At 58.1% G+C, this 57,671-nt stretch carries 46 protein-coding genes and 7 pseudogenes (2 of these 53 running past the window's edge); 34 read left to right on the top strand and 19 right to left on the bottom strand.

All coding sequences use genetic code 11. The features are described 5' to 3' along the window. The 3 genes from HV744_RS01080 to HV744_RS01070 form a co-directional block, all read left to right on the top strand. A protein-coding gene (locus tag HV744_RS01080; RefSeq protein WP_175147887.1) for an efflux transporter outer membrane subunit crosses the window boundary here: on the top strand, positions 1-20 show its 3' portion. It extends 1,483 nt beyond the left edge of the window; only the last 20 of its 1,503 coding nucleotides appear in the window; its start codon lies off the left edge, out of view; its stop codon occupies positions 18-20. A 67-nt stretch (positions 21-87) separates the two neighbouring features. Continuing rightward, a complete protein-coding gene (locus tag HV744_RS01075) occupies positions 88-774 on the top strand; it encodes a heavy metal response regulator transcription factor (RefSeq protein WP_042328199.1) in 687 nt (228 codons plus the stop codon). Continuing rightward, positions 771-2,225 (top strand): heavy metal sensor histidine kinase, encoded by a 1,455-nt coding sequence (locus HV744_RS01070; RefSeq protein WP_175147715.1) that lies wholly within the window; start codon positions 771-773, stop codon positions 2,223-2,225. Before HV744_RS01075 ends, HV744_RS01070 begins: the two co-directional genes overlap by 4 nt. Here HV744_RS01070 and HV744_RS01065 read toward each other — a convergent pair. From HV744_RS01065 to HV744_RS01040, 9 genes and pseudogenes are all read right to left on the bottom strand, one after another. Further along, positions 2,192-2,977 (bottom strand): annotated as a pseudogene (locus HV744_RS01065) (Y-family DNA polymerase); the annotation flags it as partial. The gene HV744_RS01070 and the pseudogene HV744_RS01065 sit on opposite strands and share 34 nt — an antisense overlap. A gap of 274 nt (positions 2,978-3,251) precedes the next feature. Beyond that, entirely contained in the window at positions 3,252-4,412 is a 1,161-nt protein-coding gene (gene dinB / locus HV744_RS01060) for a DNA polymerase IV (protein ID WP_175147714.1), read from the bottom strand. 635 nt (positions 4,413-5,047) lie between these two features. Then, on the bottom strand, positions 5,048-6,733 hold the full coding sequence (locus tag HV744_RS37030) for a restriction endonuclease subunit R (RefSeq protein WP_246278890.1): 1,686 nt from the start codon (positions 6,731-6,733) through the stop codon (positions 5,048-5,050). A gap of 67 nt (positions 6,734-6,800) precedes the next feature. Beyond that, a complete protein-coding gene (locus tag HV744_RS37025; RefSeq protein WP_246278889.1) occupies positions 6,801-7,442 on the bottom strand; it encodes a DEAD/DEAH box helicase in 642 nt (213 codons plus the stop codon). Beyond that, complete coding sequence (locus tag HV744_RS37020) at positions 7,430-7,984, bottom strand: DEAD/DEAH box helicase family protein (RefSeq protein ID WP_246278888.1); 555 nt, start codon at positions 7,982-7,984, stop codon at positions 7,430-7,432. Before HV744_RS37020 ends, HV744_RS37025 begins: the two co-directional genes overlap by 13 nt. Before the next feature lie 419 nt (positions 7,985-8,403). After that, complete coding sequence (locus tag HV744_RS38195) at positions 8,404-8,934, bottom strand: tyrosine-type recombinase/integrase (protein WP_343056358.1); 531 nt, start codon at positions 8,932-8,934, stop codon at positions 8,404-8,406. Further along, entirely contained in the window at positions 8,906-9,880 is a 975-nt protein-coding gene (locus tag HV744_RS01050) for a site-specific integrase (protein ID WP_343056357.1), read from the bottom strand. The genes HV744_RS38195 and HV744_RS01050 overlap by 29 nt, the downstream gene beginning before the upstream one ends. Beyond that, a complete protein-coding gene (locus HV744_RS01045) occupies positions 9,877-10,326 on the bottom strand; it encodes a DNA-binding protein (RefSeq protein WP_175147886.1) in 450 nt (149 codons plus the stop codon). Before HV744_RS01045 ends, HV744_RS01050 begins: the two co-directional genes overlap by 4 nt. A 380-nt stretch (positions 10,327-10,706) precedes the next feature. Next, the gene (locus HV744_RS01040) at positions 10,707-12,269 is read right to left on the bottom strand and encodes a hypothetical protein (RefSeq protein ID WP_175147713.1); all 1,563 of its coding nucleotides are present in this window, start codon (positions 12,267-12,269) and stop codon (positions 10,707-10,709) included. Positions 12,270-13,653: 1,384 nt separating this feature from the next. Between HV744_RS01040 and HV744_RS01035 the strand changes: the two genes are divergently transcribed. Together HV744_RS01035 and HV744_RS01030 are read left to right on the top strand one after the other, a co-directional pair. Continuing rightward, on the top strand, positions 13,654-14,025 hold the full coding sequence (locus tag HV744_RS01035) for an SMR family transporter (protein ID WP_175147712.1): 372 nt from the start codon (positions 13,654-13,656) through the stop codon (positions 14,023-14,025). A gap of 23 nt (positions 14,026-14,048) precedes the next feature. Continuing rightward, entirely contained in the window at positions 14,049-14,993 is a 945-nt protein-coding gene (locus HV744_RS01030; RefSeq protein ID WP_175147711.1) for an NAD-dependent epimerase/dehydratase family protein, read from the top strand. A 60-nt stretch (positions 14,994-15,053) separates the two neighbouring features. On the opposite strand, the gene HV744_RS01025 is transcribed toward HV744_RS01030, so the two are convergent. Then, positions 15,054-16,475: a UbiA family prenyltransferase gene (locus tag HV744_RS01025; RefSeq protein ID WP_175147710.1), complete on the bottom strand. Its 1,422-nt coding sequence runs from the start codon at positions 16,473-16,475 to the stop codon at positions 15,054-15,056. Between the two features lie 531 nt (positions 16,476-17,006). Here HV744_RS01025 and HV744_RS01020 point away from each other — a divergent pair. Continuing rightward, positions 17,007-18,653: a hypothetical protein gene (locus HV744_RS01020; protein WP_175147709.1), complete on the top strand. Its 1,647-nt coding sequence runs from the start codon at positions 17,007-17,009 to the stop codon at positions 18,651-18,653. A 54-nt stretch (positions 18,654-18,707) separates the two neighbouring features. Here the strand turns inward: HV744_RS01020 and HV744_RS01015 are convergent. Further along, positions 18,708-18,848: pseudogene (locus tag HV744_RS01015) on the bottom strand (ATP-grasp fold amidoligase family protein); the annotation flags it as partial. Between the two features lie 27 nt (positions 18,849-18,875). Here HV744_RS01015 and HV744_RS01010 point away from each other — a divergent pair. After that, positions 18,876-19,994, top strand: coding sequence for a glycosyltransferase family 4 protein (locus HV744_RS01010; RefSeq protein WP_175147708.1), 1,119 nt, complete (start codon positions 18,876-18,878; stop codon positions 19,992-19,994). 3 nt (positions 19,995-19,997) lie between these two features. After that, positions 19,998-21,449 carry a hypothetical protein gene (locus tag HV744_RS01005; RefSeq protein WP_175147707.1) on the top strand — a complete coding sequence of 484 codons (1,452 nt, stop codon included), beginning with the start codon at positions 19,998-20,000 and terminating at the stop codon, positions 21,447-21,449. 243 nt (positions 21,450-21,692) lie between these two features. On the opposite strand, the gene HV744_RS01000 is transcribed toward HV744_RS01005, so the two are convergent. Then, the gene (locus HV744_RS01000) at positions 21,693-22,805 is read right to left on the bottom strand and encodes an IS110 family RNA-guided transposase (protein ID WP_175147706.1); all 1,113 of its coding nucleotides are present in this window, start codon (positions 22,803-22,805) and stop codon (positions 21,693-21,695) included. Here HV744_RS01000 and HV744_RS38385 point away from each other — a divergent pair. From HV744_RS38385 to HV744_RS00970, 5 genes and pseudogenes are all read left to right on the top strand, one after another. Then, a complete protein-coding gene (locus tag HV744_RS38385) occupies positions 22,768-23,313 on the top strand; it encodes a reverse transcriptase N-terminal domain-containing protein (protein WP_425497648.1) in 546 nt (181 codons plus the stop codon). The genes HV744_RS01000 and HV744_RS38385 overlap by 38 nt on opposite strands. 86 nt (positions 23,314-23,399) lie before the next feature. Continuing rightward, positions 23,400-23,741 (top strand): annotated as a pseudogene (locus HV744_RS00985) (integrase); the annotation flags it as partial. Between the two features lie 532 nt (positions 23,742-24,273). Next, positions 24,274-26,979 carry a GMC oxidoreductase gene (locus HV744_RS00980; protein ID WP_175147703.1) on the top strand — a complete coding sequence of 902 codons (2,706 nt, stop codon included), beginning with the start codon at positions 24,274-24,276 and terminating at the stop codon, positions 26,977-26,979. 235 nt (positions 26,980-27,214) lie between these two features. Then, positions 27,215-27,654 (top strand): annotated as a pseudogene (locus tag HV744_RS00975) (transposase); the annotation flags it as partial. After that, positions 27,655-28,623 (top strand): annotated as a pseudogene (locus tag HV744_RS00970) (hypothetical protein); the annotation flags it as partial. Positions 28,624-28,769: 146 nt separating this feature from the next. Here the strand turns inward: HV744_RS00970 and HV744_RS00965 are convergent. Further along, the gene (locus tag HV744_RS00965) at positions 28,770-29,774 is read right to left on the bottom strand and encodes an ATP-grasp fold amidoligase family protein (RefSeq protein ID WP_175147702.1); all 1,005 of its coding nucleotides are present in this window, start codon (positions 29,772-29,774) and stop codon (positions 28,770-28,772) included. 46 nt (positions 29,775-29,820) lie between these two features. Beyond that, positions 29,821-30,783: a helix-turn-helix domain-containing protein gene (locus tag HV744_RS00960; RefSeq protein ID WP_175147885.1), complete on the bottom strand. Its 963-nt coding sequence runs from the start codon at positions 30,781-30,783 to the stop codon at positions 29,821-29,823. A 1,253-nt stretch (positions 30,784-32,036) separates the two neighbouring features. On the opposite strand from HV744_RS00960, the gene HV744_RS00955 reads away from it, so the two are divergent. The 6 genes and pseudogenes from HV744_RS00955 to HV744_RS00930 all read left to right on the top strand — a co-directional run bounded on the left by HV744_RS00955 (position 32,037) and on the right by HV744_RS00930 (position 40,738). Beyond that, positions 32,037-34,379 carry a polysaccharide biosynthesis tyrosine autokinase gene (locus HV744_RS00955; RefSeq protein ID WP_246278904.1) on the top strand — a complete coding sequence of 781 codons (2,343 nt, stop codon included), beginning with the start codon at positions 32,037-32,039 and terminating at the stop codon, positions 34,377-34,379. Positions 34,380-34,441: 62 nt separating this feature from the next. Continuing rightward, positions 34,442-35,557 (top strand): glycosyltransferase family 4 protein, encoded by a 1,116-nt coding sequence (locus tag HV744_RS00950; protein WP_175147700.1) that lies wholly within the window; start codon positions 34,442-34,444, stop codon positions 35,555-35,557. 21 nt (positions 35,558-35,578) lie between these two features. After that, positions 35,579-37,016: pseudogene (locus HV744_RS00945) on the top strand (hypothetical protein). A gap of 122 nt (positions 37,017-37,138) precedes the next feature. After that, positions 37,139-38,149, top strand: coding sequence for a glycosyltransferase family 2 protein (locus tag HV744_RS00940; RefSeq protein WP_175147699.1), 1,011 nt, complete (start codon positions 37,139-37,141; stop codon positions 38,147-38,149). A 28-nt stretch (positions 38,150-38,177) separates the two neighbouring features. Then, positions 38,178-39,494 (top strand): lipopolysaccharide biosynthesis protein, encoded by a 1,317-nt coding sequence (locus HV744_RS00935; RefSeq protein ID WP_175147698.1) that lies wholly within the window; start codon positions 38,178-38,180, stop codon positions 39,492-39,494. A gap of 53 nt (positions 39,495-39,547) precedes the next feature. Beyond that, positions 39,548-40,738, top strand: a complete 1,191-nt coding sequence (locus HV744_RS00930) for a glycosyltransferase family 4 protein (protein ID WP_175147697.1) — start codon at positions 39,548-39,550, stop codon at positions 40,736-40,738. Here the strand turns inward: HV744_RS00930 and HV744_RS00925 are convergent. Beyond that, positions 40,714-41,349 carry a phosphatase PAP2 family protein gene (locus tag HV744_RS00925; protein WP_175147696.1) on the bottom strand — a complete coding sequence of 212 codons (636 nt, stop codon included), beginning with the start codon at positions 41,347-41,349 and terminating at the stop codon, positions 40,714-40,716. The two genes, HV744_RS00930 and HV744_RS00925, sit on opposite strands and share 25 nt — an antisense overlap. 87 nt (positions 41,350-41,436) lie before the next feature. Further along, complete coding sequence (locus HV744_RS00920; RefSeq protein ID WP_175147695.1) at positions 41,437-42,684, bottom strand: O-antigen ligase family protein; 1,248 nt, start codon at positions 42,682-42,684, stop codon at positions 41,437-41,439. Between the two features lie 628 nt (positions 42,685-43,312). On the opposite strand from HV744_RS00920, the gene HV744_RS00915 reads away from it, so the two are divergent. The 5 genes from HV744_RS00915 to HV744_RS37950 all read left to right on the top strand — a co-directional run bounded on the left by HV744_RS00915 (position 43,313) and on the right by HV744_RS37950 (position 48,224). Then, a complete protein-coding gene (locus HV744_RS00915; protein WP_175147694.1) occupies positions 43,313-44,827 on the top strand; it encodes a mannose-1-phosphate guanylyltransferase/mannose-6-phosphate isomerase in 1,515 nt (504 codons plus the stop codon). A 57-nt stretch (positions 44,828-44,884) separates the two neighbouring features. Then, the gene (locus HV744_RS00910) at positions 44,885-46,267 is read left to right on the top strand and encodes an undecaprenyl-phosphate glucose phosphotransferase (protein ID WP_175147693.1); all 1,383 of its coding nucleotides are present in this window, start codon (positions 44,885-44,887) and stop codon (positions 46,265-46,267) included. Positions 46,268-46,394: 127 nt separating this feature from the next. After that, positions 46,395-47,456 carry a sugar-transfer associated ATP-grasp domain-containing protein gene (locus HV744_RS00905; protein ID WP_175147692.1) on the top strand — a complete coding sequence of 354 codons (1,062 nt, stop codon included), beginning with the start codon at positions 46,395-46,397 and terminating at the stop codon, positions 47,454-47,456. Between the two features lie 107 nt (positions 47,457-47,563). Continuing rightward, positions 47,564-47,875, top strand: coding sequence for a hypothetical protein (locus HV744_RS00900; RefSeq protein WP_175147691.1), 312 nt, complete (start codon positions 47,564-47,566; stop codon positions 47,873-47,875). Positions 47,876-48,101: 226 nt separating this feature from the next. Further along, positions 48,102-48,224, top strand: coding sequence for a hypothetical protein (locus tag HV744_RS37950; RefSeq protein ID WP_281363620.1), 123 nt, complete (start codon positions 48,102-48,104; stop codon positions 48,222-48,224). Between the two features lie 630 nt (positions 48,225-48,854). On the opposite strand, the gene HV744_RS00895 is transcribed toward HV744_RS37950, so the two are convergent. Beyond that, complete coding sequence (locus tag HV744_RS00895) at positions 48,855-49,199, bottom strand: helix-turn-helix domain-containing protein (RefSeq protein ID WP_175147690.1); 345 nt, start codon at positions 49,197-49,199, stop codon at positions 48,855-48,857. A 229-nt stretch (positions 49,200-49,428) separates the two neighbouring features. Here HV744_RS00895 and HV744_RS00890 point away from each other — a divergent pair, with 229 nt between their 5' ends. The 7 genes and pseudogenes from HV744_RS00890 to HV744_RS00865 all read left to right on the top strand — a co-directional run bounded on the left by HV744_RS00890 (position 49,429) and on the right by HV744_RS00865 (position 53,816). Next, a complete protein-coding gene (locus HV744_RS00890; RefSeq protein ID WP_246278886.1) occupies positions 49,429-49,899 on the top strand; it encodes a hypothetical protein in 471 nt (156 codons plus the stop codon). A gap of 12 nt (positions 49,900-49,911) precedes the next feature. Further along, positions 49,912-50,184 (top strand): annotated as a pseudogene (locus tag HV744_RS38380) (HAD domain-containing protein); the annotation flags it as partial. 80 nt (positions 50,185-50,264) lie between these two features. Further along, positions 50,265-50,486 (top strand): HAD domain-containing protein, encoded by a 222-nt coding sequence (locus HV744_RS38375; protein ID WP_246278910.1) that lies wholly within the window; start codon positions 50,265-50,267, stop codon positions 50,484-50,486. A gap of 477 nt (positions 50,487-50,963) precedes the next feature. Next, complete coding sequence (locus HV744_RS00880; protein ID WP_175147689.1) at positions 50,964-51,482, top strand: 3'-5' exonuclease family protein; 519 nt, start codon at positions 50,964-50,966, stop codon at positions 51,480-51,482. A gap of 98 nt (positions 51,483-51,580) precedes the next feature. Continuing rightward, positions 51,581-52,627, top strand: coding sequence for a helix-turn-helix domain-containing protein (locus HV744_RS00875; protein WP_175147688.1), 1,047 nt, complete (start codon positions 51,581-51,583; stop codon positions 52,625-52,627). 115 nt (positions 52,628-52,742) lie between these two features. Continuing rightward, positions 52,743-53,180 carry a hypothetical protein gene (locus HV744_RS00870; protein WP_175147687.1) on the top strand — a complete coding sequence of 146 codons (438 nt, stop codon included), beginning with the start codon at positions 52,743-52,745 and terminating at the stop codon, positions 53,178-53,180. Positions 53,181-53,549: 369 nt separating this feature from the next. Continuing rightward, positions 53,550-53,816 (top strand): hypothetical protein, encoded by a 267-nt coding sequence (locus tag HV744_RS00865; RefSeq protein ID WP_175147686.1) that lies wholly within the window; start codon positions 53,550-53,552, stop codon positions 53,814-53,816. A 156-nt stretch (positions 53,817-53,972) separates the two neighbouring features. Here the strand turns inward: HV744_RS00865 and HV744_RS00860 are convergent, their stop codons facing one another. Continuing rightward, entirely contained in the window at positions 53,973-54,347 is a 375-nt protein-coding gene (locus HV744_RS00860) for a hypothetical protein (RefSeq protein WP_175147685.1), read from the bottom strand. A 650-nt stretch (positions 54,348-54,997) separates the two neighbouring features. After that, a complete protein-coding gene (locus tag HV744_RS00855) occupies positions 54,998-55,249 on the bottom strand; it encodes a YkvA family protein (RefSeq protein ID WP_175147684.1) in 252 nt (83 codons plus the stop codon). Between the two features lie 222 nt (positions 55,250-55,471). Here HV744_RS00855 and HV744_RS00850 point away from each other — a divergent pair, with 222 nt between their 5' ends. From HV744_RS00850 to HV744_RS00845, 3 genes are all read left to right on the top strand, one after another. Further along, the gene (locus HV744_RS00850) at positions 55,472-55,669 is read left to right on the top strand and encodes a hypothetical protein (RefSeq protein WP_175147683.1); all 198 of its coding nucleotides are present in this window, start codon (positions 55,472-55,474) and stop codon (positions 55,667-55,669) included. A gap of 141 nt (positions 55,670-55,810) precedes the next feature. Then, the gene (locus tag HV744_RS36995) at positions 55,811-56,041 is read left to right on the top strand and encodes a hypothetical protein (protein WP_246278885.1); all 231 of its coding nucleotides are present in this window, start codon (positions 55,811-55,813) and stop codon (positions 56,039-56,041) included. A gap of 667 nt (positions 56,042-56,708) precedes the next feature. Next, positions 56,709-57,671, top strand: the 5' portion of a protein-coding gene (locus tag HV744_RS00845; RefSeq protein ID WP_175147682.1) for a thermonuclease family protein. 69 nt of this gene lie beyond the right edge of the window; the window shows 963 of its 1,032 coding nt (coding positions 1-963); its start codon is at positions 56,709-56,711; the stop codon falls past the right edge of the window.

Genomic DNA, 57,671 nt, shown 5'->3' with positions numbered 1-57,671 from the left:
CACGCTCAGCCGCCCGCTGATGATGACGCCGTACCCGCAGGAGGGATTGGAAGGCGTTTCGTATAATACGGAGCCAAGGGGACGCGCATGAAATTGCTGATTGTTGAAGACGAGCACAAGGTGGTGGACTACCTGCGCTCCGGTTTGACAGAGCAGGGCTGGGTCGTCGACGTCGCGCTCGACGGCGAGGAAGGCATGCATCTGGCGACCGAATTCGATTACGACGTGATCGTCCTCGATGTGATGCTGCCCAAACGCGACGGCTTCAGCGTGCTGAAAGCGCTGCGCATGCGCAAGTCGACGCCGGTCATCATGCTGACCGCCCGCGATCACGTGAACGACCGCGTGCGCGGCCTGCGCGAAGGCGCCGACGACTATCTGACCAAACCGTTTTCGTTCCTCGAACTGGTGGAGCGGCTGCATGCGCTGGCGCGGCGTACCCGTTCACAGGAGTCGACGCTGATTTCGGTCGGCGATCTGTTCGTCGATCTGATCGGCCGGCGCGCGACCCGCGACGGCGTGCGCCTCGATCTGACCGCGAAGGAATTCCAGCTGCTCAGCGTGCTCGCGCGGCGCCAAGGCGACATCCTGTCGAAGACCGCGATCACCGAACTGGTCTGGGACGTCAACTTCGACAGCCACACCAACGTGGTCGAGACCGCGATCAAACGATTGCGCGCGAAGCTCGACGGGCCGTTCCCGTCGAAGCTGCTGCACACCGTGCGCGGCATGGGTTATGTGCTCGAAGTGCGCGAGGAGGCGGAGTCATCATGAACCGTTCGATTGCCCGCCGCCTTGCGCTGATGTTCGCGCTCGTCGCGCTGTTCGTGTTCACGCTGGTCGGCACCGGGCTCTTTCTGGTGCTGCGCACGCAGCTCGAACATCACTTGCGCGAGTCGCTCGACGATCGCGCGCAGATCGCGCGCATCATCGTCTATCACGCGGTGACGCCGGAGAAGTGGCGCATGGCCCGCGAAAAACTCACCGACATGACGCCGCACGACGGCAGCACCGTGTATTCGGTGTCGAGCACGGACCCGTATTTCCATTACGGCAAGCTGGTCGATGGCTCGGTCGTGTCGAACTGGCCCGGGGGCTACGCGCGCGTGACGCCGGCCGGCGGCGGCCCGGACATGCTCACTTCGACGCAGACGATACCCGCTTACGGCACGCGTCCGCCGGTGCAATTGCAGGTGGCGTCGAGCTATTCCCCCAACGCACGCACGATGCGCGTGTTCGGCTCGGCGCTCGCCGCGCTGTCCGCGTTGGGCAGTCTCGCCGTGCTGCTGCTCAGCTATTCGGTGACGCGCCTCGGCCTCGCACCGCTCACGCGCCTCACGCGCGACGCGTCCGCGGTGAGCCCGAACAACCGGTCGCAACGTCTGAACACCGCGTCGCTGCCGCTCGAACTGAACGATCTGGCGAACTCCTTCAACGGTGCGCTCGAACGTCTGGATGGCGCGTATGGCCGCCTCGAATCGTTCAATGCGGACGTCGCGCATGAACTGCGCACGCCGGTGACGATTCTGATCGGCCAGACCGAAGTGGCGTTGACGCGCAACCGCTCGGTCGACGATCTGCGCCATACGCTGCAATCGAATCTCGAAGAGTTCGAGCGCCTGCGCGCGATCATCAATGACATGCTGTTCCTCGCCCGCGCCGATCAGGGCGAGCGCGCGACGGGCCTGATCGAGGTGTCGCTGGCCGCGGAAGTCGCGCATACGCTGGAGTTTCTCGAGATTCCGCTCGAAGAAGCGCGCGTGCATGCACGACTGCACGGCGACGCGCTGGCGCGCGTGAACCGCTCGCTGTTCGGCCGCGCGTGCACGAACCTGTTGATGAACGCGATCCAGCATTGCGAGCCGGGCGCGGCGATCAGCGTGACGATCGTGCGCGACGACGATCAGGTGCGCGTCGTGGTGGCCAACCCCGGCGAGCCGATCGCGCCGGACATCCTCGAACATCTGTTCGACCGCTTTTATCGCGCGGAAGTCTCGCGCACGAATAGCCGCGAAAACCACGGGCTGGGTCTGGCGATCGTGAAGGCGATTGCGGAGATGCACCGCGGCACCGTGTCGGCGCGCAGCGCGCACGGGATCAACACGTTTGCATTTTCGGTCGCGGTCTCGCAGATCGAGAGTGACGCGCAAACAGCGCACCCGAATGCGGGCGTGACGGTTGAAGCTGGCGCTTACTCGTCGCTGGCAAAGGGCAAGTCCGCCTGAACCGGCAGGCGCGGCTTGAGCGCGTGCTCGTGGGCCGGCGTCAATGCGCTCACGCGCACGCCGAGAAGCCGCAGCTTGCGGTTCAATTCCACCCGCCGCAGACATTCGGTCGCCGCGCGCCGGATTTCGGTGGCGTCGGCGGTCGGCTCGTCCAGCGTCAGATCGCGCGTGACCGTGCGGAAATCGTCGTAGCGCAATTTGATGCCGACCGTCCGGCCCACATAGCCCTTGCGCACGAGATCTTCCGCGACCCGCACGCACAAGCCGGTAAACGAACTGGACAGCGCAGGGCGGTCGTGACGTGGATGCAGATCGCGCTCGAACGTGGTCTCGCGGCTCATCGACTTGGGCTCTGATTCGACCACCACCGGCCGCTCGTCGTGGCCCTGGGCGACCTGCATCAGCCACGCCGAGTAGCTGCGCCCGAAGTGGTCCTGCAACAGCCCCGCGTCCGCCGCCGCCAGATCGCCGACGGTGGCGAGCCCGAGCGCCGTCAGTTTTTCCGCGGCCTTCGGGCCGATGCCGTTGACCTTGCGCACCGGCAGCGGCCAGACGCGCAACGGCACATCGGCCGGCGTGAGGATCGTGAGGCCGTCGGGTTTGTCGAGTTCGGAGCCGATCTTCGCGAGCAGCTTGTTCGGCGCGACGCAAATCGAGCAGGTGAGGCCGGTTGCCTGATTGACCGCCTCCTTGATGCGCGCGGCGATCTCGCGCGGCTCGCCCGGCAACTCGGTCAGATCGATATAGATCTGGTATGGCGAATGCGGGAGATCCAATTCCTTCGCCTCGAAGTATAACCATTTGTTCTAAAAGAGGAAAACTTGAGTAAAAATTCCGAGAAAAGACAAATCTCACCAAGACTGTATCCTGACCAGCCTATTTTCGAGGTTTTCCGGGGTTGGGATACATTTGTCCCGGATGGCGACAACTGAGATCTTCATCCAAACGTCACCGGCCCGTAACCGGTCCTATGCCGCTAGCAGCGCCTTTTATGCCGTCGCGACCTGCCAGAGAAAAAGATGCGTCTTAAGGAGTGAGCGGGAGTTCGCCTTGGACTGGACCCATAACTGGGCTGTCAACCGAGGAACGTTCGAGCGCGCTGACGCGCACCCCGATCAGCCTTATGCGCCGGTCCAACTCGATTCGTTTCAAACATAGGTTAACGGCGCGCCGGATGGCGGCGGATTCGCGAACTCCCGCTGGCAGCGATATATCCCTAGTAACGATTTTAAAGTCCGAGAATTTGATTTTTACTCCGACCGTCCGGCCGCAGTAACCCTTGCGATTCAAGTCCTGTGCGACCCTTTCGCAAAGCTGAGTCAGCGCGGGGGTCAGGACTGCGCGGTCTCGCACGACATGCATATCCCGTTCAAAGGTCGTTTCGCGACTCATTGACTTCGGCTCAGAGGACACGACGACCTCACGGTCGTCCACTCCGTGCGCTATTCGCGCCAGCCATGCGGCGTAGGTACGTCCGAAGCTTTCCTGTAAAAGTCCAAGGTCAGCGGACGCCAAGTCACCTACCGTCACGATGCCGAGACCGGCTAGCCGCTCGCTCGCGCGAGGCCCAATGCCATTGACTTTTTTTGCAGCTAACGGCCAGATGCGTGACTCAATGTCCGACATCGACAGAATCGTCAGTCCGTCGGGTTTGTCCAATTCCGAGCCAATCTTTGCGAGCAATTTGTTCGGTGCAATAGCAATGGAGCAGGTCAGGCCAGTTGCATCTCTAACTGCATTTTTAATGCGAGCGCCGAGCACACGCGATTCACCGTCCACCCGCGTGAGATCAACGAAAATCTCGTCAATCCCTCTGTCCTCAATTTGGTCTGTGAATGTTCGGACTGCGTCCTTGAATAGGCGCGAGTAGCGTCGATACGAGTCAAAATCGGTTGGTAAGAGAACTGCATCCGGCGCGAGTTGCGCAGCCCTCATCATGCCCATCGCGGAAAACACGCCCAACGCTCGCGCCTCGTACGTCGATGTCGTGACGACACCACGTCCGGCGTAATCGCGGAGTTTGGCGAAACGTCGCGTTCCGTCGGACTGAAGTTCCGGTGTCGCATTGCGGCCACCTCCAATTACGACAGGCTTGCCTATTAATTCAGGATAGCGAAGCAATTCCACTGAAGCATAGAAAGCATCCATGTCGACATGCGCGATGCGACGTAAAGGCTGATTGCTCACGAAAACTGTACTGCCACACTGCACAACATATTTTCCAATATCCGTACGTAGCGTCGCGTGAGATGTTTAAATTTCTGGAACACAACATCGGCATGGTTACGTCGCAGTCGCTAATACGGCATGAACATCGAAGCTGACCGCGTTTCGACGTCTAGGACCGGACTGCCCTTACATCTTTCTCACGAGGCAACCGCCACCATGACTAAGTGTGCTGTATATTTATACAGTATTTTATAGTCCGCAGCACGGTTGCGCAACATGCCGAGAGTCTGAGTGGGAGGCTGGCGAGGACAAGGGGGCGTCGGTAGTTGAGAGACCGGTCGGGCCGGCGTCGACGAATGGCGGCTCTCATCACCGTCGAATGGGTCTTACTAACGAGGCGGTCTCAGGCCGGTTGGCAAGATAGCCCGGGTAAGAGACAGACGACGAAGATGCACCTAGTCCTTCGGTGAATCCGCGCGTAGGGCTCGTGCGATGTTTCGCCGCCCGACATTGCACCTGCGTCGCAAACCGTTGCCTCGTCTGCGGTAGCGTTTGCGCGCGGCCGACGGTTCACTGGAGATCTCTCCGGTTTCTCCGCCAACCGGGCGACTTTGCCACCACGTGTCGGCAACAGCCGGTCGCAGCTCGCTGTGCTATTTGCTGGCGATGACCTTTAGCTCTGTGCCCGAGATGTTCTTCAGATAGATATAGCTTGCTCCGAGTACCGTCAGCATCTCATCGGTAATGCGGGCTTCCGAGATGGCCGGCTGGACAATAAAGAACCCTATACGAACCTCGACGTCCCGACATTTGTTGCGTAGTAAATCTAGCTGCTCGGGCCGCCCCTTGAGCAGTCTGTCAAATGCGTTCTCAATCGAGGCGCTATACCTATCGAGAAGCTGCCCGAAGATTGCTTGGCCCGTATGCAACCACTTCACTGATCTAGCTGCCTGACCGCTAACGACGTAGGTGTCATCCACGCGAGCGCCGGGTTTGGCGTCCTTGGCGCAGTATTTGCAATGATAGAAGTCTATCTGGATGTGGTCGTCTTTCTCGTTTATTGCGACCAAATCTGCGATTTCGCCGGTGCCGTCATCGTTGAAAACGATGTCGTACAAGGGGGCAATTTTTGTATAAGTGAATCCTTGGACAGTGTCGAGATTTCTCGTTTTGCCCATGGATTCCTTGTTTATTTGAGTGGTACCCCAATCCCAGCTTGACAAATGCTCTCTCGGAAGTTTTACATTTAGAGTCTGTGGGCTGAAATAACGGTAGTTACCCAAGACTATTGATCCATCTTGCTTCAATATTCTAAGCGGATGGTCTTCGAGGTAATCGGAAAACGATCGCTCCCCGCCATAGATAAGTTGAATCCCGCCGCATTCAATAGCATAACCGTCTTGTTTCAGAATAATTTCGACTGAGGCGATTTCCTTCTCATTACCTAGGGCATCGGTCGTCGATATAGGAATTCTCAGGGTGGTGTCGTTCTTCCGGCTCGGGTAACCGAGCTGAAGATCCAGCAAGCTGTAGGGCATGCCATTAACTACAAGGGTAATCTTGCTCTCGGCTTCAATATAGATGGTATCTGGCCAGTCCGCATAGAACAAGCCATCTGGCCATTTACCCTCTATTTTTTCGGATCGAATGACGTTCTTTAAAATATCTTTGGTGTCAATGTTTGGATTGTTTATTTTTCTGGATATTGAGTCGCACCATTTAACCCAGTAGTCAATAGACTCAGAGTTCATCTCCCAAAGTTTTCCTTTATAGGAGCATCCGGCGGTTGTTTTGGTGCCACGTTCGAATCCGATGCCAAAAATATTGGACTTGATGGCAGTGCCGTTTTCCAGGTCATCCATTACCGCATTAATATCTCGACCGACATGCATGGTAAAACATACATCTCTTGTGCCACGCGTAAGTCCAACATTTTGAAACTTTAAGAGGTTTATGTCGTGAAGTATGCGAAAGGTTTTCTCTCCAGCAATCTTGTCAGCTCTAAGACACAGACTGTCTCGGAAGTTCGCGCACTGCCGCTCATCCCCGGAGCTGCTAATAAAGAGCGTCTGGTCTTCTTTTCGGTAGTATGCGAGGTATAGATGCCAGTCGGTCGAAGAGATGGTCATAGTGTTCGCCCACGAGACAGGTGACTCAACGCGTGTCACGGCCATCACGAGTGTTTGGTCTTCGCTCACTGAGTAGAGCTGTATCGTCTCGCCCTTCGCCTTCATCTCGGCAGCTCCAAGCGGACGCCAATCCGCCTCGACGATTCTGTACGCTACGGCGCTAATGTTCGGCGTCGGATTTAGAGAGATGATCCTCTCGCCGTCCTCCATCTCCTCGAATTGAAATTCGAATTTTTCGCGCTGTAATTCCCGGCCAATCTTCTTTTCGCTTATCTCTCTAATTATGATCCCCCAGTCGGCGCTCTCCGAGTAGAGATGCGGTCATCTGCCCATCAACTTTCTGATTCGCAATGTTGGCGACAAATTTCGCTGCGCCGAGACGATTGTCGACGCGGGTTAGTCTTCCAATAAATTGGAGTGTAACTGCGGGGCTGCAGTGCTGATCGTGAAGTGCAGCAATTTTTAATTCAGGGAGATCAAATCCTTCTCCAAGCATATTGACGCAAACAATAATTTTGTGCTCTTTTCTTTTAATAGATTCTATTATTTTGTCTTTGCCTTTGATGCCGCTGTAGACCAATACCGGAGAGAGATCCGGATGTTTCTTGTAAAGCTCATAAATTTTTCTGGCTTTCGCCTTCGAATTCGCTCGAGCCATGAGAAGATGATCCTTGCCGGCTTCGAGGTCCACACGTAGCAGCGCTACCGCCTTTTTCGCAATGGCTGCGTCTGATAACGACAACTGATATTCTCGAACAGGATGAAACTCGATGGACTGGAAGTACCCGTCATCTTGTGCGTCTTTTAGAGGGTAGTTATAAATAATATGTCCATCAAGAGCTTGCTTATCTTCTCGAAATGGCGTGGCTGTGAACTGGATACACGGTTTGTTTTTGAATGCACTCTTTACTCTCGCCATGTTTGTGCCGCGACATGATGCGCTTCATCGACAATTAGGTGGCTTATGAGGCCGACAAATCTGTCAAAAACGCCGCGATCACTCATGGTGAGTGCATTCGGAGTGGCTACGACGACATTGGAATCTGCAATGGAACGGATGTCTTGATCCGATAAGGCCGACGTCATCGCGAAAACGCGAGGTGATAACGTTTCAGGGCCAATAGAGTTGAACCGTCTTATATTGGTGAGTGCCGTGAGCTTTTCGGATGTTTGCGACCGTAAGGCGTCTGACGGAACTATTATTAATGTTCTCGGAAAGGTACCAGCAATTATCAACGAGAAAATAGTATCGGTCTTCCCGGTTCCTGTAGGCATGACAACAGTAGCGGGACGCTCTGCCGAAGACGTTAGATGACCTAGCGCAGAAAAAAGCGCTGCACGCTGCGGTTTCCTGAATCCGCTGTTGTTATTGATTTCACTCGGCTCGATGATGCGCAATGGATTGTCTACCCAACTCCTATATATCTCGTTGGCATCGTACATCGCTTTGTTCAACGGCATGGTCTGCTCGCTTTTTCTAATTGGTAACAAAAAAGTTTGATAATTTATCTGGAATGATAGCAGTAGTGCGAATAAGGCACTCGACCACGATAGAATTATCGATGGGCGCGCCGGAGATTGCGGGATGCGCACGGCCTGGCTGTGAACGGTGGAGTCGACACCCCGATGCCACTATTGAACGTTGATCTGGGCCGACTTGTCGCTGGGACTGATGTCACAGAACTGTTTTGATCGCACACGTCGCGCGGCGGCCGTCGAAACGGACGGCAATCCATATTAATGGCAGCAGTCGCCAGAGGAAATCGAAAATCGTCGTGGTTGGATCCTTCCACTGGTGTTATCCGTGATTACGATGTGAGACGTCCGATGCCAGTGCTCGTGACCCAAGATCGCCTGCATTCCCTACTTCAGCCGTCATACTAGCTGGATCGCTCCGTGCGATCCGGAAAACTCTCCTCGACAAACGCCCGCGTCTCAGCCTGCCCGGTCCGAGCATACGCCGCCGTGGTCTGTACCGACGCGTGGCCGAGCAGCGCCTGCGCGACCGGCAACGGCACACCGTGGTCGACCACCAGCGTCCGGGCATAGCCATGGCGCAGCCAGTGCGTGGAAGCCCGGTCGAGGGCCGCGCGCATCGCACGGTCGTCGACCGGCACGCGGCTCGCGGCCAGCGCAAATAACGCCCGGACCTCGTCGTAGAGTCCGCTCGGTCCCAGCGCGCGGCCGCGCTCACTGTGGATCAGCGGCAGGCGTTCGTCTGCAGGCGGATCGGCTGGTAATCCCACCGCGCGCCGGTACGCCCGCAGCGCAAGCAGGCAGACGCCGGGTAGCGGAATCGCCCGCAGCCGCTGACCCTTGCCGAGCACGTGCAGCGTCCACTGCCGGGCCTCGTCGACGTCAACGTGCGGCAGCGCCAGGTCCTCATTCCAGACGAGCTCCGCGAGCCGCACGCCGCCGTAGCGGTAGAGCGTCCAGATTGCGCAGCGCCTCGTCCAGACGGTGACCGGGACATCCCCCGGCGGCGTCACCGTCCGCGACCGCATCGCAATGGGCGAGCGCGACAGCGGGGAGGAAGCGCACCGGTGTCCACGTCATGCGCGCGCGGCGTCCGGCGGCGAGTCCCTCGGCCGGATTGACCGTGAGATACCCGGTGCGGTGCCACCACGCGAACAGGCTGGAGACTGCAGCAAGCGCGCGCGACACGCTCGCCGGCGCCGCGCGTCGGATGGTGCCTGCGGCGTCCTGCCGGGGTGCCTGCAGCGCGTCGCGGTATGCGATCAGGTCCAGCCGGGTGAGGTCCGAGAAGGGACCGAGGCGCTCGCGCACGCACCAGGCCGCGAGCCGCCGCAGTTCCGTCATGTAGGCGCGCTGCGTATGCGGCGAGTGGGAGGCCCGCTTCACGGCCTGTGCGTCATCGGCCACCCCGAGGGTGTTGGTGAGTGCTACCGGATTCGCGAAGCGGCCCGCCCGGGCTAGCCATGCCGCCCCGACGCCGCCAGGCAGTAACGCCGCGTCCGGCGCGACGACGGTCGGAACGGGCGCGCTGTGCGGCGTCCCGTCAGCCGCGGTCTGCCGGAAGCGCCGGCGGTGCTGCCGCAGGACGCGTTCAAGCACGGTCGACGCGGAGGGCGCCGCGGCTTCAGGCACGACGCGCAGGCGCCCGCGCTCCCAGTACTCGATGGCGGTCTCGTGCTCGAGCAGCAGCGCGAACACGGTGGGGTGTTCGCGCTTCGCGTCGGCGAGCGACGGGCAGCCGCGTTTGAGCGCGGTCAGGGTCCAGCGGAGATAGAGTGGATGGCCGAGCGCGTGAGCCAGGTAGTCGAGCGCCGCGTCGATTGTGTCCGGCAGGCGCTGCGGCGGCCGGCAGCCGGTATCGAGCCAGTCGGACGGGTTCATCGCGGTCTTCTCGTTGATGCCGGTTTCTGGGCGACGTGGCCGGCGTGCATGGCGGGACGGGCCGGGCGGCGGGCGGGCGAGGCAGACGCGGAGGCCCCTTTGGTGGCCGGCTTGCCGACGAGCGTCAGCATCTGGCGCTGCTGCTCGACCACCGTCAGGAGCGCGGCCGCTTCGGCCGCGGCCTGCTGGTGAGCGTGGCGCTGCTCCGCCAGTTCGGTCATCTGCCCGGCGATCTCCAGCGGCACGTCGGGCACCGCGAAGCCGGTGAGGCCCGCCTGCACGACTTCCGCCTCGATGGCGTTCAGGTGCCGGGAGAGCATCGCCGGGTCGCCGGCGCCGAGGCGCGCGCGCAGCTTGCGGACCGAGACGATCTTCCGGAAGCGGGCGTCGGACGCGGGTGCGGGGTCGCCCGCCTCGGCGAGCAGGGCGAGGACGGCCGTGCGGATGGCGCCGGCGCGCTGACGCCGCGCAGACTGATTCGCAACTGGAGGAGGGACGTCGCTTCGGAAGGGTCGGAGTACATCGAGCCACTATAAACTCTCCCTCCGCCCATATGCGCAGGCCAAAATTTAGCCCCCGCTTTGGCGCGGTCTCCTTATTGCGACACTGCCGCGTGTGGGTGCCGAAGCGCGTGAGGAGGGCGGCGAGTGGGTCGTGACCAAGGCGATCATGAGCCGCAGCGCGCGCGTGCTGATGGAAGCCTGGGTACGAGTGCCGGCAGCAGATTGACGCGCGGCGGTCTTTCAGAAAGCATAAAACCCGGTCTCGTCCGTTGAGGGCGAGACCGGGTTCACCTGCAGCAAACTACCTTGTGGCGTGCGCGTGCTTACCTGTCGGGGTTAGCCGCTACGAAGCTCTGGAACGCTGTGTACGGCTGGCTGATCGGAGAACCGTTGATCATGATGCCGTAGGTGTTGTCACCGCTATCCAGCACGTAGTACATGACGGACTGGATGTTGTGCGTCTTGCGCGCCGCATAGAATTCACCCAGCTGCGTGGTGATGTAGTTCGCGCGGAACGCCTCCGACTGATCCGGACCCGTGTTCCATTCGGTAATCATGAACGGAACGCCGTAACGTGCCTTGCAGTACGTCGGCAGATCGAAGCCGGGGCCGTTGCCGTCGGAGCCGATGTTGAAAATGTCGCCGTACGCATCGTAGTTGTGCCACGTCGTGATGTCCCAACGCAGCGTTTGATGGCCGCCGGTGCCGTCAGGCTGCATACCTTCCCACAATGCGTCCGCCGCGCCCACGTCTGCCACGCAGAAGTTCACCGCGCACTTTGCATTCGGCTGAACCGACTTCACGCCGTCGATCATGCCGCGAATCGAGTTGCGCATGACTGGCCAGTTCTGGTTGTTGAAGTCCATAGCCAGCGAGCCGGCGTATGAGAAGTTGTTCACGGTGGCGTTCTGGCGCGTCATCTCGTTGCCGCACTCATAGATCGTGACGCCGTACGGCATCAGTGCAGACGCAACTTTCTGTGCGATCGCCATATTGGCCTTGTAGGCGACGACGTCGTCCGTGTACACGTTGCCGTTGGCATCGGTCACGCCGCCATTGATCAGCACGAGCAGCGTCAGACCAGCCTGTTGGAACGCTTGCGCGATCTTGACCACGGCATTGATCTGGTTCTGGTCGGCCGTACATCCCACGCGATAGCTGGTGCACCCCATGCCCTTGATCAACGAGACCAATTGGGTCGGCGTGTACGTGTAGTCGAAGTGTCCGTTGACGCCGTAGAACATGCCGGACTGAGGCGCGGCAGCGAGGCGCGGGTCCGTGCAGAGCAACCACTGGGCCGTGAAGTTGCGCGGGTCCACGTTGACATACCACTGGCCGTTTCCGATGTGCCAGATCTTGCCGCCGTACCAGAGCACCAGACTCACGCCGCCCGTGTTGCCCACGGTTTTGCCATTGCAATAGATCACACCGTTCACCAGCGTCCAGATGGCGCCGGTTTTGTCGATGATGTACGACGCTGCAGGCAGCGTGGTGCCGTCTGCAGAGGTGCCGCCGAGACGCGGATCGTTACACCAGACCCAGCCCGAACCGTTCCACGAGTAGAACTGACCGTTGCCCTGGTGATACACGTTGTTGTTGATGTACAGCATCAGCGTGACGCCGGACGTAGCGCCGGCTTTTGCCCCGTTCCGGTACACCGAGCCACCCGACAGCGTCCATGTGGCGCCGCTGCTGTCGATGATCAAGCTTGCCGGCGGAATGGCGGTGCCGCTGGCCGAAGCGGTGCTGGCGTGAGCTATGGCGTTCGTGACGGCCGATCCGTTGCTCGTGCCGCTGCCATCCGAGCCGCCTCCACCGCACGCGCTCAACAGATAGCTTCCACCGAGAGCCGCTAGGCCGCCGATAAATTGACGTCGTTTCACCATGGCGATAATTCCGTGTCGAGAAAATTCTCGATTAAAAAACTCCAGGGTTTGGGTTTGGAGTTTTGAATTAATCAATGCGGTCCAATTGGCCGCTTCTTAATTAGCATTCCTTATAGATAAATAATTATTTATCCATTATCGAGCGTCGGTAATTTCTACCGGCTGCCGGATAGATAATCGAGTGAATGCAGTCTTTTATAAGGCGAGCGACACCCACGACTTGATGGCACGCTAATTCGCGTGCCACCATTCGCCATACAAAAAGGAGACGATCTGACTACTGCTCGTTATCCCCGTGTCGCGTTTGAAGCAAACGTTTCACCTAAAGCCCGTGTGACCCGCTTGATTCGGTAATTTGTGCAAACAACTGTTTCGACTGGGGTGAATAGTACCCGGAATGGTATTTTAATGCAGTAAAAACAGTTCAATTCCGCGATAATAGCACGAATGTTTCCGATATTTTTGCTGCAAAGCAAGAATTAGTAATTTCTTATGATGATCGGAGGAATGGTCTCGTTTTATTTTTTAGACTTCGACCCTATAGCCTGCGTCAACTTTGAATTTTGATCGATCCGGGCGGCGGAGGGCGCCGTTGCAGTGCCCAGTTTGCAGGCAGGTATTATTTTTCTTATTACGTTTTGTAAACAATTGTGCTGACAATAATTGAATTAACAACGCAGCAGTATTTTTTACGCGGAAGGGGATTGTACTAAATAATCTACTGCGGCGACGTGGAGCGAAATTTATGTTTTTTGCATTTAATTTCTGATTGCGATACGGAATTCGACCAATAAAAGCCGACGAGCATCACGCGCTGGAAAGCGACTGGATGCGTCCATTAATCTGGACCCTGCGCGCAATAGGCGCGATGCGGTGAAGCGCGACGTTACCTGACAACGACGGCCAGGTGCGGTTGCGTGAGGCAAGCTTCGAAAACTTGCCTGTAGTACCAGTCAATTTGATCAGGATGGCGAATCATATTGGTTCGGCTAGAGACATTGCCGGCGCTGCGGAGATTGGCCGTAAGAACCATCGAAACTTGCAGCGGGTATGGCCAAGGTCGCCTCGGCACGATTCGCCCAAATCCGCCATGTCATAGCTCTTTTCGGCCGCTGCATTTCAAGTTGTCGCGAGACCTGAAAGCGCAATTTTTTTCGAGCTCATGTCACGTATCATGGTCATACTTCATGAGCGATCGATGTGTGCAACTCGTTCGGAATGACCGGGTCATAATGAAGCTACGCACGCTTCGCGCTTTTCTCGCCAGTGCGCCGGGTTATCTATCGGCGCGGGTATCGCTAACGCATCCACAGTCTTCGTGCCTTGTCCTGTTACCACGAGACCGTCGCGACATCCATTTTCTTGGATTCATTCGGGAGGGTAAGTGAGCATTCTGAGCTTTGTTCTGATCGTGACCGGTGTGCTGTTGAATGCTATGGCGCAACTCTGGCTGAAGGCCGGAACCAATGCGCTCGGAGCGCTTAGTATCAGTCGCCAGACAGCGTTCTCAACGCTTTTCAGAGTGGGTTTCGAGCCTCACATCATGGCGGGGCTAGCGTGTTATGTATTGAGCGTCGCTATCTGGATCGTGGCCTTGTCGAAGGTCCCAGTGAGCGTGGCGTACCCGATGCTGTCGATCGGATACGTGGTCAACGCGTTGGCGGCATGGTATCTGTTCGGAGAGATTCTCTCGACGCAGAAGCTGATCGGCATCGCGGTCATCATCGTTGGTGTCTATCTGGTTGCCAAATCGTAAGGCGACGAACATGGAGTCACATTATGCGAGTACTGATTACTGGTGCGGCGGGTTTTCTGGGAACGGAGTGCGTCAAACAGTTCAAGGCGCGCGGCCACGACGTGGCTACAACCGACAGGACCGGAGCGGTCGATATCCCCGGCGACCTCGCGAATGAAGCGTTCACGGCTTCGTTGCCCGACGTCGACGTTGTAGTCAACTGTGCCGCGGTTCAGTACGTGACGAAGGGTGTGCCGCTGATCTTCAGAAAATCATTTTTCGAGCGCAACAACGTGCACGCGGCGAAGAACCTTGCGGAGCGTTATCGCACGCAAGGCGCCCGTTTCGTCCATGTGGGTACGAGCATGATGTACAGACAGACTGGACAGGAAACGTATGCCATACAGAGCAGTATGGGTGGCGAGGGCGTGTACAGCCGCTCGAAACTGGCCGCCCAGAGGTTTATCGATACCATTCCCGGCGCGGCAACGATCATTCCGTGCATCATTGGCGGCGAAGGAAGAGAAGGACTGTTCCGGGGCTTCGTCAATATGATGACGAAGTTTGGTTTTGTCGCGTTTCCCGGCCGTGGCGAACACAAAATCCATATGGTGCACGTCATCGACGTGGCGAGCCTGATCTATCGTGTCGCGGAAACGCGGGCTAGCGGATTTTTCAATGCCGCGGACCCTGAACCGTTATCTATCCGGCAGTGGATCGACGAGATCGCGGCGGAACTCCGCGTGGAACATGTACGCAAGGTATCCATTCCCCTGTTACCTGTGAAATGGCTTTCGACGATAGCGGGTTATCGGCTGCTCGCACGTGAGCAATTGCTGATGCTCGAACTTCAGCATGTTTTGTCGATCGACGAATCTCTGGCTATTGGCTGGCGACCGCAGTTTTCGAATGCACGAATCGCGAGAGACATCGCCGTTCATATCAACCGCAGCGGCGCAGAGCGGCCGGGATTGTCGCGGTCAAAGTAACGCCTTCCATGAAAAAAGGGAGCACCGCCAGGTGCTCCCTTTTTTCATTTCCTTTTTACGTCAGATGGCCGCTATCACGGTCAGCACACACAGCACGATCACGAAGAGGCTCGACCGGTTCTTGATGGCGAAGACGATTGGGTCGTCGTTCATTTCTCCGCGGAACGCCACCATCCACATGCGGCTAATCCAATAGAGCAGCAGGCAGAACAGTATCCACAGTCGATGCGGGTTCTGGTACAGCACGGCGACATCCTTGGAATTCATGTAGAGGGCAAGCACCAGCACGGCGACATAACCCGCTGCCGTACCGAACGAACGCACGATGCTCATGTCGTCGGTAAGATAACCGCGTCCTGCTGCTGACGCTTTACCGTCACGCTGCATCTTGTCGAGTTCGGTGTAACGCTTGACCATGGCCAGGCTGAGAAAAATCATTACCGAGAACATGATCAGCCAGTCGGAGAGCACGACACCAACGGCTGCACCACCCGCGACGATACGCGTGGTGTAGAGGCCGGCGAGCACGAACACATCGACCAGCATCACGCGCTTCAGGCGGAACGAGTACGCAAGCGTCGTGACCATATAGCAGGCCAGCACGAGTCGGAAAGATTGCGGCAGCATGAGTGCGAGGCTCGCCGAACCCGCAAGCAGCGCGAACATCAATACGATGCCGGACACGAGCGACAACTCACCCGACGCAAACGGACGGTTGCGCTTGCGGCTATGACGCCGGTCCGCGTCGAGGTCGAGCATGTCGTTCAGCAGATACACCGACGACGCGCAAAAGCAGAACGAAAGAAAGGAGATCCCGCCGGCAATCAATGTGTCGACATTGGTGAAGCGGTGCGAAGCGAGCAGTGGCACGAAGATCAGTAGATTCTTCACCCACTGATAAACGCGCATCTCCTTGAGTGCGAGCCGAATGAAAGAGTGCTCGCTCTCAAAGAAGACGGTGGTCTTGTTTACTTTCTGCGCCACCGCCTGCATGTGCTTGTTTCCCACGACGATCGCCCTGCGCGCCTGCTTCCACACGGGTATGTCCGCACGTGCGTTGCCGCAGTAGTCGAAACCCTGCACGCCGAATCTCTCCGAGAGCGCGCCCGCCTTGTTCGTGCCGGAAAGGTTGCGTGACTCGTTGCTCGCCATGACCCCTGTGAAGAAACCAAAGTGCGAAGCGATCTGATCGGCAAAGCGTTGATCGCCCGCGGTACACAGATAGAGATCGCGACCGCTCGATTGCTCATGTTTCAGAAAATCGACGAAGCGCGCGTTATAGGGCAGCACCGATACGTCGATCGCGACGCGTGCAGCAATCTGCGCCTTCAGGTATCCCTTGCCGCGCAGCAGCCAGGCGACGCAATGGAACAGATAGACGGGATTCTTTTTGATCAGTACGAGAAACGACTCGATCAGCAGATCCGTGTGAGTCAGTGTGCCGTCCAGATCAACACAAAGAGGGACACTTGCAGCAGCCATAGGTAGCCTCGAGCAGTTATCGGAGTGTTAGCCCAAGCGCCGGGAGGGTGGCACGGTAAAGCAGGCTTCGTAGCGATGGGTAATCGTTCGCCCGCGCGCAAGACGCTGCAACGCAGCATTTGTAAAGTAGCACACGAATCCGCGCGCGGTGTTGCTCAGGTCTCCCGAAAAGATGACGGAATATCAACGGAGACGGCCAATCGCGCCGATCGAGCAGAAGGTTGATTCTTACCGGTCTATTTGTGTCCAATTGCCGACTCGCGGCGTCATGCTTGCCGCTGCGCTACGAACTGTTCTTTGAGAGCGCGTGAAACTGGTCGAGACGCCCGCGTACTACCGGATTTACGGCGCCTTGTGCAACGCGACACATGCACCCATAATCAGTTACAACCTCGCGCACAACTTAATTCACTGACGCCGACAATCTCCCCAACCTTCCCCGCATCGCGTCAGGGCAAGGCAACTACCGCTGAAACAGCGTGGACGCAGCAACGACCTTTAAGTTTTCCCTTAACGGAGAGAATGCCATCCATGTCTACTACGACGACAAGTTCGGTGACTCGCACGGCGACGAATACAACGACCAGTACCTTCGCACACGTGGACTGGGCAAGATTCAGTGACTATGTCGTTGTTTTCGTGCTGGCGTCTTCGATATATGCGGCAATCCTCTACAACTTTGGCATTCACGACCCTCTTGCGCAGCGAATAGTCGGACTCGTTTTTGTCACCGGTCTTGCGGTATACGCGTATGTATTCCGATCGGGGTGGCGAACAACTGCCATGGCCGTCGCATTCGTTGTGATCGTGCTGATTGCTTACGGATACTTGCGGGAATTCAGTTACGACGGCCTGAATTACCACGGTGCCGTTGCACTGATGCTGGATCGCGGAGAGCCGTGGTCCACCGGCATGCGTCAACTGGGCGGCATATTCTGGGTCGAGCACTACCCGAAGGCTTTCGAGTTCTTCGCGTACGCAGCGCAAATGCTGACCTCGCATTTCAACAGTGGCAAGTCTTTCACCTTGCTGTTGAGCGTACCTGCGCTGTTTGCGTTGATGCAGTTGTTCGAGACGACCATTGAATCGCGGAAGACGGCCTTTTTTGCAGCGGCCGCGTGTATCTACAATCCTGTCGCGTTCGGTCAACTGACCACGATGTACGTGGATTCGGTTCACTTCTACTGCTGGACTATCTTCTCCGTCAATCTGCTATTCGCGATCAGAAACCGGCCGTATTCCGCCGTGCAACTCGGCGCGGCGCTCGTGCTGCTGATCGGCTCGAAGATGACGGGCCTCGTGTTCGGCGGCCTGTCAACCATCGTGTTTTTCGCCGTGGCTTTCATCGCCGGAGAGAAGCGAGGATTTCTTGTAAGGCACAAAGGCCTGATTGGGCAGCTTGCCATCTGGTCGATCGTCGCCGTTGCATTTGTCGGCTACTCGCCTTACGTGCAGAACATTCTGGCCGGAAAGCATATCTTTTATCCGCTTCTGGGCGCAGAGAAGATCGACATTATCGTTGGTCATGCTTCGCCTCATTTCCTGCATCTGAATCCACTGCACAGGTTGTTTTTGTCGTATTTCTCCATCCCTTTCAACTGTAGTAGCTGCGGCATGGCTGAGCCGACTTTCGTGCCGTCAATGGGGCAGTTGCGCGATGCGTTCATCGCACTTCACACCGCGGATACGCGCTTCGCCGGGTTCGGGCCATTCTTTGGCTCCATGCTGATAGTGGGCGTCATTCCATTCTTCTGGAAGAGAAAGGGCGCGCACGTCATCGCGATCTACCTGCTCGCAACACTGGTTATCGTGCTGATCCACCCGCAATCGTGGTGGGCGCGATATGTGCCGATGTTCTACACGGTTCCATTTCTTCTGACTGCAGCGTTCTCGACTAGTCGCAAACAGCTTTACGTCATCATCGTGCTTGCATTTGCCAATTCGGCTTTATCCATGGCGAGCGTCGCCGGCTACGTTCTGTTGAAACAGACGCACTACAAGCAGGCTGTAGCTTCGGTGCGGGAATTGTGTAAGGATCAGCCAGTCGCACTGCCGTTCTCGCAAATGAACTGGGAATTCGATTTGCGTGACGACCATATCCGCATGGCCACGAACAGCACGCCGACGCAGTCTGACTGCACCGTCAACTTCGACCAGTTGATGGTTATGAAGAAGTAAGGAATAAAAAAAGCGGGCTCACCAGGAGCCCGCTTTTCTGGATGATGCGCGGTGTCAGCCAGGGCAGTAGGGAGTCGCACCAAGTAGCTTTCCCCACTCGTAATCCACACTGTCGGGCGTAAAAGGCAGCACGCCGGCGCCAGGCGTAAAAGTGAGTTCGCCAAAGTAGACGAGATTGTCCGGTGCGTACAGATCTGAGTGACTTCAAAGGACGGAGAACCCATGGCCTTTGCAATAAGCGGCAAGTTCACCTGGCAGCCCATGGCGGGTGTTCAGCGAGTTGCGTACGAGCTGACCAGAGCAATGCAGATGCGCGCCACGCCCGGTGAAGAACTGGAGATTTTCGTGCCGCGCAATGCTATCGAGCCCGGTGCGTCGCTGAAACGTCAGCGGCAATTCTCCTGGCTGCGCGGCACGCTTTGGGAGCAGATCACGCTTCCTTTTGCTGCGCGCGGAAGAACGCTGTTGAGTCTGTGCAACACGAATCCGACTATCAAGCGCCGTCACGTGGTCATGGTTCACGACATGGCTGTCTACGACGTTCCGCAGGGCTTTTCGAAGGAGTTTCGACTCTGGTATCGCATCATTTTTTCGATGTTTCCAAAGTCCAATCCGACGATCCTGACGGTCTCCGAGTATTCAAAACAATGGATCTGCCATCACCTGAACGTGGACGAATCGCGTGTCGAGGTCGTGCCGCCCGGCGCGGATCATCTGGATCGCGTCGTCGCTGATCCGGGCATCACGCAGCGTCTCGGACTGACGAAAGACGCTTACTGCGTGATCGTTGGCAGCCTCCACCCGAGAAAGAACCTGCAACGTGTGTTGGAAGCGATCACTCAACTCCAGCACCTTACGAATATCAGGTTTGTCGTGGTGGGCAGGAAGAACTCCCGCATCTTCAACGATGGCCTCGTTTCGCAATTCGCGGATTCGAAGCAGGTCAAGTGGAGCGGATTCGTTAGCGATGGCGATCAGAAAGCGCTCCACGAAAACGCGGGACGCCTCATTTTCCCGTCGCTATACGAAGGGTTCGGATTGCCACCGCTCGAAGCAATGTACTGCGGGTGTCCGGTCATCGCGTCGTCGCGAACGGCGATACCTGGAGTGTGCGCGGACGCAGCGTTGTATTGCGACGCCACGTCGGCCGCGGACATTGCGGAGAAGGTGTCGTGTCTCAGGACGGACGAAGGATTGCGCGAGCATTACCGGGCTAAAGGTGCTGCACGTGCCCGTGAATTCAAATGGGAGCGTTCTGTGCAAAGACTGCTGGACGACATCCTGTATGGGCGCTCGAGCGACCGCGTGACTGAGCTGGCGCCCAGCGCGTCGATGGTCTAGCCGATGTCGAGTAACGGGCCTTTGGAGAATCCCGGCCGACGGCGGGCATTGCAGACACTGACCGCTCTCGCGGCCGCCACGTTGCCGGCGGCGCACGCGAAGACAGCGCCTTCGGCCCAGGGCGCGCCTGCGGCACCGTTGTCTGGCGGCCGCAGGATTACGGAGTTGATTGGGACGAACGGATGGGCGGGATCGGCAAGCGATCTGGAAATGTGGCACGAAATGGGCATCACCTGGGGACGAGATGCGGTCGGCCCCGGTCAGTTGAACGTGCGCTCGGACAGCATGCTTGTGAACAAGACCGGTGTGGCATACGACATGGATCTGCCGCCCGTTGTGATCCGGAATAACCGGAATGGAATCGGTTCGCTGCTTCTACTGGCCTATACACCGTCGTGGAACGCGAGCTTGCCAGGTGATTCGAAATCGGCTCCGGTGAATGTGGATGTTTGGAAGCGCTACGTGGATGCGGTGGTGCGCAAGTACTCTGCGCCGCCCTACAACCTGCGCTATTTCCAGATCTGGAACGAGGCGGCCGGCAGGTTGTCTGGTGGTGCGCCCCAGGCGTCGTTCTGGCATGGCCCTGGTTTTAACAGCGCCGATGAAAAGCATTCGCAGCCGTATCAGCGCGCCATGCAAGACTACGTCGAGCGGATTCACATTCCTGCTGCGCGAATCATCCGTCGTTACCACGCATACGTTGTTTATGGTGGCTGGCCGGATCAGGGTGGACTCGATACCTACACCAGGTGGCTCGAATGGCGCAGTCCTGCTTTCAACGCGCGCATGCTGGATTGGGTCGATTACCTGGATACGCACTACCTGAATGTGGCAGACCTGGACCCGCTGTATCAGCAGTATGTGAAGAACGGCCCGGCGCGCGGCATATGGCAGACGGAGATCGGCGACACGTACATGAACGATCCGCACTACCTGCCGCGCTATTTCTTCGATTTCGCGGTGTGGGCGCTGGATCGGAACTGGGATGACCCGGACAAGTATGTCTCGATGGTCTATCACTGGGATGGCTACGAACCATTCCGACTGACGCACCGTGGTCCGCCGGAGCGAACCTACAACGTGCCGGGAGAAAGTCTGATCGTGCTGCGCCAGACGGTCTTCGGATCGCTTGGAAGCTTTTCAAGGCCGTTGCAGTTCGGGCCGGGTGCAACCGGAAGTGCGTTGCGTTCGGACAATGACATCGTGTTTCAGGTGAATGCCGATCCGGGTTGGCGGACGGTGAGCGCTACTGGTGTGCCACCACCGTCGTCGGGCAAGGCGCAAGTCATGTTCATCGACGCGTTGACCGGCTTCGTGAGTCCGCGCGAAGAAGCGACGGTGTCGTGGAATGAACAAACCATGAGCGTGCGTTTCAAGGTACCGAGCCGTGTAAATGGTCAAAACAGTAAACCGCCCGGACATCTCGCTTATGTCGTCGTGCGGCCGCAAGCGTAGTGGGTGGTAGTCAATGCAGTGGCCAGGCGATTCCGCCCGGCCTAACCTTTCAGATAGCGTCGAGATACCATGCACCACGTCACTGTCACCCAGCGATGCACGCTCGAATGATCCACCTCGAAACCGCCGTGCCTTGTCGCCAACCGGGACCTCGTCCCGCCGACGTTGCCGAAAGCGATCGCGCGCTTCTAGAAGCGACCTCTTAAGAAACACACTCCAAGCGTCTGATTGGGAATGAGTTTTTCAGACGGGTTGCGGTTGTTCTGTGGCGACGAGCTTCATGCCGAGCTTCTGGGCGCGTTGGGATAACTGCCGAAGAACACGTTCGCGGTAGCGCTCTTCGTAGTAGTCCTGCCCTTGATCGGTGTATTCCTCGCCCTTGGTGAGCATCGTGTAGATGAGTCGCGCGAGCTTGTGCGCGGCAGCGGTAATGGCCTTCGGTTTGTCCATGCGTGAACACATCCGCCTGAAGTACGCACCCAGTGCCGACTGGCTGGCGCGCAACGCCGTAGCGGCCATTCGCAGGGCCTGGGCCGCGCGGTTAGCGCAGCGCCTGGTCTTGCCACTCATCACTTTGCCTCCGGTTATCCGGGTGCCCGGGCACAGACCCAGCCAGCTCGCGAAGTGTGCCGCCGAGGGAAAACGTGACATGTCGACGCCAATCTCCGAGATGACAGCCAGCGCCGTCGTGACGTCAATGCCGTCAATGCGCGTGAGGTCCACGCCGCACATCCTGAACAACTGCGTGCGCAGGTCAAACTTCGGCCCGTTGCGTGTCCTGCCGCGCTGCTTGCCCCTGGCAGGTTCACCCTCATGAGTTTGCAGGCGTTGCAACTGTTGCTCGATCTCGCGGTCGCACTCGGCCAGTTGCGTACAGATGAAGTCGAACGCGTCCACCGCCTGCCTGAGCGCGAACAGGTGCTCGGCACGCCAGTTGCCTTGCAGGCTCTTCGCTATCTCCTCGACGCTGGCGCGGATACGTACATCCTTCATGCCCGCGAGCGCATGGCCATCCCGCTCGCCAGCCACAATCGCGCGCAGGATCTTCTGGCCCGTCACACCGACTACGTCGGAGATGACGTTAGCGAGCTGGACGTTCATCTGAGTCAGGGCCTTCTGCATATGCTGGACGTGGCGCGACTGGCTGCGCAACAGCATCCCGCGTTGGCGCCACGGCGAGCGCAGCACACACACCTGGTCGGCCGGGCGAAATGCCCCGCGCAGCAAACCGTACGTCATGAGCTGCTGGATCCATTGGCAATCCAGCACGTCGGACTTGCGCCCCGAGACGTTCTTGACGTGACGCGCATTGATCAGCATGACCGTGAAACCACGCGACTCCAGCAATTCGAACACGGGGTCGGGTAGCAGCGGCGCCTTGCTGCGCCACCGCCCCCTCGGAACGGAACGTGCGAGTTTCCCCGCATTCCGCTCAAGCCTTTCAAAGCCCCGTCACCGGAGCCGGTTTCACCACCGGGAATCGGCGACCACGCGCGGTCCTGTGACAGTCCGGGTGCAGCATCACCAGGCTGCGACTTGCGTCCGTGCCCCCGTCGGTCACTCGTTCCAGGTGGAAGAGACGCCACCCACTGGACTTCGTGATCATTTGACGGCAGACCGGACACGTCCGCTCCTGATTCAGCCACAACCGGATCAGTCGCATTCGCGTATCGTGAAGGCCGAACAGGCCGGCAGGCACGGGAGGGTGAAAGCCCTGCAGTGGTTGCTGATCCACTCGTTCAGCGGCAAGGCTCTCGCCGTCAAACGGGTGACTGGGAATCGTGGCAGGAAGACTCCGGGCGTGGATGGCGTCACATGGTCCACGCCAGGAGCGAAGCTCAAGGCACTCCCGTCTGCATTCTGACGGGTAGCAAATTACATGAGGCAACGACCCTCGCTCGGTAACAAAAAACCTGAGTCAGTGCGGCTCTCACTTTGATTGACGCGCCACAGGCGCTGCACGACGATTTCCTACATCACTGCCGCGCGGTTGGACTCACGGCTGCGGACTACCCATTCAACACGGCGGGACACGCGATTCGCTCCCTCTCACGTCACCTGACGGCGGAAATATTGCGCAGTTTCAGCTCGGCAGCGCACTCGGCGGGCGCATCACACCTCAAGGGCTTGCCCCGCCAGGACGACGAAGCTGCGACGCCTGAGGCGATCCACCCTTACCAGGTGGTGGAGTTCGACGGTCACAGGTTCGATATTCGGCTCAAGGTGGTCGTGCGCGATCCGCTTGGATTCGAACACGAATTCGAGATGGAACGCGTCTGGTTGCCAGTTGTCGCGGCAACGCAACTTAGGCGGTGATTTATCAGCCAATAGTTCACCACTTTGCGCCGCGTTCGACGCCGCTGATTTTTGCGCGTCTATCCTGTCTTCGGTACTACGGTAGGTCTAGCAGGTGATATTTCGTCGACAGCAGGAGCGTTGGCAAGATTCCCGCCAACCGGAGCACCGCGGCTCGTGCGGCTCGACAACACATCAGGTTGTAGCCCGACAAGCAGACATCGTTTCCCGCCACGGAAAAAGCTGATTCGTGACCAGATGATGACTAGGGACATAACTACATGTACGAATGCTGGTAGAGCAAAACCGCTGCTGCCTGTTTAGTCGTGCAAGAAACGTACTAGACCACTCAATTCACCACCGTATTTAGCAAAGTTATCGCGTGTAGCTATTCATTGTGAGTGGCTTTGCGCCCGTATGCTCCAGCTCCAAGGTGCGTACCCCGCCGCGACCGGACTCAGTCAGATTCGTCAGTCTTATTCCCGGCATTCGCAGCGATTTTCACTACGAGACAGAGGCGCTTTGAGAAATGACGCATTTTATCGATTTTGAGGCAGATATCGGCACCTCCATCGACGACACATCATTCGATCTCGTGATTGTAGGTGGCGGTGCCGCAGGATTAACAATTGTTCGCGAAATGTCCGGCTTGGGTCTGAAGATCCTCCTTCTGGAAAGCGGTGGTATTGAAGAAACCTCCAGGCATGAAGCGCTGAACGAGGTGGAAGCGCTGGGCTCCCTCGAGGGGGCTCATCTGCAACAGGCGCGTCAGGAATCGCACGCGTATCAATTGAAGTTCTGGAACTCGGAGACTCAGAAATTTGGCGTCCGTTGCCGTGTATTGGGGGGTTCCACGACCGCGTGGGCGGGCAAAGTGGCGCCATTCGATTCCGCGGATTTTGCGCAACGTGGGTGGATACCGCACTCCGGCTGGCCGATAGGTTCCGCAGCCATCGCACCCTACATCAACCGGGCGGCGGAACGGCTTGATCTGGGACCCATCATCACTGATCGCGAATTTTGGGTGGCTTCGAAACTGAAAGAGCCCTCTGAAGTTTCGCGGATGCAATACTTGTCCTCTTTCTTTTGGCAATTTGCCCGCTCTCGCCACAACATGACAGACGTCATGCGTTTTGGGCCCGACTTCAGGACAGAAGAGCATAAGGATGTGACGCTGCTTTTCAATGCCACGGCGTGCGCGGTAAAGACCGATGTCGACGGGGTTACGGGTGTGGAGATCACATCATCACTCTCGGGGCAAAGGCGTTGCATCATTAAATCGACCCATGTGACGCTTGCCGCCGGCGCGATAGAAAACGCTCGACTGCTTCTCATATCAAAGGATGGTGCGGGCAGGGCGTTAGGCAACGCCCATGATGTGGTCGGGCGCTATCTGACGGATCACCCCAGCATGTCTCTGGGCTCTTTCTCGCCAGACGGCCAGGAGCGTGCGGCTACGCTGCTGGGTTTTTTCGCTTTGCAGAAGAACTATCGAGCTTTTATGTATTCTCACGGGTTTGCTCTTCGACCTGAGATTCAGCAAGATAAATCTTTGCCGAACATGGCAGTTTATACAAATATCCGTATTTCGGAAAATGATCCGCTGGTGGCGTTGAAGCGATTGGCAAAAAAGCAAAGCCAGCACCCCGTGTCGGATATCGTGGCCGTTTTGAAAAGCTCGGGTCTGGTTTTGAGTTCCGTTGGTCGTAAGATATTGGGTAATCCAAAACTTCCTTACCGACTGCGCCGTATGATTGCAGATGCTGCAGTCCTGATTAGCGCCAATTTTGTCGCCCGGGATTACGCAGCCAAAGGCACGGGTCGAAAAATCGATCACATTACGTTAGACGTCATCTGCGAACAACCGCCTTTGCCTGAAAACCGTGTCACTCTTTCTGATCGGTGCGACCGCCTCGGGTTGCCCCTCGCACGTGTTGCCTGGGAGCCGGGTGATTTCCTGAAGCGATCGGTTCTGACGTTCGCGCAGCTTCTGGAACAAGACCTTCGCGCAGCGGACATCCGCGGGTTCACGCTTTGGCCGGAAATTGCTGCGGGCGATATGTCGAAAGTCATCCTGCACGACATGGCCCATACTGCGGGGACAACGCGCATGGGACGCGACCCTGCTACAAGCGTCGTGGATGATACGTGTCAGGTGCACGGCGTTCGCGGCCTTTACGTGGCAGGCGCCTCCGTTTTCCCCACGAGCGGCCATGCCAATCCGACGATGGTGATCATTGCGCTGGCGATTCGATTGGCTGACCATTTGAAATCAAGGCTTGCGGCGAAACGATTGGCCACGTTGGAAATGCCTGTTCGCACAAACGCTGCAGGTTCTTTGGTGCTGGTCACGGGGGCCACCGGCAATCTTGGGACAGAAATCGTCGAGAAGCTTATTGAGCAGGGCTATCGCGTCCGGGGCCAGTTCCACAGGAAGGTGCCGTCCGATCCGCGCGTCGAGTGGACCAAGGCGGATTTTGCAGATCCTGATCTGCCGGACGAGGCGCTCGACAAGCTCGTCGAAGGAGCTAAGGCAGTTATCCATCTGGCGGCGAGCCTGCCGGGCAGGCCGCATATACACACGACCAATGTCACCAATCTCGAACGCCTTGCACAGGCTTGTGTACGTGAGGGCGTAAGGTATTTCGGGCAGGCCAGCTCAATGGTGGTCTATGGATCACCCGCTTCCCGGCTCGTGAGCGAGAAAGCTCCGTTGATTGACGTGAATCTGCCGATCGAGAAACAGTATTTTGCAGCGACTGAGATGCGGGAATACGCACGGAGCAAAAGGGAGGGGGAAGACATACTTGCGAAATATGCCGACAAGATGCACGTCGATCTGTATCGGATCGCCTTGGTGCAAAAGTCTGGATATCTTGAGGAGTCGCTGACCTGGAGCCGCAAGAAGCGGTTTTTCGTTCTCTATCGCAACAGTCACTATATTTCTACCAGTAATGCTGCGAAGGCAATCGCGCATTTGCTACGGGTTTCGTCCGAAAGCGCGCAAACCACTGGAGTCGAAGCGTTTAACGTCGCAGACACGAACTCCCTCACTTACAAGGACGTCTATCTACGCGCGGGCCACAAGCTCGCCGTTCACCTGCCATTGTTGCTGGACATTCTGAAGTGCCTCGCAATCGGAAAGTCCTTTCGGAAACGCTACCCGATGGGTTTTTTCCGGCTCGACAACAGCAAGCTGCGGTCAACAGGGTTCGTTCTCGACCGTGACAACTAGGGCTAGCCTGGGTATCTCTCCACCGCTGTCGTGCTATGCAGGTGTGTAGAGCAGGGCGTTGTGTAAGTGCCGGGTCGGTGGTGGCAGGTGCCTCATCGAGTTCGGGGGGCAACGCATGCGTAAAGTGAATAGAAAACGCACGTGTCGCTCTAATGCGGGGTCTGTCAACATCTTCGGAGCCTGTCAGATTTCTTGTGTGCCGAGGTCATGAGACGATACGGAAAGTAACGCCCCCATGACCGACATAACGAGCATGACCAAGAAGAGCAAGAACCAGAAGGCGCCAAAGCTTTTTCCGGATGAACTGATCGATCAACTGCTGGCCCAGGTGCAGAGCAAGGACGCCGAGGCGATTCTCGGCGAGTCGGGCCTGGCTGGCCAACTCAAGAAGCGGCTCGCCGAGCGGATGCTGGCGGCAGAGCTGCGCATCACCTGGAGACGGAGGCCGGGCAAGGCAAGAGCGGCAATCACCGCAACGGCAACACTGCCAAGACGGTCATCACGCCCAATGGCGAACTGGAGCTGGATATTCCGCGCGACCGGCAGGCGACGTTCGAGCCGCAACTGTTCGGCAAGTATGAACGCCGGCTGCCGGGGTTCGACGACCACGTCATCAGCATGTACGCGCGCGGCATGAGCGTACCCGAGATCCAGGGCCACCTGGTGGAACTGTACCAACGGTTGCCCTGCAGCGATCCGCGCATCGCCGCCGCTCCTGCCGCGGGTACCTTTTTCGGTATGAACGGGCACTTCGACTACACGTACACGCCTACGCAGCTCGTCTCGATCCTGAGGGGTATAGGTTGTACGAGCTATCGCGTCGGCTGCACGGACGACCCGAATCAGATCAGCGCTGTCGTCAAACTGGCACAAGCTTTCCAGTCGGCCGGACTCACTCTGCTTTTACTGATCAATCAAGGCGTTCACGACAGCAACGGTAACGTCTTCGCCGGTGAGTCGCCGGCTTACGACCGCGCTTTCGCGTGTACCAGGACGATTGTAACCGCACTGAAACCGTATGGGGTGACCATCTACGAATGCGGAAATGAGGTGACGCGGCTAAACGCTACGATCTTGCACTTCACCAACGAAGGGACAAAAGCCGTCGATTTCAACAATGCGAACTGGCCCGCAATGCGCGGTGCCATGCGCGGCATGATTGACGGCGTGAAATCGATTCAGCCTTCCGCGAAGTGCGGTATCGACTTCTGCGTTGCGGATATTGACGCGGCTGACGCTGTGGGACGGCATGCACCTGACGGTAGCGGTGGCTATATGAGGGTGCGCTGGGACATCACGACCTGGCACACTTACGAAGTGTACGGAGAAATTTTCAACATCGGGTCCCACGGTTCAGGTCCCGGCTTTGATCTGCCGACGTATTGCAAGGCCCGATACGGCGTGCCCTTCATCATCACGGAATGGAACACGGGTCCGGAGCGAACCGAGGCCTACCGGGCAAATTACATCACCGGGAGATTGGGTGCGTTCTATCAGGCGAGAAAGACTCACAATATCCAGTCGGTGATGTACTACGTGCTCGATAGCGGCGACAATACCTACGGCATTATGATCAACGATGTCGCGGTGAGCCAGCCGTACAGTGCATTTACGAGCTTCACTGCGAGCCACCAGGACAACTAACCCGGTGAGCGTTCGTATGTGAAGATAGGGCTGATCTCCCTTTGCTTCGCAGAGAAAGACCAGGTTTCTCTGTCAAGACTTGCAACTCAAAACTCCGCGAGTTCAAGCGGGGCGTAGCATGAAGCGCTTTCCTGACCTACGCGTATTCACGCGAGCAGTTTCCCCCACTCATAGTCAATGCGGTCAGGTGTAAAAGGCAATACACCAGCGCCGGGCGTGAATGTCAACTCGCCAAAATATACCTCGTTATCAGGTGCGTATAAGTCCACACGGACATAATCGAAGTCTTCGCATAGGGTAACCGCAGCGTCCAACACTGATTCCAGGTTCTGTGGACGAGGGGCGGGCGTCGCGCTACGTTTGTAGTAGCCGATGGCTACATCGAGATGATTCCAGTCGACGTCGTAAACGTCGCCATGCGTCGCGCTCCCGAACCTGTCAGAGATCACCAGTATGTAGATGACCGGCCGTCCCGGTCGACCATTGAAACAATGCAACTTGTAGTCCGCGGGTATCTGGCCAGATTGGTCCAGAAGCAGATGCTCAAAAAAGATGCGCGGCTTGATTTTCCGGTAATGCCTCTCTCGTGCAATGCTGTAAAAGTCGGTAGATAACCATTGCGCGGCAAGACGCTGCAATTCTTCGAACGACGTCTCCGACTTGTTTCTAACCACTTCGACGAAGCTGCTGCCGTGATTGGCTTTCATCACGAAGGAATTGGGGAGAGTATCGAAGACCTCGCGCGTGAACGCGTCCGGTGCCGCGACTAGCGGTATCAGATGCTTCTCTCCCAGCTTCGCAGCGATATATTCCCGAACTGTAAGTTTATCGGTCAAGTCGATGTAGCGAGGGTCCGGATTCAAGCTTCGTTGCAGGATCTTTTCGTTGAAGGTGGCAGGGCAAATCAGGTTGGGATAGCGGCCAATGAGTCTATGATGCAACAGGCTCAGAAATATTGAATCTGGTAGCATGGACTTCGCTGCTTCCTTGATTCTTCTGACGATAGACGCAGACTGCTGCGCCGACCGATGTAAGTCTGGCTGTGAGGGTGTTACATCGTTGGACGCACTGTCTTCAGAGAAGTCGTCCTTGTCCTTTAGGCCGGCGGCGCCAGCTTCCTGGTCGATCTGTACGGACTTGGTAGTCGTCATGTATCAATCTATATCACTAGTGGCATTTACTGTTTTATTCGATGAGTCAAGGGGTTTCTCGCAACATCTCTCTTGCGGTATTCCAGCCCTCGTCAGGCGTCGTGCCCCGCTCTTCGGATTCGAATACATGCTGCTGCACGCGGAACTGCGTGGGTGCCATGCCGTATCGCTCTTTGAACAGGCGCCCCAGGCGATTGCCGTCGCCCATCCCGCACCGCCTTGCAATTTTGTCGACGGGTAAATCGGTATTCCTTAGCATTGCGCATACGACCTCAAAGCGCGTGCGCAGTAGGTATTCCAGTGGTGTCATATCAAACTCGCATTTGAAGCGACGTTGAAAATTGCGCTTGCTCATTGCAGCGGATTCCGCTGCCTGGGCGACCGAGATCGGCTTGCTGTAGTTTTCTCTGATCCAGCGCGCTGACTCGCGGATTTTCTCGGTCGTCGTGGTGATGCTTGCATCGTCCAGCTCGGGCTTGTTCTGCTCGATGTAATTTGTTTGTAGCACGCGCGCGATCTTTCGAGCGGTGTCCGAACTCAGGTCGCGCTCGATCCGCGCAAGTGCCAGGCCGGTGGGCGTCACGCTGCTCGTCCGCGTGGTATCGGGTCCGTCATCAAAGAGAAAGATCGGCACTGTTGATTGCAATGGGTTCCTGCAAACGACGGCTAGATTCGCTCCTTGCTGAACACCGAATGATGCAATGGAACCTTGGCGTGAGATCCATGAAAGAAAGCGATCATTCGATTCCACGGTTTCCGTAGCGTCGCGGCAAGCCACGAAGAACGCGTGGAAGTCGGCCAGGCTGTATCGCTCAAGGCTTTGTGTCCAGATCGAGATGCTGGATGAGCTGGTCACCAAACCTCCTTCATCTGACAGCACTGAAAGCCGATAAGGAGGTTCGTCTCCCCCGGCCTTTTCAAACTCGTTGGCAAGACGGAAGGCGTCTCCGATCGCTCCCGCGGTCGCAATGGAGCATTCCTGAAAAACCAAAAGACCAATGTGTCTCATAGCTTTCGGTCCATCCTGACGCCCATTGATGCACGACGTAAGAAAATCGCTTGAGGTCATCACGCTTAGTTCTCCAAACAGGCGAGTCACTATCTACATAGCATAGCGAGAGTACCGTACCCAAATGTGCAGAGCGAACTTGGCCGGTATTCAAGGGTGTTTTGGCGTAATTGTCATGATGGGAGAAATTCTTACCTCGTAATTTGAGAAAAGGCGTTCTCATATAATTCAACTCAGAAACTTTCTCCGTAGCTGATGCGCAGGTCGGCGGCCCATAAGACGTTCGTGATGGCGGCTGACGTGCTTGCGTGACAAGGGTTCCAGCCGGCAAGACCGCTTTAAACAGTTGTTTGCTCATAGTGAACTGTCACTAAGGTTTCGCTACAGTCCATGGCCCATCCTGTATAAGTCTGTTACATCGCTTGCAGATAGCAACAATGCTTTCTACCGCCGCCGCATTTGTAATGCGCTCCACGTAATCGGCCATTAACACCCGAATTTATGCCCAAGGCGATTTGGTGCATTCTTTGGGAGCTATTCTTCGCCGCAACATGCATAGAGAAATTGCAGATCGCATTGGTCGATTTTTTAATTCGCATGATGATTAATCTGCTTTAACGCGCCCTCACCTTGCTATGGCAAGAGCATGTCCAATTACCGTTTTCCGGGCCGTGGAACGCCTGGTCAGGGTTGACACGCGACGCGAATAAGCAGGTGCGCGACCACACCAAGCCGTGTTTACCTGGTCGCGCCGGTCTTGCGCCGTCATATCGTGCTAGGCCTCTGTGGCAAGGCTTCCTCACGAACTTTCCGTATAACTGGTGGTCGACATCGTCGATACCGGGCAGGTTCATATGTCTCGCCCTATTTTTGGAGCAGGGGTGGACGCCTGTTCGTGACACCCAATGCGGTCCAGGTTACAGAGCTTATCTTTGATAATAGTTCGTAGTACGAATAGACAGGAGCTTTTGAATGTATAGAACTCGTCGTTCTATCGACTACGCAAACGAGGCGTTTCTGGTGAGGTCGGCTATTCCGCTGGTGATAAGCCATAGGCAGTGCCGCCGACTGTCGTTCACGCGGTCATGAGCGCGGTTCTCCGAGCCACGCTGGCCCAGCACATATAACTCCGAGGTGCCGCCGGCCAATACCGTACCCACATTGGCCGGCGGCGGTTCCAGATCGCGAACTGGTGGCGCAGCAGCGCTGTATCGAGTCATTACTCTGCCCATCGAACATGGAAGATGAAGCCGGTGGATTATTACCCTCTGAATTCGCTCTCTGGCGCTGCCAGCACCGAGCGTGGCCAACTCAGCGCGCGTGCGATGCTCACGCTGATGCGGGATCACATTTGGGAAATTGTGAGCACGACGGTCATTGTTATGACGTTGGCGGTGGCCTATCTACTCATTGCGACGCCGATCTACTCCGCCGACATCCTTGTGCGTGTGGACCCGCCGGAAGCGAATGCGCTCGGCCTCGCTCTACAGAATCAGGAAACCCTACCGCCGCCCGCGCCGTCCCCCGTCACTGAAATGGCCGTGATGCATAGCCGTTCAGTGCTCGAGCCGGTGATCGAGAAATATAGATTCGACGTGTCGGTGACGCCGCACAAGATTCCGCTACTGGGCGACATCGCGGAGAAATTCGCGACCCCGGGAGAGCCCGCAGCGCCTTGGCTTGGGTTGAAGTCTTTTGCATGGGGCGGAGAGCGCGTTCAGATCGGAGCCCTGGATGTACCAAAGGACCTCGAGGAAGAGAAGTTGACCCTGGTCGCCCTCGAAGGCGGCGCGTATGAATTGCGTGGCCCTTCTGATGAGCTTCTGATCAAGGGCATGGTGGGCAAACCCGCCACGGACAATGGAGTCTCCACGCTGGTTAAGGAACTGGATGCTCGGCCGGGTACGAAATTCAAGGTCGTCCGTTGGAATTCGGTCGATGCGGTCAAGCGTTTCGGGGATTTGGTGAAGGTCGGCGATAAGGTGAAGGACTCCGGCCTGCTTCAAATTGAATACGTGGATAAGAGTCCGGATAAGGCCACCGAAGTCGCCAATGCTCTGGGGCAACAGTACCTCGCCTCTGCGATCGCGAGCCGGCAGCTCAACGACACGAACACGCTCGCATTCATTAGCGGTGAGCTTCCTCGTTTGCTCGCGGATCTCAGGAAGTCCGAGGAAGCACTCAAGCGTTTCAGAGCGACGTCACAGTCCATGCAACCGACGAACGAGGCACAGGCCTACCTGCAGGGAGGCCTGGACCTCGATAGGCAGATCGCTACCCTGCAACTGCAACGCACGCAACTTCTCGAGCGCTACACGCCGGAAAGCCGCTGGGTGCAGAGCGTCGACAAGCAACTCACGCAATTGAAGGAAGCGAAGGGGCAATTCGACGGTCACTTTAATGGCATGCCGGCGTCCGAACGCGAGAGCGTCGATCTTCTCCGGGCTCAGAAGGTTGCGGAAACCATCTACCTCGGTATGGTCCAGAAGGCTGAGCAATTGCAAGTCCGGCGTGCCAGCACGACGGGCGGCGCACATATCGTCGACGCTGCGATCAGGCCTCATCGCCCAGTCAAGCCGCAGCCCGCACTCGTACTTTCGGGCGGCTTGGTCCTCGGTCTTGTCTCTGGCGTCGTGCTGGTCTTCATGCGCCGTCACGTGATGATCGGAGTGACGGACCCCACGTACGTGGAACGTCGAATGAGCGTGCCGGTATTCGGCGAGATCTTGTTCAGCCAGCAGCAGTTGTTGCTCGACCGCAACTCCGAGAGCGCGGGCCGGAAGCCGCTGCCAGGTGTGGGGGGGCGAACCACTCTGCCCTTCCAGCGAGGCGCAGCCGATATTCCATTGCGAGGCGGTGCTCCCGGAATGGGCATGCCAGCATCCCCGAATGCGGATGGCAGCAGAGTCCTTGCCGCACGTTTTCCGCATGACACATCGGTCGAAGCGCTTCGTAACGTACGCACAGCGGTGACGCGCGATCTTGCGCGCGCGCGCAATAACGTCCTGATGGTCATCGGGCCGACGCCTTCTGCGGGCAAGAGCTTTGTTGCGGCGAACCTGGCGATCCTGCATGCGGAGATCGGCTCGCGAGTCGTCTTGATAGACGCTGATATGCGTCGTGGCCACCTCGCGTCGTTTTTCAACCAGAGCAATCGTGGCGGTCTTTCGGAGGTGCTCTCGGAGCGGATGGCTTTGCGTAATGCGCTGCGGCCTACGAGCATCGATGGGTTCACGTTCCTGTCTTGCGGCGTGCGGCCTGAGAATCCAGCCGCATTGCTGATGAAACCAAGCTTTAAGGACGTATTGGAGCGGCTCGTCAACCAGTTCGACATGGTGATCATCGATACGCCGCCATTTCTCGCCGTCACCGACGCTTCCATCATCGCGAGTGAAGCCGGCGCGTCCTTGCTTGTCTTGCGTTCGGGAATGCAGAGCGAGGAGGAAATTTTCGACACGGTCAAGAAGATGGAACGGGCAGAGGGACGTATCGCGGGTGCAGTCTTCAATGGTATCCCGGTACGGCGAAGTACACGAAATTATGGCTACGCGACGAACTACGCCAGCGATTTAAGCGACCTTAACGCTACGAGTTGATGTCTTCGCTCGTAAGCGAGTTGCGAACAGAAGTTTCGTGACTTGGTTAAACGGAGAACCTGATGGCCTTTGCAATCAACGGAAAATTCACTTCGCAGCCCGTCACTGGTGTTCAAAGGGTGGCGTATGAACTAACGAGAGCAATGCAGATGCGCGCGGCGCCTGGTGACGAACTGGAAGTTTTCGTACCTGAAAATACGGTCGAGCCGGGTGCGCTGCTCAAGCGGCAGCGGCGCTTCCCGTGGCTGCGGGGCACGCTTTGGGAGCAGATTACGCTTCCCATTGCTGCGAGAGGCGTGACGCTGCTCAGTCTGTGCAATACCAATCCGATCTTCAAGCGCGGCCAGGTTGTGATGGTTCACGACATGGCGGTCTACGATATGCCGCAAGGATTCTCAAGGAAATTCCTGCTTTGGTATCGGATTTGCTTTGCAATGCTGCCGAGAATGAAGCCGATGATCTTGACGGTCTCGACATTCTCGAAGATGCGGATCTGCCATCACTTGAAGATCGATGAATCGCGCGTCACTGTCGTTTCCCCAGGCGCCGATCACCTGGATCGCGTCGTATCGAATCCAGCGGTAGTGAGACGCCTGGAGCTCGTGAAGGACGCGTACTGTGTCGTTGTCGGCAGCCTCGATCCGCGAAAGAACTTGCAACGCGTTCTGGAAGCTATCGATACGCTTGAACATCTCGCCGATGTCAAGTTCGTCATTGTGGGGGGCAAGAATGCACGGATATTCAGTAGTCGGCATGTTGAGAAAACGGTGCATTCGAAGCAGGTACTGTGGGCCGGATTCGTGTCAGATGGTGAGTTGAAAGCGCTGTATGAGAATGCCGCCTGCCTCGTTTTTCCCTCCTTATACGAAGGATTCGGACTGCCGCCCCTCGAAGCGATGTACTGCGGCTGCCCTGTAGTCGCTTCTTCGCGTACCTCAATACCGGAAGCGTGCGGAGATGCCGCCATGTACTGCGACGCGACCTCGGCAGACGATATCGCCGAGAAGATTTCCCGGATGATGAGCGACGCAGGGCTGCGGCAGCGTTACCGGACACTGGGTCTGATTCATGCGCGTGAGTTCAGCTGGGAGCGTTCGGCGCTGAAAGTGCTCGAGATTCTGTATGGCCAGACCGGCGATCGGCTGTCGGACCTGGCGCCCAGCGCGTCGGCGGGCTAGTGGATGTTCGTGGGCAGGCGAATGTACCGCGTCAAGAAGGGAGCCGGCAGGCGGCGGGCGTTGCGAACACTGGCCGCACTCGCCGGAGGGGCCATACCAATGGCGCGTGGGAAGACCTCGCTCACGCTAATGCCGGGGTCGCGCTCTCGGGAGGCTCGCGGCCGCCGGATCACAGATCTGATCGGCACCAATGGGTGGCCGGGATCGGCTGGTGATGTTCGGATGTGGCGCGCGATGGACATCAGCTGGGGACGTGGTTCGGTGGGACCCGGTCAACTAGATTCGCCGGGCGAATTGATGCGAGTGGACAAAACCGGCCCTAAGTTTGATAGCGACCTACCGTTGGTTTTGATCCGAAACGACCAGAATGGAATTGGGTCGCTCCTGCTGCTCGGTTATTCGCCGAGGTGGAATGCGAGCGTGCCGGGTGACTCCGGTTCAGCGCCCAACGATGTCGAGGCGTGGAAGCGATATGTCGACGCGGTAGTGCGCAAGTACTCTGCGCCGCCTTATAACCTGCGCTATTTTCAGATCTGGAACGAGGCCGCGGGCAAGTTGTCGGGTGGACTACTTCAAGCCACTTTTTGGCACGGACCGGACTTTAACGCGGACGAAAAGCGCTCAGGACCGTACGAGCGCGCGATGCAAGATTATGTCGAGCGAATTCACATCCCGGCGGGCCCGAATCATCCGCGGTTACCACGCGTATGTTGTCTACGGTGGATGCCCGGACCAAGGCGGGCTCTCCAACTTCAGGAAATGGCTGGAGTACAGGAGCCCGGTATTGAAGGAGCGGATGCTCGATTGGGTCGATTACCTTGACACGCATTACCTCGCCGTCGCCGATCTGGATCCGCTGTATCAGCAGCACGTGAGGAACGGTCCGGCGCGAGGCATCTGGCAAACGGAGATCGGCGACGCGTACATGAAGGATCCGCACCACTTGCCGGGTTATTTCTTCGACTTCGCCGTGTGGGCGCTCGACAGAAACTGGGACGATGCGGACAAGTATCTGTCTATGGTCTATCACTGGGACGGCTACGAACCGTTTCGTCTTACGCACCGCGGTCCGCGTGCCCGGACTTACAACGTATCGGGGCAAAGTCTGATCGTGCTTCGTCAGACTGTCGCTGGATCGCTGGCAAGCTTTTCGAAGCCGTTGCGGTTCGGTCCAGGTACCGCTCGAAGTGCATTGTTTTCGGGCAATGATGTGGTGCTCCAGGTGAGCGCGGATCCAGGCTGGCAAACCGTCACCGTGTCGGGGCTCAAGCCGGCGCGCACCGAACATGTTGAGTCTATCGACGCGCTGACCGGCGCGGCAAGTGCTCGCGACGATGTTGCTCTGACATGGGACGACGAGATGTTGAAGGTTCGATTCAAGGTGCCAAATCGAGTCAATGGTCCCGAGAACAATCCGCCCACGCAGCTCGCCTACATCGTGGTCCGTCCTTGCGCGTAGCGAAGCAGATGCAGGAAAGGTCATGCTCAATTCGTGTGAAGCTTCTTGCCTGTCGCGCGTGTCGTTAGTTTTGCGCTCAGTCGGAGTCCGACTCACCGAACCTTTAGATAGCCCCGAATACCATGAATCACGTCACTATTGTTATTTGCAACTACAACTACGAGCCCTATCTGGCCGCGGCGATCGACTCGGCGCTCGCGCAGGACTATCCAAAAACGGACGTAATTGTCATCGACGATGGTTCGACCGACGGCTCACGCGCGATCATCGAAAAGTACGGGGCACGCGTCTCACCGATTTTCAAGGAAAACGGCGGTCAGGTCTCCGCGTACAACCATGCAATCGAGATGCTTGAAACGGAATACGCGATATTCCTCGATTCCGATGACATCCTGTACCCGAACGCCGTATCCGAAGTGATGCAGCTCTTCGTAGACGGTGACTGGGCGAAGGTGCAGTTTCGCCTTGACGTCATGGACGGCACGGGAGCGCTCACTGGCGCTTATGTGCCCAACACCGAGACGCGTCCCGACTGTGGAAAATTATTGCTGCGCGGCTGGCTGTATCCGTCGCCGCCCGCGTCGGGTAACGCATATCGTGTGAGTGCGCTCAAGCAGATCTTCCCTGTTCCCGCGGCCGGCATCAACCGCTACGGCGCAGACTTCTACGCGATCTACGGCGCTGCTTTGACTGGCCCTGTTGCGTCCGTTTCGAAGTCGCTTGGTGCCTATCGCGTACATAACGCGGCTAGCTCGTCCGTGTCGTTCGCAAACTCGGAGCACATCACCAAAGCCCCACGAGCTTTCAGCATGCGATGGACGATATTGCGGACTATCGCAAAGTCCCGGCTCCAGGTGGAGCTTCCGCCAACGTTTCATGACTTTGGTCACGAGAAGGCTCGCTTCTGCTCAAGCGTCTATCGCGCGACGCTGCTCACACGCTGGCGCTGGATGATGCGAGATTCCAGCGGTTATTTGCATGCGATCGTCGCTAACCCTTTCTGGAGTCTCCAGAAGAAGCTCGGCGCGCTTGTGCTTTCCAGTTTGTGTCTTGTGCCGTATTCGCCACTGTCTGACTTTGTGGTGCGTTATATCGCCAACCCGCTTGCCCGCCGTCGCGTGGCTGGGCGCTGAAGTCCAGAACGCGCGTAAGGAGGGCAGTATGGATAGACGAGAGAACGCTAACGTTATTGCGTTTGTTTACGGTGGATATTTGATGAGGTACGTCTACCTCATCATCGTGGTGCCGTTTTACGGCAGGATACTCGGTGTAGCCGAATACGGTCGGGTGCTGGCGTCGATGTCACTCATGAACGTGATCTGGATGCTCGTAGGCTACGGATTCACCTTTGTCGGAATGCGCGAGGTATCGAAAGCGCAATCGGTTGCAGGATGCAACGCCATCTACTCGTTGCATGTCAGCGCGCGCCTCTTGCTGGGCGTGTTGGGCGGATGCATCGGCATCGCCGCCACGATGTGTTCGCCTGTATTGTCGGAGCGGCCCGTGATCGGTCTGCTGGCTACGCTGCTGGGGGTCGTCTCGGGGCTTAATCTCGGTTGGCTATTTCAGGGGCGTCAGCACTTTCGAACACCCATCATGATCGAGGTGTTCGGCTTCGCCCTGAGCCTTGTATTGGTTCTGAACCTCGTAAGAGGGCCCGAGGACTCCGTATGGGTGCTTGCGAGCCTGCTGGTTTCGGGTGTGGCGTCTTCAGTTATTTCCTATGGTCTTACAACTTTTCAGTTAGGGTGGCCGCGTCTCAAGCTGGCAGGCGTCGTTCCTCTGGTGCGAAGCTCGACGATGCTCTTCTGCTACTCGTCCGGCTCGGTCGTGCTCACCGCTTCGTCGACCTATCTCTTGACGCTATTGTCCACGCCCGCTCAAGTGGGCTACTTCGGCGCAGCGGAACGCTTCGCGACGATCGGGCTCGCCCTGATGGGGCCGGCGTCGCAGGTGTTTATCCCGACCATCTCGCGGCAACTCGCGCAGGGAGACAAGGACGGTGCGCAGGCGACGACCCGGCGAGGCGCCACCTTGCTGATGGGTTACGGACTACTGATTCTCTGTGGCGCGCTGACGCTGTCGCCTTTTATGCTGCCTTTGGTCCTGGGTGCCGCTTTCGAGCCGAGCGCTCGCGTGCTCCAGGTTTTCGCGTGGATGTTCCCGTTCGCGGCCTTTAACGAGTTCGTCGCCTTCTATGTGTTTGTGCCGAGAAGGAAGGATCGCCTACTTGCGATCGCGGGTGTCGTGTCGGGCGCGGCTAATCTTGCAGCCGCGCTCTACCTTGCGCCTCGATACGGTGCCATTGGGATGGCATCCGCCCGGGTGATTGGAGAGATAACGTTGGCGGCGATGCTAATGGGCATCATGATCCGCCTCGAGTTGATTTGCCTCGTGCCTGGAGCTGAGCGGGCGGTTGAAATGGTTCGCGTTGCATGCGGTGTCCGAGCTCAGGCACGCGCTGCGAAGGATGAGTGAATCAGATTGTTGAGCGGGAAGGATCTCGCGTCATAATCTCACAGGAGGTCGAAATGAAAGTCGCTATTGTTCACGATTGGTTGGTGGTTTCGGGTGGCGCAGAGAAGGTATTGAAAAATATCATAGAGTGTTTCCCGAAAGCGGACATCTTTTCAATTGTAGATTTTCTGGAAGATCGCGAATGCGTGAAGGGGAAACCAGTCAAGACCTCGTTTGTCCAGCGTATGCCTTTCGCTCGCAAGCGTTATCGTGCCTACTTACCGCTGATGCCAATCGCGATCGAGCAAGTCGACCTGTCTGGCTACGATCTCGTCATTTCCAGTTCGCACGCGGTCGCGAAAGGCGTGCTGACCGGACCGAACCAGATCCACGTCAGCTACGTTCATTCGCCCATTCGCTATGCATGGGACTTGCAGCATCAATATCTCAGGGAATCTCATCTGAACACTGGGCTTAAGTCCGTCTTGGCGCGCGTTCTACTTCACTACATTCGAGGCTGGGACTCGCGCTCGGCCAACGGAGTCGATCACCTTCTCGCGAATTCGAAGTTCATCGCCCGGCGGATCAAAAAAGCGTACCAACGTGAAGCAACCGTCATTTATCCGCCGGTCGATCTGGCGAACATGGCGATGTGCACGCAGAAGGACGAATTTTACGTGACCGCGTCGCGCATGGTGCCTTATAAGCGTATCGATCTGATCGTACGAGCGTTTTCGCAGACGCCGGAACGTCAACTCGTGGTGATTGGCGACGGCCCCGAGATGAAGAAGATCAAGTCCGTCGCCGGGGACAACGTGACTATCCTCGGTCATCAACCATTCGATGTTCTGGTCGATCATTTGCGGCGCGCTCGAGCATTTGTGTTTGCGGCTGAAGAAGACTTCGGCATCTCCGTGGTGGAGGCTCAGGCATGCGGCACGCCAGTCATCGCGTTCGGCAGAGGCGGCGCGTTAGAGTCGGTAGTTGGTCTGCCGCTTGAGCGACCCACTGGCGTTTTCTTTGGGGAGCAGACACCGGAATCTCTGCTGGCGGCGGTCAGCAGCTTTGAACACAACGCGAATCTGTTCGATCCCCGGCAATGTCGCAGAAACGCCGAACGTTTTTCGTCGGAAAACTTCAAGACGGCACTGACGAATTTCATCGACTCCCACCTTCCATACGAGGGCTTCGAGCAGTTTCTTCCCTATCGTGTCGGAGAACAACTGCCTGTCGATGAGCGTCATCTCGCTGACGTAGAGTCATGAGAATGGACGCGATGTCGCATCTGGCGGAGCAGGGCTGTGACGGACGGCGTATGGTTACGGATTCCCGGCGAATGCGCTTCAATGAGATGTTGAAGCGGCGCCTTGTGTCCATAGGTGAACGTCGAGACTAGCAGAAGACTGATGGTGGACCATGCAGGCCGGAAGCGCTCAAATTCGAGGTTAAGCGCGGTTCGCAAAAAAAACATGGCCACAAGTGCGCCCAACACGCAGCCGGAAATCACTTCCGACACTGAATGCGAGTGATCCATGACTCGGGAAATGCCGGTCAGTGCGCCGATCGCCATACCGGCGACGCTGCCTGCCAGCGGCGGTTGACGCCACCACTTCAACTGGAGGGTAATTGCTACCATCCATACCGACGTCGACAACATGGTGTGCCCGCTGATGACGCGGAAATCAATAGCCGGGAAAGATAGGCCCCACCCCGCATGGATAATCTTGGTTGCGCCAACTATGGCGATTCCGGCGACGAGCGCGCCGATTAACCGGGATGCGAGACGGACATCGAATAGCGCCAGCCAAGCTGCGCAGATAGCTGCAACGGGCAACGTCATTGCGGCGTCGCCTATGTTGGTGAACACGGTCCACATAGGATTCTCTCTTCTTCGTTTTCGCTACCACGCGGACACAAAAAATCTTTCGCGGTAGACCGGTTTGGCGCGCGCGCCGGCGCTCTCTCAGGAATGCGCGCGGCCGCTTGACTCCTGAGGACGCTGTTCGGAGGTGATGGCGTTGACCGACCTCGATGCCAGCAACAGGGAAATGACGAGTGTAAGGATCAGAACATTCGATGGCGAAACCAGCCGATGTTCGGTTGCAGCCATAACAAGCAGGCAAATAGACGAGATCTCAACAAATCTGTAGGCGGCGAAGTTCTGTCCACCTCCAATCAGCGCGGCAACCGCTGCGCCCTGTTTGCTCCAGTCAATCAATTTCCAGAAAAAGTTCAGCATTAGAGCGAGGCCAACTATGCCGAGTTCCGCAAGGAAGTTCAGATAGGAGTTGTGGGCGTGAGAGTCGCTATGTTCGATGATCAGGTCGGACGGTACGCCCAGCAGATGAAAGTAAGAGACTACGCTGCCGATATGGTCGTCGAATGAACCGAAACCGAGGCCGACGATCGGGCTCTGCTCGAAGTAAGCGAGAGCCCGCGGCCATAGCCATTCGTAGCGAATGTCCAGGTTGGCGACTTTCGCATCCTGATTGTGAATGGAGAAGGCGTAGCTCATATAGTCGACCGTCGGGTCCGTGTGATAGATCGCCATTGCGATGGAGCCCGTCAAGAGGCCAGCTATCAAGGTGGCCAGAATCCAGCGTTTACGGCCGAAGTAGAGGTACGGAAATATTGCAATGGCACCCAGCAACGAGCCCCTGCTATAGGTCGAGAAAAGCATCAGCGCATTGCTGGCGAGCAGGACAAGAAGCAGGTTGCTTCGCTTCTGCAGGTAGCACGCCACCCCCAGACAGAACAGCATGGCAAAGAACCCGCCAGCCGCATTGCGCGCGATGAAGTAACTGCCGAAACTGTCGTCGGGATGCCTGAAGATGCTCAGCAAGCCGGTTTCAAGAACGTAGTAAGCATAGGGCGGCAGGTTGATTATCACCGCGAACACGAAGAACGTGCGAAGTACTTTGCTCAGGTCCCAGCGGTGCGTGTACAGACAACCGGCGAAAATAGGAGCGTACGAAATGAAGAAATTGCCGTCGCGCCGGTAGAAATCGAATTCAGTGAACGAACGGGGGTCGTAGTGCAGCGTTGAGACCACTAAGAGAAGCGTGAATGCCGTGAGCGGCGCGATAAACGCCGGGTAACGTCTGCCGAAAAAACGCCATGAACAAAGGACGATCGGAACGAACCCGACGGCGCTCACGGGTACCAGATTGGTGACGGTCAGAAATAGTGCAAGTAACGAAATGTAAGCCATTGCGACTCCAAAAAAACGAATGGCGCACAGTTGCTGAAGGCCAGTCCGTGCCCTGAAAAAAATAGACATGAAATCGGACGTAAAGGGCCGGCGTGGTACCGGCAATGGACAATGTCGGTGTCCTACCTTTGAGACCGAAGCATCAGCTTGTTGGCATAAACGGTACCACGTGTAGGAGCTGATTTCCACGCTACCCGTCCCCTTCAATCCAGAAATCCATGGCCTATCCAATGCGGTCGAGAGACAGGTCCGACGAGCAGGGACAAAACCTCAACTGTTCGCGCCAGAAATGCTGTGCTGCAGCGTAACCTGACTATGATGAACCATATCGAGTACTGCGCTGGCTGCACCTGCTTGTGGGCATAACGTCGATGCGTGTCGTTCCTGTTGCACGCCAGGCAGTTACGGTCTGGCCACGATGGTACGCATGCTTCCCGGTCGAGCCGGACTTTCGGCTAATGCGTGCATCCTCTTGTCGCCGCGAACTCAAAGGCTGGCTCTGTCCGCTGTTATGGACGTCCGTCATTGTTCACACAGGTAGCCATCGGCGCGCTTACCAGCGCAAAGAGTTGTTTGCATAACTGAACATGATCTTCTGCGAGCTGGCTTCAATATATAGGATCTTTAAATGGACAAGGTAACGGTAATTGCGGACGAGACGGATATCGATGCCATTGATGAGGCTTTGGTGGATTGTCCACCGCTCGTGCAAGTGATTCTCGCTGGCGGATCCGGAACTCGTCTGTGGCCCGTGTCGCGCGAACAGTTTCCCAAGCAGCTAATCGACGTGATCGGCAACCAGACGCTGCTACAAGCTACCATGGGACGGATGGCCGGATTTAGTACTACGTGGGATGTCGCAGCGGACCCCGTCATTGTCTGTGGCGCCGAGCATTACTTCGCAACTTACGAACAGGCTCGGGAGGTCGGCGTGAACGCGCGCATCGTGGTGGAACCCGCTCGCCGGGACACCGCGCCGGCTCTCACGCTTGCCGCATTGGACGCATGCGCGGACGGGCACGACGCCATCCTGGTTGCTATGCCCGCGGACCATGCAATTGTGAACCTGGAGGCGCTTCACAGTGCGATCGAGAACGCAGCCCGCTATGCGCAAGCAGGTGCGATCGCCGCGTTAGGCGTTCCGCCTGACCGCGCCGACACAGGATTCGGTTACATCCGCCTCGGCAGCGCGCTGGAGGACGGGGCGCATCGCATTGAGCGTTTTGTGGAGAAGCCCGCTGCGGAGCTCGCCGCTCAATACGTCGACTCCGGCAAATACTGGTGGAACAGCGGGATGTTCGTGGTTCGTTCGTCCGTGTGGCTCGCTGCCATCGAGCAGTTCCAGCCAGAGATACATGCCGCGAGTGTCCACGCCTATCACGGCGCCAAAAGAGCAGATGAGTGTGTCATTCCAGATGCCGCTGAGTTCCTGCGGTCGCCATCCGATTCAATCGATTACGCGGTGATGGAGCACCTCGGCAAGCCTGATTCGCCGTTCACTGGCGTAGTGGTGCCGCTCGAAGCGGGTTGGTCGGATCTCGGCTCGTGGGACGCGGTCTGGCAAGCGATGGAAAAGGACGAGTGCGGCAATGCATCGAACGGACGCGTGCTGTTCGAAGGCGCAACGGCAACCTATGCGCGTTCGCAAGGCGGCAGACTGCTGGCGTGCGTCGGCACGAACAACCTAATCGTGATCGAGACCGACGACGCAGTGCTGGTTGCGGACCGCTCGCACGTGCAGGACGTCAAGGGACTTGTGTCACGTATCAAACGTGAGAAGTCGCCAGAGGCCGACGCGCATAGAAAAGTCCGCCGGCCGTGGGGCTTCTACGATTCGATCGATCACGGCGACCGCTTCCAGGTCAAGCGAATTGTCGTGATGCCTGGCGCGCGACTGTCGTTGCAAATGCATCACCATCGCGCCGAGCATTGGATCGTCGTGAGCGGAACGGCGCTCGTCACGCGTGGCGAAGAACAATTTCTTCTCGGCGAAAACGAATCGACCTACATCCCGCTAGGCATACGTCATCGTTTGGAAAATCCAGGTTGTGTACCGCTTCAGATTATCGAGGTTCAGTCGGGAACCTATCTTGGCGAAGACGACATTGTCAGATTCGACGACAAGTATGGGCGGTGCGGCTAATTCGGTCGCGTTGAACGAACGGTTGATGCGTCCGGTGCGTGCTTTCTGGGGGCTGCAATGCGATTGATTGCTGGTCTGATGGCGAGACTGTTCGACGTGTTGATGATTTTGGCGGGCGCATTCGTGGCCTCCCGGATCCGCTTCGATGACGGCTCCCAACGAAGTTTCTATCTGGCGTTCGTGGCCTTCGCAGCGGCGTTTTCGCTTGCGGTCTTTCCGGCGCTGGGCGTCTACGAATCATGGCGCGGCCGTTCCAAGAGAGCACTCGCAGGGCATGTCGCGCTCGGGTGGCTAGTCGTGCAGGCCTGTGCGATGGCGTTGATGTTCTCGTTGCATCGTATCGACTTCGTTTCTCGTCTCTGGTTTGCGTACTGGACGGGCATTTCGGGCGCCGCAATGATTGCCGGCCGCATGATTACGCACGTTTTGCTTGGCCGGGTGCGCAACGCGGGACTGAATTTGCAGCAGGTTGCGGTTGCTGCATGCGGGAACCATTGCGATGAGATTATTCGCAAGATGGAGGTGACACCCGCTGCCGGCTTTCGTGCCAACGCGCTTTATAATCTTCGGCCCGGTACCGCGATTACGACCACGACGCCCGTGCGGGTCTTTGAAGAGCATTCAGCCTTCGCCCGGTACGTTCGTGAACAGAACATCGGTGAAGTCTGGCTCGCATTGCCGCTGACCGAAGAGCGCGCGATTTTCAAGCTGGTCGACGAGTTTCGCAATGACCTGATCAATATACGTTTCATGCCCGATGTGCGTACGCTTGCGCTTTTTGAAGGAAGCATGACAGACCTGCTGGGCGTTCCGGCGATCAACCTGGCGGCGCCGCCGTTGCCGCCCAATGCGATGGTGCAGAAGGAAGTGTTTGACCGTCTCTTTGCACTAGCTGCGCTGATTGCGGTATCGCCAATCCTGCTTGCATGTGCGATTGCAGTGAAGCTGAGTTCACCCGGACCGGTATTTTTCAAGCAATGCCGGAAAGGGGCCGACGGACGCGTCTTCACGATCTACAAGTTTCGCACCATGCGTCTGCACGTGCAAAAGCAGGGCGTCCTCGAGCAAGCTACACGTGGTGATCCACGCATTACCACCGTGGGCGGGTTCCTTCGTCGCACGAGCCTTGATGAATTGCCGCAGTTCTTTAACGTGCTACGCGGTGACATGTCGGTAGTGGGACCACGTCCTCACGCACTTGAACACGACGATCTCTACCAGAACATCGTTTCCGGCTATATCCATCGCTACCGCATCAAGCCTGGCATCACCGGATGGGCGCAGATCAACGGCTTTCGGGGCGAAACCGATCGCATCGAAAAGATGGAGGGCCGGGTAGCACACGATTTGTATTACCTGAGGAATTGGTCATTCAGACTCGACGTAAAGATCATTTTTGCGACTGTATTCAAGGGGCTCCATCATCCTAATGCTTATTGATCTTTAGATTGATGCCCCAGTAATACTGGTACAGGAAGTGAAGCGGTACGGTGTTTTGGCTTCATAAACCCAGCATTCCTCGTAGGGACCATATGCGAAACTTAACCGAGTATCTCCTGAGCAGAACATGATCTTACTTGACGCAGAGAGCATGGTGAGACGGTCCATAAAGAGGGTGGGACAATATAAGTTCCACCGGGATCATGGTGTCGAGGCGAGGAAGATCCTGCAATTCCTGGAGACGGAATACGGAAAGGCCGACCCGGTGAACCTGAGGCTCGCCGACACTTACGCGCGCGAAGTGTTCGGGGATGCGATCTACGCGCCTTGGCTTCGCGTCTACACGGCGTTCAGCGGCACCTTCAAGGAAGGTTGGATCCCGGATAACTACTATGGCAGCGTTGTGGTGCCGAGTATGAAAGGCTGGTATGGCAAGATATCAGGTCTGAAGGCGATCTCGCGGCTGATCTTCGACGGCGACGCAATTCCGGACGTTGCCTATTTCGCAAACGGCCTGTTTTTAACGGACAAAAACGTGGTGGTTCCCGAGCGCGAAATTGAGGGCGTTGTCTTCCGGCACTGCGATAGAGTCGTTTTCAAACTGGATCGGTCCCAGCAAGGCAAAGGTGCTTACATTTTTGATAAGAGCACTTTCGACGTCGAAATCATCAAGTCGCTTGGCAATGGAGTCATGCAAAAATTCATTATTCAAAACAGTGTGTTTAATGCTTTTGCTTCGAAATCCGTTGCTACGTTGCGCTTCACGACAGTGGTGGACGACCTCGGCGGTATCTCCGTTCGAGCATGTTTCCTGCGCTTGGGAAGAGCGGAAGATACCCATGTGCAGACTGATCGGGAGATCTGCGTGCCAGTCAACCTGGCGACTGGCGAGCTTGATCGGGAAGGTTACATGAGTGACTGGGCCGCTACAGAAGAGCATCCGGATTCGAGGATTCCGTTCAGCGGCGTGACGGTTCCGGCATTTAGACAATGCGTCGCCACGGTCCTCGAACTTCATAAGAAGATCCCGTTTGCGCGATGCGTTGGATGGGATATCACCGTCGATGAAGACGACAATGTTCAGGTGATGGAATGGAACGGCGAACACAATGACGTGAAGTTCAGTGAGGCCACCCAAGGCCCTTGTTTTTCTGACTTGAAGTGGGAACGACTCAAAGCTGCTGTTTGAATGAGAACTGCATGGAGGAAGGTCACACGCGCGTCATTGAACTCTTTCCAGGAGCAAGGTGCAGGGCGCGGTGATCGGCGATTCAGGACCCCCTACGGAGACGGGACGTGAGCGACCAGTTATGGTGCGTCCATATCGAAGGACTTAACGACTTCATTGCCACCGATTCTCAAGAAGCGGCTGAGCAGGAGGCGTCGGCTATGAACGCCTATATCGACAGGACGGAGAGGGGGGAGCGCGCAGCGGTCTTGCGAGCGGTAGTAGTCGAATGGCCATTCACTCCAGCGGGCCATGCGCGGGCGCTGAAGGACGACTGGAATGACGTGCAACGTATGCCGCACAGACAACCGTCCGGGAGCGTGTTGGTCAATATCGCGCGACGTGTGAAAGAGCTTGTCTCGGTGGCTCGCGGTAAGTAGTCGGGCCTGCAAAATTCAGTTTCCTTGAACAACGACAACAAAGGCGCGGCGTACGGCTGCGGTGGAATCCATGCTCCTGAAGCGTCCTGGACGCGCTGACGACGGATGCGGCATGACTACTGCAAGCGGCTCTGATAATCATATAGCCGGCCCGGCTCCGTTCCGATAGAACGGCTGGCGTAGAGTCAGGGTGCAAACCCACCGACTTGACGCACAGGAGGCCGGCATGGACAAGTTTAGTGGAATCGACCTGCACTCGAACAACAGTGTGGTCGTGGTCAGCGACGAAGCTGACCGGATCGTATACCAGCGGACTGTTGCCGACCAATTCTATTCGCTGGTTATGTAAGCATTCCTGATTATATAGAAGATGCCTTGTCCTGCCATCCTTATTGCGACACAACCCCTCACTCTGCCAGGCTTTGCCAAGTGACGCCCGCAGTGTCGGAGCTTGATCCCCTGAGGGTCATTGAGGTGATCGCAGAGGCGCGTCTGATGACTTGGCGTCCGCCGAGCGCCTGGGTCTGAGCCTGCGCCAGGTCGAGCGGCTCGTGACCCGTTGCCGTGCCGACGCCGCTTTTGACTTCGTGGCGGTACGGCATGCGCAACAATCACCAGTTGCCCCAGACGCTACTTGACCACGCACTCGGACAAATTCACGAGTGTTACGCCGATTTTGGGCGGCCGCTGTCCCTGTTCCGGCGAACTGTTGCAGATCGACCGGAGTAACCATCACTGTTCGTGTGACGGGGCGTCTGGTTGCACGCTGCTGGTTATGTCGGCGACGCGATGAACCGACTGATGCACCTGCACTTCAGGCGACCGAGTCGACGTTCAGCTATTTCAAGTCGACGCTCGTGTACCACGAACGACATGGCTAGCCGGCGGCATCCTGCAGCGACCGTTTCAGCGCGTATTCCAAGTCAAGAAGCGCGCACTGTCGGTGGGAAGCACGTTGACTGGCCGGCAGGAAAACCACTTAGTTCCCTCGCCGGGGCCTCCGGTCTGAGCGATCAGTACCCGGGCTGCCAGCTTTGTCGGCGGCGGCCTTCATGCGCTTTCCGGCCGACGTCGGCGCTCTCTTGGTCGAGCGAGGAGGTCTTTTGAGTTTCTTTTCAACTTCGGCGACGAGTTCACTGGGCGAGCATTTCAAAGCGGCTGCAAGCGAAAACAGCATTGTCAAAGTCGGTTGATGCTGGCCAAGTTCCAGCATGCTGACGTAATTGCGCCGTATATCCGCCTCAAAGGCGAACTGCTCCTGTGTTAGCTCGGCGCGAATGCGGTGCTCGCGTAAGACCGCGCCAAAGACTTCGGCCAACTCCAAATTTTTCTCCCAGTGAAATGGGAGCACTGTCCAGTTGGCGCTATAATTTGTCTTCCCAGTGAACTGGGAATTAGATGGGTGATGTCTGGCCGGAACCCATATGCAACCGGGGTTTGGGGAGTTTTGATGGCGGCTAAATGTTCTCCAGCGGGATGTTTGACTCTCTTGAGGTCACTGGCATGCTCATCGAGCAGCTAGTGATAGAGAAAGCGTTTGAGGTAGAGGCTGTATGTTTGTGACAAGTGAAAATAACCGTTTGCCTGCGTCGGAAGTGCCGTTCGTGCCGGAGGGCTCCGGCGTGTGGGGCGTGATCTTGCAACTGGTGCCGCGCGACGTGCTGATTCTGCGGGTGTCGTCGCGCGGCTCGCGGGGCGTGCCGACAATCGTGATGATGGACCTGAAGGGCAGCGCGCCGTCGCTTGACCAGTTCGCGGACGGCGATAACGTGCTGCGCGGCGCCGCGGTGCTGAGTACGCGCCAGGCCCGGGAGGTCGGGCAGTGGACCCTGGAGCCGCTGAGCGAGATCCGCATCGGGGCGACCGAAGGCGGTTACGACGGCGATGACCTGCTGGTCTCGGTGACCCAGTTCACGACCGAGGCGGGGCGCCGGTTTTCCGTGCCGTACGCCGTGGCCACGCGTCCGGCGCGCGGCAAGCGGCTCTGGCGGGCGAAAGTGCCAGGCGCCGCAGCCAATCCCTGACCCGGGCTGGCCGTGGAAGCTTGCACGGGCGAGGGGTCACGCCTGCTCGGCGAGACGACGGACAGGCTGCCGCGCTGGCGAGGCGGGCTTGTGCTCTATCTGGATGTCGACGGCGTCCTGCATCCGGACAATGTGTGGTGCCGCCCGGTTGCCGGGCCGTCTGCCGCGGACCCGCCAGGGCATGGGCTGTTTGAACACGCGGCGCGGCTGGAGCGTTGCGTCCAGCCGTATCCCGACTTCCGCATCGTGCTGTCGACGGGCTGGGTGCGCGTGCCCGGCAGCGTGCGGAAGGCCGCCCGCCGCCTGCCGCCGGAGTTGCGCGGCCGGGTGGTCGGGGCTTTCACGGCCGGATGGATCCGCAGTGGTTGGATTCGCTGCCGCGCGGCGCGCCGGTGTGGGGCGAGGTGTGCCGCCGCCAGCCCGAGGCGTGGTTCGCGCTCGACGACGATGAGGCGGGCTGGCCGGCCGTGTGCCGCGATCATCTGCTCCACACGGATCCGGCGCGGGGCGTCAGTGCCCCGGCGGTGCTGGCAGAACTGCCGGCGCGGCTTGCTGCGCTGCACCGGCCGGAAGGGGGCTCGCCGTGATAATCCGCCTTATCACGGCGAGCGGGCGGCCGCCGCCACGGCGGGACGTTACCGGGAGCTGACGTGGGAAAACACAGGAAACAGCCGGTGTTGCCGCCCGATGAAACCTAGGAACAGTTGCGCACGCGGCTGCGGCGCTTCGCGCTCGCGACCCGCGACGACGCCAGGGCCTCCGCGACCGCGACGATCCCGTTTCCGGAGCAGGTGAGCGTGCTCGCCGGTTCGCTGCGCCGCGTACGGCCGCCGGGCACGCGGCCGGCGCAGGCTGGCCGCAGCGCTGGCGCTCCGGACCGGGATGACAACGGCGGGCCATGACGAATACGGTAAGAGATGTGGATGACTGGTGGCGCGCGACACACCGTGCGGGCGGTCCGGGCCGGTTCAATGAAGCAGGAGCGAACAGATGCTGAATGTCGAACGGACCAGTCATGGCGATGGACCGGTGCGTCCCGGTCACGCGAAGAGGCGCGCGCGGCCATGACCGATACCCGCTTTCACGGCGCACTGGTGTATCCCATCCCGACCGGGGCTGCCACCAGCTGGGACAACCGCTACTTCATCGACACCGAGTTCACCGATTTCCAGCGCTGCCAGCTGATCAGTCTCGCTGTCGTCGGCGAGAACGGGAACGAGTTCTACGGCGAGCGCACCGACTTCGATCCGACGCTGTGCAGCGACTTTGTCCGCGCCGTGGTGCTACCGCAACTCGGCCAGTTCGAGGGGCGCGCGATGCCGTTCGCCGCGCTGCGCGAGGCACTGCGCGCCTGGCTCGCGGGCATCCCGGGCGATGGGGCGCCGGTGCTTTGCTACGACTACGAGACGGACCTGAACCTGTTCCGGTTCCTGCTGGACGGTCCGCTGCCGCGCGGCTGGCGGCTCGAAAACATCGCGGGCCGGTGGGACCGGGGGCGGCGTGCTGCCTGGTTCGCACGGCATGGCGGCGAGCACCACGCGCTGCATGACGCGCGGGCCAACGCGTATGCCTTTGCTGGCTGAAGGCGGCGGACGGCATACGGTCGCTGGAAGAGCCGGCTGTCCGGTCGGGGAAAGACCGCCTTTCATTAAAACACAGGGGTGCCAGGCAGGAGACCAGCATGACCGGAGACCGTGAGTGGATTCCGCGATCCGACGCACCGCGGATCGCGCAGCGCCTGCGTGAGCGCCGCAGGGCGATGGGCCTGACACAGCAGAGCCTCGCCAGCCAGTCGGGCGTCGCCCGACTGACCTTTGTGCGCTGGGAAAAGGGAGGGTTACCCCGCAGCATGTCAGCTGACTTGCTCAAGTCGCTGGAGACCACACTGCAGGTGCCGCCAGGATGGCTCGTCAGTCATGCGGCCCAGCCGTTGCCGGATCCTGCCGTCAGCGTGGACGTTGCGTCAGCCACCCCGGTTGCGGGGTCTGGCGCGCACGCGACGGGCGTTTCCGCTATGAGCTGCGAAGCAATCGGCAGGCACGCGGCGAGGTTCAGGGCAGAACTCGGACTTGCTCTGGCCGAAGTCGCGAACGCCTGTCATGTGTCCACGACCACGCTGTCAAGGTGGGAGCAGGGAACGTTCAAAAGGGCGATGACAGCGCAGCGCCTGCGTGCCTGGGAGCGAGCGCTACTGCTGGCGCCGGGGCAACTGCTGGCGCCGCCGGCGGCACATCCCGCGGTGCGCGAGGGCAGGTGGCGCGTGACCGTTGAGGCTGGCACGCTCGAAGGCGCGATCCGTCGCGTCGCGGAATGCCTGGCCACCCGGGGACGACACCTGCTCAGACCGGAGCAGCCGCTGGATGCAAAAGCCGGCCGGGATGCCGACCTGCTTGCCCACCGCTACGGAATTGGCAGGCATCGCTGGCCACTGATCGATGTCGCCGTCGCCAACGGGATCACGCTCGCGCACGCACACCGGACTATCGCCCGCATGATCGCGCGGGCGGCACAGTTCGAGTTTGACATCACGGTGCTGGATGCCATCGTGGAGGCCAGTTCCGCAGGTTTGTCGTCCGCCACCGTGTTCGCCGAGGGCCGCATGCGTGAGCTGCTCGGGCCGTCGCTGTCTGTCGAACGCGCCGCGGCATTCGCCAGTGAGATCGTGTCCCGGCGGATCGCCGGCGCCGATGCCCGCATGGCTGTGGCCTGCACGAGCATCCCGGCATAAGCGGCGATTGTTCCGTCGGGCGTGCAGGCGACCGCGGTCCATATACGGGCCCTCGGCCAGTGTGCGTCCACAGGACTGCTGCGCCCGATGAAAGAGTCATTAAAAGGAGAGGCGGATGCTTCGAGTCACCATTGAGTTGCTGCCCGGTGGACGGGAAAGCGGAAAGCGTGTCATCGCCACGGCGGATATCGCACGGGTGAGCGACGGGGCACTCGCTAACTACAGCGTTGCCCTGGAAGAGGCGATGCTCGGTGCGGTCGGCGAGCGGGCGAGGGTGCGCGGTTATCCGAGGTGGGCGGGCAGCGTATGGGACCTCGTGGCGCGCTGTCTTGCCGCTGCACTGAATCAGGGGTGCGAGGCGTTGCCACCGCGACCCGTGCCCCCGGCGGTGACGGTTCGCATGAACGAAGCAGGCTTCCGTTACGTGCGTCTGGACGAAATTCCAGAGCCTGCCAGGACATACTTCGACCAGAAGCTTGCCGGTTCGGGCATTCCTGATCACGGCTGCGCCTTCGCGCACGACTGGTTCGACTTCCTCAACGGCCACCGCTGATGCCAGGGGCCACGCGCATGTGACCCGCGGGTCGGACCTGCGTGCGACGCGGATCGCTGCTCGAAATCCCTGGGCCTGCTCATACGATGTTGTCGTCACGCGTTGGCGGGCATGACTGAATCGGGCAGTGCGGCAAGGGGGCCTGCCGGCCAGTGGGAGGCTTCGATGCTGCAGGCGGCCAGACTGGCTGTACTGAAGGCGTGCGACTGCGGGACGGCGGAGCCGGTCGCCAGACGCGCCAGCCCGGATGCCAGCAGTTGTCCTGTCCAGCCGGATCGCTGGAAACAGGGTGCCGAGTTTTTTTCCGTCAGGCACGCGCAAAGCGGATAGGCATGCTCACCAGGTCAATTCCCACAGAGGATGTTCCGCATGGTCATGCTGGATAAGCGCCGTCACCTGGAAACCGTGCAGACCGTGTTCGGCCAGGGCGAGTGGCTAACCGAAGGTCGAATTGGTGCTCACGACATCATGGCTTCAGACAATGCCAGAGCAGAAGGTGATCGACGCGCTACTACGCGCGCTGCGTCATCGGGTTGCCGGAACCGCGACCCTATCAAGCCCCCGCTGGGTCGACCGGTTCGCCGGCACCGAGCGAACCCCGATGTCATCATCCGCCATGCGGCCGGCAACGCCTGAAGCATGGGCTGGCGATTGACGATGCGGTGCCCGGCATCGAGCGATTTGGCTTCCGAGAGCATGCGAACTCGTCGAACACTTCGTCCTGGTCGGCCGGGCCATCGGTATCAACGATCGGGGCGTGTTATCACGCAACGCCAGGTGGCCTGCCGATGGTCACACGTAGAAAATGGAGGACGTCCTGTGGTACCGCCAAAACGTTGGGTAGTCGAGATTATGGACGCCGCTGATGGCAGCGGCGACGGCGTGCTTCAACTGCCCGATACTCTCTGGGCGCAGCTCGAGGCTCAGGGCTGGCAGGTCGGCGATGTACTCGAAATCGACGTGTCCGGGCCCGGCCACGCGACGATCCGAAACCAGTACGCCGAATGCCGCCGGCTTTCCGTGCCGGGAAAAGGTTGAGGGGCAGGCGCGCGCGGCTGATCCGATCCGAATGCCGGCGGCGCGAACCAGTCCGCCGGCACGAGGCGCCAACTGCCTGGCGCTGGATGTCGGCAGGCGCAGCATCACCGTTTCGGCCGCAGCACCCATGTCTCACGACGTTGACCTGCGGTGTGGGCCAGCTCGATTTTGGCATCCTGCCAGGCGCCTGAGGGCCGACCATTCCTCAGGCACCACTCCGTTAACGTTTGCCTGCATTGTTGTCACAGCGACGGTATCGATTCTCCCATAGCAGAGGGGCTCCGCGGAGTGTTTGACTGTCAAGTGCGGCAAGTGTGCGGCGTGGGCGGTCCGTGACTTGGTGGAACTTCGGAACTTGCTGGATCGCATCGACGCGTTTGGCACGCGCGGGTGGTACATGGAATCGATTTGGTCAATGACGACCGACGCCCAGCGGCCCCGGCGCTCCCTGTCGAGCCTTCGAAGTGCGAAGGGCAGGTATCAGTGCGCACAGTCATCTGTGCCGTCAGCCAAAGACAAGTCATCGGCCAAAGCCGACGGTCGCCGATCAGCCGCTGTGCGGCGGCTGAAGGTCGCTTCACTGACATTCGCAAACCCGTGCCGACGAATGTCTTCTCTCTCTATCGACGAATTAGTCTTCCCGACCCACAAGAGACACTCAGCTCTACTAAGAGACGTCACTCACCTTTGCGGTGCGGTCCTGTGCGATCATCTCGGGTCCTGCGCCTTGATTCATGCGGCGTGGCGCGAACTCTGCAACATGTTCTTTGTTGATTTCATCACAGGCGGCGTAGCCGTTGCAACTGGATTGGCAGACAACGGACTATCAAATGCAATGCCAGCGGAACTAGCACACCGTCGTCCACAATCCCGACGAATGGAACAGCGACATTGAAAGGATCGATCGCATACAGCGCCACCAGAGCGGTCGCGGGCATCAGCCATCTTGGACGGTCGGGATGCCGCAGCGCATATAAGAGCACGCGCAAATCGTCCCGGACAACCTTCCATAGCAAAGCGATTTTTTTCATTCCGACAGCTCCCCGCCCATCATCACCTTAGAAGGCCGTTTCTCACAGATCAGATCCTACTCCTGGATACGGGGCGGTGATGGTAGATAAACGTCAACCGAATTCGGCCCCTTTTCTTTTGATTGTTGGCGATCTGCCGGCGCTCAGAAGCTTGGAACTTGGAAACGGCCAGTTGCGTCAAAGTTAGTCTCGGTTCATTCCAGAGTAAGCGGAGACACACACATGCTGAGCCCGCACGAATTTGCCACCCTGATGCTAGTCGCGGCTGCGCCGGAGGAGATTGACCTGAACCGCGAAGAGTTCGACACACTGCTGGACTGTCAGCTGGTCGCCCTGGAAAAGCTGGGGTCCGGAACTCAACGCCCCCGTCTTACCCGCGACGGCGATTCAGTTCTTCGCGCGATTGCCCGAAAACCCTGAGCTGCAACCCGCCAACAAAATTGTCGGTCACGCGCGTGCCACGTCTGGCGCGTATCTTCGGTCCACTCACGAGATCGCGCTGTATCACGTCGCCCGCCGCCAAACGGAGCGCCTGCGCCTGATGTCAGTCCGAGGGACGTTATGCACTTCTATCACCACGGTGTAGCAATACAGCCGTCGGTAGCAAGGGACGGTAATACTTTTGTCGCGCGGGTATCAATTCTTGAGGAAGATGGCGGGGCCACCTCGCTTGGTGATCTGGGGTATTTTGCGAACCGGCAATCAGCCTTCGCGTTTGCCGTGCGGTGCGGCACTGCATTCGCGGACGATGAGCCGATGCCACGACCTCCATGTGATATCCAGCCCAGCTGAACCGTTGTAGCAAGCTGCCGTTAAGATTCGTCGGGCGCGACGTAGGATTTGCGCCTGGCTGCTGAAGGGCCAGCGAGCGCGTGTCGCTACACCACTACGTCCATGTGCTCGACGAACGACGGTTTCAGAACGGCCACGAGCCGCCGTTCGCTCACTCGTTTGCCCGGACACTCAAACGGCAACTCCGCATCAACAAGCGGCCGTTCCGCTTACGACTGTGAACGTTGCAAGGTCGGGCAAGCGAGTCGATCTTGCCTGCGACACCAGGAAGTCGGGTTTCCTGTCGTATAGCGGCTGGATCGTTTGGATAGATGTGCGCGTGGTCACGGCCACCCGCACCGCACGAACGACGAGGCGTAGCGGGTCAGGTTTAGCGTGTCTCGTGGTATCTGTGCGACAGTATGGATTCTCCTTATAGTCTGTCGCGGTCGGTGGCGCCGATCGCTCTTTGCACTCGGTGGAGTGCACGTGTAGGGGACTCGCGACGCCATCGACACCACAGCGTGCGTGCAGTGCGCTGACTAACTGTCGTGCGGCAGCCGCCTCGAATTGTCATAAAAGATTCTTTTCAAATGTATTGATTTTTGAACCGCACGGCCAATAATTTTTACAGCCTTCTTTCCAAAGTGGCCGAACACACGTCCGGTTGTGATGTTGGCGCTGCCCCGTGGCGGCTACGCTGACTCTGGTTATTTTTCTGGCGGACGCGAGGATGGCGCAAGCAATTCACGTTCGTACTGCAATGTCGCATCGTGGCCAGCTAGGAGAACAAGCCATGGTCGCAGCAAAGAAATCGCGTTATACCCTAGTTAAGGGGAAGTATTGGATTCACAACCCAGACAAGCCGCGTCAAGGCCCACAACCCGACGGCGACACCGTCGCATTCATTCCTGATTCTCTAGATGTTGTCCGTCAGTTGCGAAAGATTTCGGGCAGACCGGCGGATATCCATGGTGGGCGGATCAACGTTCGCTATGAAGGTATTGATGCGCTTGAAACGCACTTTCAGGGCGCACATCAGGAACTTAAATTTGCGCTTGCCGCCCGCGACCGAAATTTGGCGCTGTTGGGGTTTAAGAATGTTCGCTTTTTCGCAGATTTGCCAAACGTGGTTCAGTCTGTGGACCAGAACCCGTTACTCGGTTACGTGTTGGCGAATGGTATCGAAGCCAACGGCCGGTTGCTTGGATTGGTGTACGCCGGCGCGCCGGGCCACGACGACGGTGAAAGGGTGTTCATTGATACGGCGATGCTAGACCAGAGCGTTAATGCGAAGCTAGTCGCTGCTGGACTTGCCTATGTCGAGCCGTACGATTCGATGCCGATGTCGCTCGTAAAGCATCTGCGCGATGTCGTGCATAAGGTGCGAAGAGCAAATGAGGGATTTTTCCCCCACGAAAGCGTCACTACCGAAAAGGCAGCTCTGATCCAAAAGATTGAGGACGCTCAGGCGCTGGTCATGTGGCCGAAGCTATTCCGAAGGCTCGCGACGTTCCTCGATGAAGGGCATGTCGGAATTGCGCAGTTTGATGAGTGGATCCGTGACGATCCGGTCCATCGAGATGATACGCTGAGGTTGCCGGACGGCGAGAAAGGAAATATGCACGACACCTTCACTATCGACGGCGAC

Source organism: Paraburkholderia ultramafica, assembly GCF_902859915.1.
In the GTDB taxonomy this organism is placed as follows: Bacteria; Pseudomonadota; Gammaproteobacteria; order Burkholderiales; family Burkholderiaceae; genus Paraburkholderia; species Paraburkholderia ultramafica.
The sequence above is the reverse complement of the archived record's forward strand: the minus strand, read 5'-3'. Positions and strand labels throughout refer to the sequence as shown.

What these genes read in the sequence shown, in the direction of transcription:
- HV744_RS37020 (WP_246278888.1), bottom strand. Translation starts at nt 7,984, where the DNA reads ATGCCGTTGAACAAAGCGATGTACGATGCCAACGAGATATATAGGAGT.
- HV744_RS00890 (WP_246278886.1), top strand. Translation starts at nt 49,429, where the DNA reads ATGTTTGTGACAAGTGAAAATAACCGTTTGCCTGCGTCGGAAGTGCCG.
- HV744_RS00880 (WP_175147689.1), top strand. Translation starts at nt 50,964, where the DNA reads ATGACCGATACCCGCTTTCACGGCGCACTGGTGTATCCCATCCCGACC.
- HV744_RS01030 (WP_175147711.1), top strand. Translation starts at nt 14,049, where the DNA reads ATGCGAGTACTGATTACTGGTGCGGCGGGTTTTCTGGGAACGGAGTGC.
- HV744_RS37025 (WP_246278889.1), bottom strand. Translation starts at nt 7,442, where the DNA reads ATGGCGAGAGTAAAGAGTGCATTCAAAAACAAACCGTGTATCCAGTTC.
- HV744_RS00850 (WP_175147683.1), top strand. Translation starts at nt 55,472, where the DNA reads ATGCTGAGCCCGCACGAATTTGCCACCCTGATGCTAGTCGCGGCTGCG.
- HV744_RS37030 (WP_246278890.1), bottom strand. Translation starts at nt 6,733, where the DNA reads ATGGAGGACGGCGAGAGGATCATCTCTCTAAATCCGACGCCGAACATT.
- HV744_RS37950 (WP_281363620.1), top strand. Translation starts at nt 48,102, where the DNA reads ATGGACAAGTTTAGTGGAATCGACCTGCACTCGAACAACAGTGTGGTC.
- HV744_RS00855 (WP_175147684.1), bottom strand. Translation starts at nt 55,249, where the DNA reads ATGAAAAAAATCGCTTTGCTATGGAAGGTTGTCCGGGACGATTTGCGC.
- HV744_RS36995 (WP_246278885.1), top strand. Translation starts at nt 55,811, where the DNA reads ATGCACTTCTATCACCACGGTGTAGCAATACAGCCGTCGGTAGCAAGG.
- HV744_RS00920 (WP_175147695.1), bottom strand. Translation starts at nt 42,684, where the DNA reads ATGGCTTACATTTCGTTACTTGCACTATTTCTGACCGTCACCAATCTG.
- HV744_RS01075 (WP_042328199.1), top strand. Translation starts at nt 88, where the DNA reads ATGAAATTGCTGATTGTTGAAGACGAGCACAAGGTGGTGGACTACCTG.
- HV744_RS00875 (WP_175147688.1), top strand. Translation starts at nt 51,581, where the DNA reads ATGACCGGAGACCGTGAGTGGATTCCGCGATCCGACGCACCGCGGATC.
- HV744_RS01050 (WP_343056357.1), bottom strand. Translation starts at nt 9,880, where the DNA reads ATGAACCCGTCCGACTGGCTCGATACCGGCTGCCGGCCGCCGCAGCGC.
- HV744_RS01070 (WP_175147715.1), top strand. Translation starts at nt 771, where the DNA reads ATGAACCGTTCGATTGCCCGCCGCCTTGCGCTGATGTTCGCGCTCGTC.
- HV744_RS00915 (WP_175147694.1), top strand. Translation starts at nt 43,313, where the DNA reads ATGGACAAGGTAACGGTAATTGCGGACGAGACGGATATCGATGCCATT.
- HV744_RS01040 (WP_175147713.1), bottom strand. Translation starts at nt 12,269, where the DNA reads ATGGTGAAACGACGTCAATTTATCGGCGGCCTAGCGGCTCTCGGTGGA.
- HV744_RS00965 (WP_175147702.1), bottom strand. Translation starts at nt 29,774, where the DNA reads ATGACGACTACCAAGTCCGTACAGATCGACCAGGAAGCTGGCGCCGCC.
- HV744_RS01005 (WP_175147707.1), top strand. Translation starts at nt 19,998, where the DNA reads ATGTCGAGTAACGGGCCTTTGGAGAATCCCGGCCGACGGCGGGCATTG.
- HV744_RS00870 (WP_175147687.1), top strand. Translation starts at nt 52,743, where the DNA reads ATGCTTCGAGTCACCATTGAGTTGCTGCCCGGTGGACGGGAAAGCGGA.
- HV744_RS01010 (WP_175147708.1), top strand. Translation starts at nt 18,876, where the DNA reads ATGGCCTTTGCAATAAGCGGCAAGTTCACCTGGCAGCCCATGGCGGGT.
- HV744_RS00980 (WP_175147703.1), top strand. Translation starts at nt 24,274, where the DNA reads ATGACGCATTTTATCGATTTTGAGGCAGATATCGGCACCTCCATCGAC.
- HV744_RS00935 (WP_175147698.1), top strand. Translation starts at nt 38,178, where the DNA reads ATGGATAGACGAGAGAACGCTAACGTTATTGCGTTTGTTTACGGTGGA.
- HV744_RS00925 (WP_175147696.1), bottom strand. Translation starts at nt 41,349, where the DNA reads ATGTGGACCGTGTTCACCAACATAGGCGACGCCGCAATGACGTTGCCC.
- HV744_RS00860 (WP_175147685.1), bottom strand. Translation starts at nt 54,347, where the DNA reads ATGGGTGCTGCGGCCGAAACGGTGATGCTGCGCCTGCCGACATCCAGC.
- HV744_RS00905 (WP_175147692.1), top strand. Translation starts at nt 46,395, where the DNA reads ATGATCTTACTTGACGCAGAGAGCATGGTGAGACGGTCCATAAAGAGG.
- HV744_RS00950 (WP_175147700.1), top strand. Translation starts at nt 34,442, where the DNA reads ATGGCCTTTGCAATCAACGGAAAATTCACTTCGCAGCCCGTCACTGGT.
- HV744_RS01020 (WP_175147709.1), top strand. Translation starts at nt 17,007, where the DNA reads ATGTCTACTACGACGACAAGTTCGGTGACTCGCACGGCGACGAATACA.
- HV744_RS00910 (WP_175147693.1), top strand. Translation starts at nt 44,885, where the DNA reads ATGCGATTGATTGCTGGTCTGATGGCGAGACTGTTCGACGTGTTGATG.
- HV744_RS00865 (WP_175147686.1), top strand. Translation starts at nt 53,550, where the DNA reads ATGGTCATGCTGGATAAGCGCCGTCACCTGGAAACCGTGCAGACCGTG.
- HV744_RS00960 (WP_175147885.1), bottom strand. Translation starts at nt 30,783, where the DNA reads ATGAGACACATTGGTCTTTTGGTTTTTCAGGAATGCTCCATTGCGACC.
- HV744_RS01025 (WP_175147710.1), bottom strand. Translation starts at nt 16,475, where the DNA reads ATGGCTGCTGCAAGTGTCCCTCTTTGTGTTGATCTGGACGGCACACTG.
- HV744_RS00930 (WP_175147697.1), top strand. Translation starts at nt 39,548, where the DNA reads ATGAAAGTCGCTATTGTTCACGATTGGTTGGTGGTTTCGGGTGGCGCA.
- HV744_RS38385 (WP_425497648.1), top strand. Translation starts at nt 22,768, where the DNA reads ATGACCGTGAAACCACGCGACTCCAGCAATTCGAACACGGGGTCGGGT.
- HV744_RS00940 (WP_175147699.1), top strand. Translation starts at nt 37,139, where the DNA reads ATGAATCACGTCACTATTGTTATTTGCAACTACAACTACGAGCCCTAT.